General features: G+C 58.1%; 48 protein-coding genes, 3 pseudogenes and 1 riboswitch (2 of these 52 running past the window's edge). Of the genes and pseudogenes, 29 read left to right on the top strand and 22 right to left on the bottom strand.

Annotated elements, in window-relative coordinates:
- The 3 genes in view from bioF to bioD are tightly spaced (each overlapping or abutting the next) and all read left to right on the top strand, a layout consistent with a single transcriptional unit that may run on beyond the window.
- Positions 1-1,021, top strand: partial view of an 8-amino-7-oxononanoate synthase gene (bioF, locus tag C2E16_RS06785; protein WP_038627292.1) — the 3' portion only. 134 nt of this gene lie to the left of the window's left edge; the window shows 1,021 of its 1,155 coding nt (coding positions 135-1,155); its start codon lies off the left edge, out of view; it ends in the stop codon at positions 1,019-1,021.
- On the top strand, positions 1,002-1,760 hold the full coding sequence (gene bioC, locus C2E16_RS06790) for a malonyl-ACP O-methyltransferase BioC (RefSeq protein ID WP_038627291.1): 759 nt from the start codon (positions 1,002-1,004) through the stop codon (positions 1,758-1,760). The genes bioF and bioC overlap by 20 nt, the downstream gene beginning before the upstream one ends.
- On the top strand, positions 1,753-2,439 hold the full coding sequence (gene bioD, locus C2E16_RS06795; protein WP_038627290.1) for a dethiobiotin synthase: 687 nt from the start codon (positions 1,753-1,755) through the stop codon (positions 2,437-2,439). The genes bioC and bioD overlap by 8 nt, the downstream gene beginning before the upstream one ends.
- Here the strand turns inward: bioD and C2E16_RS06800 are convergent.
- A complete protein-coding gene (locus tag C2E16_RS06800; protein ID WP_038627289.1) occupies positions 2,436-3,152 on the bottom strand; it encodes an ABC transporter ATP-binding protein in 717 nt (238 codons plus the stop codon). The genes bioD and C2E16_RS06800 overlap by 4 nt on opposite strands.
- A gap of 903 nt (positions 3,153-4,055) precedes the next feature.
- On the opposite strand from C2E16_RS06800, the gene uvrB reads away from it, so the two are divergent.
- Positions 4,056-6,077 carry an excinuclease ABC subunit UvrB gene (gene uvrB, locus C2E16_RS06805; RefSeq protein WP_038627287.1) on the top strand — a complete coding sequence of 674 codons (2,022 nt, stop codon included), beginning with the start codon at positions 4,056-4,058 and terminating at the stop codon, positions 6,075-6,077.
- A gap of 33 nt (positions 6,078-6,110) precedes the next feature.
- Here uvrB and C2E16_RS06810 read toward each other — a convergent pair whose 3' ends face one another.
- Entirely contained in the window at positions 6,111-7,019 is a 909-nt protein-coding gene (locus tag C2E16_RS06810; protein ID WP_084971253.1) for a gluconeogenesis factor YvcK family protein, read from the bottom strand.
- A gap of 306 nt (positions 7,020-7,325) precedes the next feature.
- A riboswitch (molybdenum cofactor riboswitch) is annotated at positions 7,326-7,458 on the top strand.
- Here C2E16_RS06810 and moaA point away from each other — a divergent pair.
- The 5 genes from moaA (at position 7,445) to moaE (ending at position 10,143) form a co-directional block, all read left to right on the top strand.
- Positions 7,445-8,434, top strand: a complete 990-nt coding sequence (gene moaA / locus C2E16_RS06815; protein ID WP_145055580.1) for a GTP 3',8-cyclase MoaA — start codon at positions 7,445-7,447, stop codon at positions 8,432-8,434. (Overlaps the previous riboswitch by 14 nt.)
- Positions 8,435-8,447: 13 nt before the next feature.
- The gene (gene moaB, locus C2E16_RS06820; RefSeq protein WP_038627280.1) at positions 8,448-8,963 is read left to right on the top strand and encodes a molybdenum cofactor biosynthesis protein B; all 516 of its coding nucleotides are present in this window, start codon (positions 8,448-8,450) and stop codon (positions 8,961-8,963) included.
- Between the two features lie 2 nt (positions 8,964-8,965).
- Positions 8,966-9,451 (top strand): cyclic pyranopterin monophosphate synthase MoaC, encoded by a 486-nt coding sequence (gene moaC / locus C2E16_RS06825; protein ID WP_038627278.1) that lies wholly within the window; start codon positions 8,966-8,968, stop codon positions 9,449-9,451.
- Entirely contained in the window at positions 9,444-9,689 is a 246-nt protein-coding gene (moaD, locus tag C2E16_RS06830) for a molybdopterin synthase sulfur carrier subunit (protein ID WP_038627276.1), read from the top strand. The genes moaC and moaD overlap by 8 nt, the downstream gene beginning before the upstream one ends.
- Before the next feature lies 1 nt (position 9,690).
- Positions 9,691-10,143 (top strand): molybdopterin synthase catalytic subunit MoaE, encoded by a 453-nt coding sequence (gene moaE, locus C2E16_RS06835; protein WP_038627273.1) that lies wholly within the window; start codon positions 9,691-9,693, stop codon positions 10,141-10,143.
- On the opposite strand, the gene C2E16_RS06840 is transcribed toward moaE, so the two are convergent.
- A complete protein-coding gene (locus C2E16_RS06840) occupies positions 10,140-10,934 on the bottom strand; it encodes an OBAP family protein (RefSeq protein ID WP_038627271.1) in 795 nt (264 codons plus the stop codon). The two genes, moaE and C2E16_RS06840, sit on opposite strands and share 4 nt — an antisense overlap.
- A 158-nt stretch (positions 10,935-11,092) precedes the next feature.
- Between C2E16_RS06840 and C2E16_RS06845 the strand changes: the two genes are divergently transcribed.
- On the top strand, positions 11,093-12,181 hold the full coding sequence (locus C2E16_RS06845; protein ID WP_084971256.1) for a DUF1615 domain-containing protein: 1,089 nt from the start codon (positions 11,093-11,095) through the stop codon (positions 12,179-12,181).
- Positions 12,182-12,241: 60 nt separating this feature from the next.
- On the opposite strand, the gene C2E16_RS06850 is transcribed toward C2E16_RS06845, so the two are convergent.
- Positions 12,242-14,188, bottom strand: a complete 1,947-nt coding sequence (locus tag C2E16_RS06850; RefSeq protein WP_084971258.1) for a methyl-accepting chemotaxis protein — start codon at positions 14,186-14,188, stop codon at positions 12,242-12,244.
- Between the two features lie 198 nt (positions 14,189-14,386).
- On the opposite strand from C2E16_RS06850, the gene C2E16_RS06855 reads away from it, so the two are divergent.
- The gene (locus C2E16_RS06855; RefSeq protein ID WP_038627267.1) at positions 14,387-15,097 is read left to right on the top strand and encodes a Bax inhibitor-1/YccA family protein; all 711 of its coding nucleotides are present in this window, start codon (positions 14,387-14,389) and stop codon (positions 15,095-15,097) included.
- 773 nt (positions 15,098-15,870) lie between these two features.
- Here C2E16_RS06855 and C2E16_RS06860 read toward each other — a convergent pair.
- The 3 genes and pseudogenes from C2E16_RS06860 to C2E16_RS06870 form a co-directional block, all read right to left on the bottom strand.
- Positions 15,871-16,830, bottom strand: a pseudogene (locus C2E16_RS06860) (lysylphosphatidylglycerol synthase domain-containing protein); the annotation flags it as partial.
- Positions 16,830-18,074: a cardiolipin synthase ClsB gene (gene clsB / locus C2E16_RS06865; RefSeq protein ID WP_038627266.1), complete on the bottom strand. Its 1,245-nt coding sequence runs from the start codon at positions 18,072-18,074 to the stop codon at positions 16,830-16,832. The pseudogene C2E16_RS06860 and the gene clsB, both read right to left, overlap by 1 nt.
- Complete coding sequence (locus tag C2E16_RS06870; protein ID WP_038627264.1) at positions 18,071-18,832, bottom strand: endonuclease/exonuclease/phosphatase family protein; 762 nt, start codon at positions 18,830-18,832, stop codon at positions 18,071-18,073. Before C2E16_RS06870 ends, clsB begins: the two co-directional genes overlap by 4 nt.
- A 178-nt stretch (positions 18,833-19,010) precedes the next feature.
- Between C2E16_RS06870 and C2E16_RS06875 the strand changes: the two genes are divergently transcribed.
- From C2E16_RS06875 to C2E16_RS06890, 4 genes are all read left to right on the top strand, one after another.
- Positions 19,011-19,403: a YbhQ family protein gene (locus C2E16_RS06875; RefSeq protein ID WP_038627262.1), complete on the top strand. Its 393-nt coding sequence runs from the start codon at positions 19,011-19,013 to the stop codon at positions 19,401-19,403.
- A gap of 236 nt (positions 19,404-19,639) precedes the next feature.
- Positions 19,640-21,136, top strand: coding sequence for an ATP-dependent RNA helicase RhlE (rhlE, locus tag C2E16_RS06880; protein WP_038627260.1), 1,497 nt, complete (start codon positions 19,640-19,642; stop codon positions 21,134-21,136).
- A gap of 144 nt (positions 21,137-21,280) precedes the next feature.
- Complete coding sequence (dusC, locus tag C2E16_RS06885; protein ID WP_038627259.1) at positions 21,281-22,231, top strand: tRNA dihydrouridine(16) synthase DusC; 951 nt, start codon at positions 21,281-21,283, stop codon at positions 22,229-22,231.
- A gap of 90 nt (positions 22,232-22,321) precedes the next feature.
- On the top strand, positions 22,322-23,521 hold the full coding sequence (locus C2E16_RS06890) for an MFS transporter (protein ID WP_081981863.1): 1,200 nt from the start codon (positions 22,322-22,324) through the stop codon (positions 23,519-23,521).
- On the opposite strand, the gene C2E16_RS06895 is transcribed toward C2E16_RS06890, so the two are convergent.
- The 4 genes from C2E16_RS06895 to C2E16_RS06910 form a co-directional block, all read right to left on the bottom strand.
- Entirely contained in the window at positions 23,497-24,417 is a 921-nt protein-coding gene (locus tag C2E16_RS06895; protein WP_257152261.1) for an inorganic phosphate transporter, read from the bottom strand. The genes C2E16_RS06890 and C2E16_RS06895 overlap by 25 nt on opposite strands.
- Positions 24,417-25,100: an inorganic phosphate transporter gene (locus C2E16_RS06900; protein ID WP_104951455.1), complete on the bottom strand. Its 684-nt coding sequence runs from the start codon at positions 25,098-25,100 to the stop codon at positions 24,417-24,419. The genes C2E16_RS06895 and C2E16_RS06900 overlap by 1 nt, the downstream gene beginning before the upstream one ends.
- 889 nt (positions 25,101-25,989) lie before the next feature.
- Positions 25,990-27,069: a L,D-transpeptidase family protein gene (locus C2E16_RS06905; RefSeq protein WP_038627254.1), complete on the bottom strand. Its 1,080-nt coding sequence runs from the start codon at positions 27,067-27,069 to the stop codon at positions 25,990-25,992.
- Positions 27,070-27,261: 192 nt separating this feature from the next.
- Positions 27,262-29,076 (bottom strand): glycoside hydrolase family 15 protein, encoded by a 1,815-nt coding sequence (locus C2E16_RS06910; RefSeq protein ID WP_038627252.1) that lies wholly within the window; start codon positions 29,074-29,076, stop codon positions 27,262-27,264.
- A 124-nt stretch (positions 29,077-29,200) separates the two neighbouring features.
- Here C2E16_RS06910 and C2E16_RS06915 point away from each other — a divergent pair, with 124 nt between their 5' ends.
- From C2E16_RS06915 to fetB, 3 genes are all read left to right on the top strand, one after another.
- Complete coding sequence (locus C2E16_RS06915; RefSeq protein ID WP_038627250.1) at positions 29,201-29,983, top strand: SDR family oxidoreductase; 783 nt, start codon at positions 29,201-29,203, stop codon at positions 29,981-29,983.
- Between the two features lie 163 nt (positions 29,984-30,146).
- Positions 30,147-30,803 carry an iron efflux ABC transporter ATP-binding subunit FetA gene (fetA, locus tag C2E16_RS06920; protein ID WP_038627248.1) on the top strand — a complete coding sequence of 219 codons (657 nt, stop codon included), beginning with the start codon at positions 30,147-30,149 and terminating at the stop codon, positions 30,801-30,803.
- Positions 30,800-31,561, top strand: a complete 762-nt coding sequence (fetB, locus tag C2E16_RS06925; RefSeq protein WP_084970938.1) for an iron efflux ABC transporter permease subunit FetB — start codon at positions 30,800-30,802, stop codon at positions 31,559-31,561. The genes fetA and fetB overlap by 4 nt, the downstream gene beginning before the upstream one ends.
- Here fetB and C2E16_RS06930 read toward each other — a convergent pair.
- The gene (locus C2E16_RS06930) at positions 31,558-32,136 is read right to left on the bottom strand and encodes a DedA family protein (RefSeq protein ID WP_038627244.1); all 579 of its coding nucleotides are present in this window, start codon (positions 32,134-32,136) and stop codon (positions 31,558-31,560) included. The two genes, fetB and C2E16_RS06930, sit on opposite strands and share 4 nt — an antisense overlap.
- 176 nt (positions 32,137-32,312) lie before the next feature.
- Here C2E16_RS06930 and C2E16_RS06935 point away from each other — a divergent pair, with 176 nt between their 5' ends.
- Both C2E16_RS06935 and pbpG read left to right on the top strand, forming a co-directional pair.
- A complete protein-coding gene (locus C2E16_RS06935; RefSeq protein WP_084970936.1) occupies positions 32,313-32,900 on the top strand; it encodes a Yip1 family protein in 588 nt (195 codons plus the stop codon).
- 176 nt (positions 32,901-33,076) lie between these two features.
- A complete protein-coding gene (gene pbpG / locus C2E16_RS06940) occupies positions 33,077-34,027 on the top strand; it encodes a D-alanyl-D-alanine endopeptidase (protein ID WP_038627240.1) in 951 nt (316 codons plus the stop codon).
- A gap of 5 nt (positions 34,028-34,032) precedes the next feature.
- Here the strand turns inward: pbpG and C2E16_RS06945 are convergent, their stop codons facing one another.
- Positions 34,033-34,572 (bottom strand): GNAT family N-acetyltransferase, encoded by a 540-nt coding sequence (locus C2E16_RS06945; RefSeq protein ID WP_038627239.1) that lies wholly within the window; start codon positions 34,570-34,572, stop codon positions 34,033-34,035.
- A gap of 188 nt (positions 34,573-34,760) precedes the next feature.
- On the opposite strand from C2E16_RS06945, the gene C2E16_RS06950 reads away from it, so the two are divergent.
- Positions 34,761-37,205, top strand: coding sequence for a DUF3772 domain-containing protein (locus tag C2E16_RS06950; RefSeq protein WP_038627238.1), 2,445 nt, complete (start codon positions 34,761-34,763; stop codon positions 37,203-37,205).
- A gap of 43 nt (positions 37,206-37,248) precedes the next feature.
- Here C2E16_RS06950 and dld read toward each other — a convergent pair whose 3' ends face one another.
- A complete protein-coding gene (gene dld, locus C2E16_RS06955; protein ID WP_038627237.1) occupies positions 37,249-38,988 on the bottom strand; it encodes a D-lactate dehydrogenase in 1,740 nt (579 codons plus the stop codon).
- Between the two features lie 163 nt (positions 38,989-39,151).
- Here dld and bglX point away from each other — a divergent pair, with 163 nt between their 5' ends.
- The 3 genes from bglX (at position 39,152) to C2E16_RS06975 (ending at position 44,558) form a co-directional block, all read left to right on the top strand.
- Positions 39,152-41,449: a beta-glucosidase BglX gene (gene bglX / locus C2E16_RS06960; protein ID WP_038627235.1), complete on the top strand. Its 2,298-nt coding sequence runs from the start codon at positions 39,152-39,154 to the stop codon at positions 41,447-41,449.
- Between the two features lie 136 nt (positions 41,450-41,585).
- Positions 41,586-42,283, top strand: a protein-coding gene (locus C2E16_RS06970) for an IS1-like element IS1A family transposase (protein WP_233987823.1) whose coding sequence is annotated in 2 segments (ribosomal slippage) — positions 41,586-41,835 and positions 41,835-42,283 — 699 coding nt in all. Because the reading frame shifts where the segments join, the coding sequence is not laid out codon by codon here.
- Between the two features lie 115 nt (positions 42,284-42,398).
- Positions 42,399-44,558, top strand: coding sequence for a putative bifunctional diguanylate cyclase/phosphodiesterase (locus C2E16_RS06975; RefSeq protein WP_244947432.1), 2,160 nt, complete (start codon positions 42,399-42,401; stop codon positions 44,556-44,558).
- 119 nt (positions 44,559-44,677) lie between these two features.
- Here the strand turns inward: C2E16_RS06975 and C2E16_RS06980 are convergent.
- Positions 44,678-45,352, bottom strand: a pseudogene (locus tag C2E16_RS06980) (cytosine permease); the annotation flags it as partial.
- A gap of 106 nt (positions 45,353-45,458) precedes the next feature.
- Between C2E16_RS06980 and C2E16_RS06985 the strand changes: the two are divergent.
- A complete protein-coding gene (locus C2E16_RS06985; protein WP_038627233.1) occupies positions 45,459-46,574 on the top strand; it encodes an L-dopachrome tautomerase-related protein in 1,116 nt (371 codons plus the stop codon).
- A gap of 132 nt (positions 46,575-46,706) precedes the next feature.
- Here C2E16_RS06985 and C2E16_RS06990 read toward each other — a convergent pair whose 3' ends face one another.
- The 3 genes from C2E16_RS06990 to C2E16_RS07000 form a co-directional block, all read right to left on the bottom strand.
- Positions 46,707-48,029, bottom strand: coding sequence for an MFS transporter (locus C2E16_RS06990; RefSeq protein WP_038627231.1), 1,323 nt, complete (start codon positions 48,027-48,029; stop codon positions 46,707-46,709).
- An 88-nt stretch (positions 48,030-48,117) separates the two neighbouring features.
- Positions 48,118-49,065: a 2-hydroxyacid dehydrogenase gene (locus C2E16_RS06995; RefSeq protein ID WP_038627229.1), complete on the bottom strand. Its 948-nt coding sequence runs from the start codon at positions 49,063-49,065 to the stop codon at positions 48,118-48,120.
- A 156-nt stretch (positions 49,066-49,221) separates the two neighbouring features.
- Entirely contained in the window at positions 49,222-50,214 is a 993-nt protein-coding gene (locus C2E16_RS07000; protein ID WP_038627227.1) for a LacI family DNA-binding transcriptional regulator, read from the bottom strand.
- Positions 50,215-50,446: 232 nt separating this feature from the next.
- On the opposite strand from C2E16_RS07000, the gene idnO reads away from it, so the two are divergent.
- Entirely contained in the window at positions 50,447-51,211 is a 765-nt protein-coding gene (gene idnO / locus C2E16_RS07005; protein WP_038627225.1) for a gluconate 5-dehydrogenase, read from the top strand.
- A 16-nt stretch (positions 51,212-51,227) separates the two neighbouring features.
- Positions 51,228-51,764 carry a gluconokinase gene (locus C2E16_RS07010; RefSeq protein WP_038627223.1) on the top strand — a complete coding sequence of 179 codons (537 nt, stop codon included), beginning with the start codon at positions 51,228-51,230 and terminating at the stop codon, positions 51,762-51,764.
- 102 nt (positions 51,765-51,866) lie between these two features.
- On the opposite strand, the gene C2E16_RS07015 is transcribed toward C2E16_RS07010, so the two are convergent.
- Both C2E16_RS07015 and C2E16_RS07020 read right to left on the bottom strand, forming a co-directional pair.
- Positions 51,867-53,279 (bottom strand): cytochrome c, encoded by a 1,413-nt coding sequence (locus C2E16_RS07015; RefSeq protein ID WP_038627221.1) that lies wholly within the window; start codon positions 53,277-53,279, stop codon positions 51,867-51,869.
- A pseudogene (locus tag C2E16_RS07020) lies at positions 53,276-53,977 on the bottom strand (GMC oxidoreductase); the annotation flags it as partial. The gene C2E16_RS07015 and the pseudogene C2E16_RS07020, both read right to left, overlap by 4 nt.
- 56 nt (positions 53,978-54,033) lie before the next feature.
- On the opposite strand from C2E16_RS07020, the gene C2E16_RS07030 reads away from it, so the two are divergent.
- Positions 54,034-54,731 (top strand): IS1-like element IS1A family transposase gene (locus tag C2E16_RS07030; protein ID WP_233987823.1). Its coding sequence is split into 2 segments (ribosomal slippage): positions 54,034-54,283 and positions 54,283-54,731, totalling 699 coding nucleotides; the frame shifts between segments, so codons are not numbered across the junction.
- A 23-nt stretch (positions 54,732-54,754) separates the two neighbouring features.
- Here the strand turns inward: C2E16_RS07030 and C2E16_RS07035 are convergent.
- Both C2E16_RS07035 and C2E16_RS07040 read right to left on the bottom strand, forming a co-directional pair.
- Entirely contained in the window at positions 54,755-55,504 is a 750-nt protein-coding gene (locus C2E16_RS07035) for an SDR family oxidoreductase (RefSeq protein WP_038627218.1), read from the bottom strand.
- 327 nt (positions 55,505-55,831) lie between these two features.
- On the bottom strand, positions 55,832-56,323 hold the full coding sequence (locus C2E16_RS07040) for a YciE/YciF ferroxidase family protein (protein WP_038627216.1): 492 nt from the start codon (positions 56,321-56,323) through the stop codon (positions 55,832-55,834).
- Positions 56,324-56,577: 254 nt separating this feature from the next.
- Between C2E16_RS07040 and C2E16_RS07045 the strand changes: the two genes are divergently transcribed.
- On the top strand, positions 56,578-57,029 hold the 5' portion of the coding sequence (locus C2E16_RS07045; protein WP_038627214.1) for an oxygenase MpaB family protein. Its footprint extends 421 nt past the window's final position; 452 of the gene's 873 nt are visible here — the first part of the coding sequence; its start codon is at positions 56,578-56,580; its stop codon lies off the right edge, out of view.

Below are 57,029 nucleotides of genomic sequence, written 5' to 3' on the forward strand. Positions count from 1 at the left end.
CAGCAACGATTATCTTGGTCTGAGCGACGATGCGCGCATTATCGACGCCTGGCAGCAGGGCGCGGCGCGCTACGGCATCGGCGCCGGGGCGTCCGGGCATGTAACGGGCTATCTTCAGCCCCATGCGGCGCTGGAGGCGGAGCTGGCCGACTGGCTCGGCTATCCGTGCGCGCTGCTGTTCAATTCCGGCTACGCCGCCAACCAGGCGGTGATCGGCGCGCTGGCGGCGCAGGACGACCGCATTCTGGCGGATAAGCTGTCGCACGCGTCGCTGCTGGAGGCCGCGAGCCTTAGTCCGGCCACGCTGCGGCGCTTCGCTCATAATCAGCCGGAGAGCCTGCATCGGCTGCTGGCTTCGCCCGTCGGGGGCGAAACGCTGGTGGTGACCGAAGGCGTGTTCAGCATGGACGGCGACAGCGCGCCGCTGAGCGCGCTGCATCAGCTGACGCGGCAGGCAGGCGGCTGGCTGCTGGTGGACGACGCGCACGGCGTCGGGGTGCAGGGCGAGCAGGGGCGCGGCAGCTGCTGGCAGCAGGATGTCAGGCCGGAGCTGCTAATCGTTACCTTCGGCAAGGCGTTCGGCGTTAGCGGCGCGGCGCTGCTGTGCGATCGGCAGACCGCCGACTATCTGTTGCAGTTCGCTCGTCATCTGATCTACAGCACCGCGATGCCGCCCGCGCAGGCTGAAGCGCTGCGCGCAGCGCTTCAGGCAGTGCAGCAGGGCGACGATCTGCGCGCGCGGCTGGCGGAGAATATCGCTCGCTTCCGCCACGGCGCGCGGCAGCTTGGCCTGGCCCTGACGCCGTCAAACACTGCGATTCAACCGCTGATCGTCGGCGAGGAGGCGCGGGCGCTCGCTTTCGCCAGCCGTCTGCGGGAGCGCGGCTGCTGGGTGACGGCGATCCGTCCGCCGACGGTGCCGCCCGGCACGGCGCGGCTGCGCATCACCCTGACGGCGCGCCATACGGCGGACGATATTGACAGGCTGCTGGAGGCGCTGCATGACGCACAGAGTGAATAAGCAGGCCGTCGCGCAGGCGTTCGGTCGGGCGGCGGACGGTTACGAACGTTACGCCGATTTCCAGCGCTACAGCGGCGAACGTCTTATGGCGCTGCTGCCGCCGTCAGAGGTCGGCTCGGTGCTGGACGCGGGCTGCGGCACCGGCTGGTTCAGCCGCCGCTGGCGGGAGAAAGGGCATCAGGTGATCGCGCTGGATCTCTCGCCGGGCATGCTGGCGCAGGCGCGCCGCGACGCTTCGGCGCAGCACTACCTGCTGGGCGATATCGAGGCGCTGCCGCTGCAACGTCACAGCGTCGATATCAGCTGGAGCAACCTTGCGGTGCAGTGGTGCGACAGTCTGGCGCAGGGCATCCGCGAACTGCATCGGGTGACACGTCCCGGCGGCAGCGTGCTCTTTTCCACGCTCGCCGACGCCTCGCTGCATGAGATGCGCAGCGCCTGGCAAGCGCTGGACAACTATCAGCACGTCAACACCTTTTTACCCGAGACGGCGATTCGCGAGGCATGCGACGGACTGGCGCTGCGGCTGGAAAGCGAAACGGTGACGCAGCACTTTCCCGATGTGCTGAGCGCCTTACAGTCGCTGAAAGGCATCGGCGCTACCCATATACATCAGGGCCGCGCCAGCGGCCTGCTGACGCGTCAACGGCTGATGCAGTTGCAGCAGCACTGGCCGCAGGACGCGCAGGGCTATCGCCTCTCTTACCAACTCATTACCGGAGTGATTGATTGTGAGTAACTGCTGGTTTCTGACCGGAACCGATACGGAAGTGGGCAAAACCGTGGTCAGCAGCGCGCTGCTGCAGGCGGCGACGCGCGCGGGCTTTACCACGGCGGGCTATAAGCCGGTGGCGTCGGGCAGCGAAATGACGTCGGAAGGCATCCGCAACGGCGATGCGCTGGCGTTGCAGCGTAACAGCAGCCTGTCGCTGCGCTACGAAGAGGTGAATCCGCTGGTTTTTCTGGAGCCGACCTCGCCGCATATCGTCAGCGCCGATACCGGCCAGCCGATCGCTTTTGCACAGCTTTCCGCCGGGCTGGCGGCGCTGCGAGCGAAAGCGGAGTGGGTGTTGGTGGAAGGCGCGGGCGGCTGGTATACGCCGCTGTCAGAGCAGCATACCTTTGCCGACTGGGTAAAACAGGAACGGCTGCCGGTGATTTTGGTGGTGGGCATCAAGCTGGGCTGCATCAACCACGCTCTGCTGACGGCGGAGGCGGTGCTGAACGCAGGCCTGCCATTGGCGGGGTGGATCGCCAACGATATCCAGCCGCCGGGCAGACGGCATCAGGAGTATCTGGCGACGCTGCGCCAGCGCCTGCCCGCGCCGTTTCTCGGCGAGATCCCCTGGCTGGAGGAAGTTGAAAACGACCGGCTGGGCGACTGGCTGCGCTTGCCTGAAGTCGATCCGCACCGCTAGCTGACCGCCAGCCACTTATCCACGACCGATTCATCCAGCTCCGCAACGTGGCCCTGCGCCACGTTGCGTCCATGATGCAGCAGCAAAAAGTAATCCGCCACGCGACGAATAAACGAGACGCGCTGTTCCAGCAGCAGGATCGTCAGGCCGAACTCATGGTTAAGGCGATGCAGCAGATTGCCGGTCTCCTCCTCCAGCCACGGCGACATTCCTTCTGTCGGTTCATCCAGAATCAGCAGACGCGGCTGGAGCGTCAGCGCTCTCGCCAGCGCCAGATGCTGCTGCAATTCCAGCGGCAGTTCGCCGCTGCGCTGGTGGCGACGCTGCCACAGCGCCGGAAACAGGTCGTAAACCAGCGGCGGAATGGCGCAGTGACGATCGTCCTGACCGGCCAGCAACGCAATCAGTAAATTCTCCTCCACGCTGAGCTGCGAGAATATCTGCCGTCCCTGCGGCACATAGCCGATGCCGAGCCGGGCGCGCTTGTCCGCCGGCTGCGCCAGCAAATCTTCCGGCGGCGATCCATCCTGCTGCCACATCATGCTGCCGCTGTTGATCGGCAGATGGCCCATGATGCAGTTCACCAGCGTGGTTTTTCCCATTCCCGGCTGGCCGATAATGCCGGTGCAGGTGCCGGGCGGCAGATCGAGATCGACATCCCACAGAATATGGTTCTGACCGTAAAACTGATTAACCGAACGTAAACTCAGCATCTGATATTCCCCTTCCGTACAGTTCACATCATTCTGTCGGCCCGCTTTGCAGCCGGGCCGGAAACAGGCGTCGGCGAGTCATATCACCGTTCCTTTCCGCGATGAGCATGTTCACAGAAGGACCCGTCTTTCTTGCAATCCGCAGGCCAACAGCGGGCAAAGAGAGGAAAATGCGTGCGACGGCGGGAAGGCGTTAGCGAGAAATGGTCAATGTTGCTTAACAATTTATGCAGGGAACCGATCCTCTGCACTTTCGTAGTGCCCGTTACGCCGCGCTTATGGTGCAGGCGGCCCAGCATAAGGCAGAAAAATTTATTAATAACGGATTGACGCGGACAGCGTAAAAGTTTTGCTGATGCCGGATAGCAGGGGTTAAGGCCTAAAAATCAGGGGCAGGAAAGCGACGAAAAGGCGAAAAAAAAATATTTCATTCGCGTTACGTCGCCGGTGGGAATTTTATCCATCCCCGATGTTGCGGGGCCTGTAAACAGTTATCCACTATTCCTGTGGATAACCATGTGCATTACCGAGTGAAAACAACGTGCAGACCAGAGCGGGCGCGGCTTTTTCCTGAACTGGCGTTAAACTGGACTTTATTTATATTTTATTTATTTTCAGTAAGTTAATTAAAATCAAGCCTGCCGCCGCGCGCGCTTTTTTCCATGGCCGCTTTTGCGCTGCGCCTATTGACAAATGTTAAAGGATCACATCGGTTGGGGATAACATTGCACCTCTTAATATTATCGCTGTGTAATGATAAGCCTTAAAATCTCCGCTTTGCCTTTTTTGTGCGGATCGGGCAAAATAACTGATTATTTATCCAGTGTCCCGCGCTGGAAAAATCATCGAAGCGGAGTAAAATTACCATCCTGTCCGTGCAATCCTTCAGCAGAGACCTTCATAATGAGTAAAGCTTTTAAACTTAACTCCGCCTTTCAGCCCTCCGGCGACCAGCCTGAGGCGATCCGCCGTCTGAAAGAGGGGCTGGAGGACGGTCTGGCGCACCAGACGCTGCTGGGGGTGACCGGCTCCGGGAAAACATTCACCGTCGCCAACGTTATCGCCGATCTGAACCGGCCGACGATGGTGCTGGCGCCGAACAAGACGCTGGCCGCGCAGCTCTATGGCGAGATGAAAGAGTTTTTCCCAGATAACGCCGTTGAGTATTTCGTTTCTTACTACGACTATTATCAGCCTGAGGCTTACGTTCCCAGCTCTGATACCTTTATCGAAAAAGACGCCGCGGTGAACGAACATATCGAGCAGATGCGTCTTTCCGCCACCAAAGCGCTGCTGGAGCGGCGCGATGTGATCGTGGTGGCGTCGGTGTCCGCTATTTATGGTCTGGGCGATCCCGATCTCTATCTGAAAATGATGCTGCATCTGTCGCGCGGCATGATTATCGATCAGCGCAGCATTTTGCGTCGTCTGGCCGAGCTGCAATACAGCCGTAACGATCAGGCTTTCCAGCGCGGCACCTTCCGCGTACGCGGCGAAGTGATCGATATTTTCCCGGCGGAATCGGACGATATCGCGCTGCGCGTAGAGCTGTTCGACGAAGAGGTCGAGCGGCTCTCCTTGTTCGATCCCCTGACCGGTCAGGTGGAATCGGTGGTGCCGCGCTTCACCATCTATCCGAAAACCCACTACGTGACCCCGCGCGAGCGCATCGTGCAGGCGATGGAAGAGATCAAGCTGGAGCTGGCCGATCGCCGCAAGACCCTGCTGGCTAACAACAAGCTGCTGGAAGAACAGCGCATTACGCAGCGCACCCAGTTCGATCTGGAGATGATGAACGAGCTGGGCTACTGTTCCGGCATTGAAAACTATTCGCGCTACCTTTCCGGGCGCGGACCGGGCCAGCCGCCGCCGACCCTGTTTGACTACCTGCCGGCGGATGGCCTGCTGGTGGTGGATGAATCGCACGTCACCATTCCGCAAATCGGCGGCATGTATCGCGGCGACCGCGCGCGCAAAGAGACGCTGGTGGAGTACGGTTTCCGTCTGCCGTCCGCGCTGGATAACCGTCCGCTGAAATTTGAGGAGTTCGAGGCGCTGGCGCCGCAGACCATCTACGTATCCGCGACGCCGGGCAACTACGAGCTGGAAAAATCGGGCGGCGAAGTGATCGATCAGGTCGTGCGTCCGACCGGCCTGCTGGACCCGATTATCGAGGTGCGTCCGGTCGCCACGCAGGTGGACGACTTGCTTTCCGAAATCCGCAAGCGCGTAGCGGTGAATGAGCGCGTGCTGGTGACGACGCTGACCAAGCGCATGGCGGAGGATCTGACCGAGTATCTGGTCGAGCACGGCGAGCGTGTGCGCTACCTGCACTCCGATATCGACACCGTGGAGCGTATGGAGATTATCCGCGACCTGCGTCTGGGCGAGTTTAACGTGCTGGTGGGCATCAACCTGCTGCGTGAGGGGCTGGATATGCCGGAAGTGTCGCTGGTGGCGATCCTCGACGCCGACAAAGAGGGCTTCCTGCGCTCCGAGCGTTCGCTGATTCAGACCATCGGCCGTGCGGCGCGTAACGTCAACGGCAAGGCGATCCTTTACGGCGACAAGATCACGCCGTCAATGGCGCGCGCCATCAGCGAAACAGAACGCCGCCGCGAGAAGCAGATTGAGTACAACGCCGAACACGGCATCGTGCCGCAGGGCCTCAACAAGAAAATCACCGATATTCTTGAGCTGGGCCAGAGCGCGACCAAAGGAAAAACGCGCGGCAAACCGGCCAGCCGCAGCGTAGCGGAAGCGGAGGCGAGCTATATGGCGCTGACGCCGCAGGCGCTGCAAAAGAAAATTCATCAGCTGGAAGGGCAGATGCAGCAGCATGCGCAGAATCTGGAGTTCGAAGAGGCGGCGCGCGTGCGCGATCAGCTGCATGAGCTGCGTGAACTCTTTATCGCCGCGTCGTAAGGCGAGCGCTTCGCTAACGGCAGGCGTCCGGCATCAGCCGAGCGCCTGCAATGCTTTTTCCAGCGCCAGGCGCAGCAGCTGGCGGTCGTGACGGTAGGGAATATCCGCCGCTTCCAGCGGCTGCTGCACAATCAGACGATCCTGCACCCCCTGAGTATCGACGCGCGGGCCAACCACAACCGCGTCGATCACCTTCTTGCCAATCGCGTTTTCCATTATCGCCAGCTTATCTTCCAGCCGCAGCGCGGCGGCGGCCGGGCTGAGCTCGCGCCCCAGGTTGCCGATAAAAATCAGCGGAGCGTGAGTACGGCGCAGCGCCTGCGCCATCTCCGCCATGAGCAGCACCGGCATCAGACTGGTGAAAAAGCTGCCGGGGCCAATCAGAATCAGGTCCGCCTCGGCGACCGCCTCAATCGCCTCGCGCGTCGGCGCCACGTTGGGATGCAGCATCAGTTCCTGCGGCGCCTGTTTCAGCGTATCAATTTCCGTTTCGCCATAAACCATATTGCCTTCGCTGTCGGTCGCTACCAGGTCGACCGGCTGTTCCGACATTGGAATCAAAAAGGCATCCACCTTCAGCATATTGCGAATCAGGTTAATCGCTTCCAGCGGGCGCACGCTGAGGTGATCCAGCGCCTTCAGCATCAGGTTGCCGAGGTTGTGTCCCGCCAGCTCGCCGTTGCCGGTAAAGCGATACTCGAACATCAATGACGCGACGCCCGGCTCGGTAATGAGCTGATTCAGGCAGTTGCGCATATCGCCCCAGGCGATGCCGCCTTCCGAACGCCGAATACGTCCGGTTGAGCCGCCGTTGTCGGTGGTGGTGACGATGCCGGTCAGCCGCGAACCGAGGGGGGCGAGGGCAGACATGACGCGTCCCAGACCGTGGCCGCCGCCCAGGGCGACCACCCGATCCAGATCCGCAAGAGTACGATTACGCATAACGCTCCTGACAGTGAATAACGCCCATATCCGGCGTCAGCTGCGCACAGAATAATAGTTTCTCGCCCGGTTTAATACTCTCTGCGGCCACGTTACCCCTGCGCAATCCCGCAAACAGCGGCCACAGATGACTTATTGCAATCATTGTTCACGCCTCGTTTGTCGCCTGAGTCAGACAAGATGCAGGAATTTGACGCCATCATGCAGAAAATGGCAGAGAAATTACGCTATGTAACCGTTTATATAGCGAAATTGACCGTGGCATGCCCTGTCAAATAGCGCTACTATTTGTCGGTTCCTGTTTAACAGGCAAAACCACACTCAAGCCTTTGCGCCTACGTCATCTGATAGGGGGCACTGGCCGCAGCCGCGCGCTGCCAGGGTGCAGAAAGAAATGACTGCATCTCCCATTTTGGAAAGGTGTTCTGGTGAACCAATTTACTGATTCCTATGCACGCAAGTTCTATTACTTGCGTTTGTCGATCACGGACGTGTGCAATTTTCGTTGCACCTACTGTCTGCCTGACGGCTATAAGCCGCAGGGCGCGACCAATAAAAGCTTCCTCTCCCTCGACGAGATCCGCCGCGTCACGCGCGCCTTCGCCAGCGCCGGCACGGAAAAAGTGCGTCTTACCGGCGGCGAGCCGAGCCTGCGCCGCGATTTCGTCGATATCATCGCCGCCGTGCGCGAAAACCCCGGCATCCGCCAGCTGGCGGTGACCACCAATGGCTACCGCATGGCGCGCGACGTGGCGCGCTGGCGCGAAGCGGGCCTGACCTCAATCAACGTCAGCGTCGACAGTCTTGACGCCCGTCAATTCCACGCCATCACCGGCCAGGATAAATTTCATCAGGTGATGCGCGGCATCGACGCCGCCTTCGAGGCAGGCTTCAGCAAGGTCAAGGTTAACAGCGTGCTGATGCGCGACGTTAACGATCGCAGCCTGCAAACCTTCCTCGACTGGATTCGTCATCGTCCCATTCAGCTGCGCTTTATCGAACTGATGGAGACCGGCGACGGCGGCGATCTGTTTCAGCGCCATCATATTTCCGGCGAGGTTATCCGCGATCGGTTAATCATGCAGGGCTGGCAACGCCAGCTGCGCGACCGCAGCGATGGCCCGGCGCAGGTGTTCCGCCATCCTGACTATCAGGGCGAAATCGGCCTGATCATGCCCTACGAGAAGGATTTCTGCGCCAGCTGCAACCGTCTGCGCGTCTCCGCCATCGGCAATCTGCATCTCTGCCTGTTCGGCGACGGCGGCGTGCCGCTGCGCGATCTGCTGGCGTCCGACGCGCAGCAGGAGGAGTTGCAGGCGCGCATCGCCGCCAGCCTTGGCCGTAAAAAGCAGACGCACTTCCTGCATCAGGGCAATACCGGCATCACGCAGAATCTCTCATTTATCGGCGGCTAACCTGGAGGAAAGCATGGGCAAAGCCACTCAGGAATTTCAGGCGACGCGGATCGCGGTACTGACCGTTTCCGACCGTCGCGAAGCGCACGACGACACCTCAGGCGACTATCTGCGCGAAGCGGCGACCGGGGCGGGCCATCAGGTGCTCGACCACGCGATTGTCGCCGACAACCTTTACCGTATTCGCGCGGTGGTCTCCAGCTGGATCGCCAGCGACGATATTCAGGTGATTTTGATTAACGGCGGCACCGGCTTCAACAGCAAAAACAGCACGCCGGAAGCGCTGCTGCCGCTGTTCGACCGCGAAATCGAAGGTTTCGGCGAAGTGTTTCGCATGCTCTCCTGGGAAGAAATCGGCTCCGCGACGCTGCAATCGCGCGCTGTCGCCGGGATGGCCAACCAGACGCTGATCTTCGCGATGCCGGGCTCCACCTCCGCCTGCCGCACCGCCTGGGAGCGCATTATCTGTGAGCAGCTGGATGCCCGTACGCGTCCCTGCCAGTTCGTATCACATCTGAAAAAAGCGTAACTATGTCGCAATTAACCCACATCAACGCCGCCGGCGAAGCGCATATGGTCGACGTTTCGGCCAAGGCGGAAACGCTGCGCGAAGCGCGCGCGGAAGCGTGCGTCGTGATGGCCCCCGCCACGCTGCAAATGATTATCGAAGGACGTCACCACAAAGGGGACGTGTTCGCCACTGCCCGCATCGCTGGCATTCAGGCGGCGAAGCGCACCTGGGATCTCATCCCGCTCTGCCATCCGCTGATGCTGAGCAAGGTAGAAGTCGAGCTGACCGCCGAGCCGGAGAAAAATCGCGTGCGCATCGAATCGGTTTGCCGTCTTACCGGCAAAACCGGCGTCGAGATGGAGGCGCTGACCGCTGCCTCGGTGGCCGCGCTGACGATCTACGATATGTGCAAAGCGGTGCAGAAAGATATGGTGATTGAATCGGTGCGTCTGCTGCAAAAAAGCGGCGGCAAGTCGGGCGATTTTCAGGCGGTGGAACATGATTAAGGTACTGTTTTTCGCACAGGTGCGCGAGCTGGTGGAGACCGCCGCGCTGTCGCTGACGGCGGAGTACGCCACGGTAGAAGATCTGCGGGCGGCGCTGGCCGCGCGCGGCGACCGCTGGGATCTGGCGCTCAGCCCCGGCAAACTGCTCGCCTCGGTGAATCAGACGCTGGTGTCGCTACAGCACCCGATTCAGGACGGCGACGAGGTCGCGTTCTTCCCGCCGGTGACCGGAGGCTGATATGACCACCCGCATTCGCGTCGGCCAGCCGCCGTTCAGCGTGGCCGAAGAGTACCAGTGGCTCTCCGCCAGTAACGATGACGGCGCGGTTGTCACCTTTACCGGCAAAGTGCGCAACCATAATCTGGGCGATAACGTCTCTGCGCTGACGCTGGAGCATTATCCCGGCATGACGGAAAAGGCGTTGGCGGAGATTGTCGAGGAGGCGCGCGCGCGCTGGCCGCTGCATCTGGTCAGCGTTATTCATCGCGTCGGCGAGCTTTTCCCCGGCGACGAGATTGTGTTTGTCGGCGTGAGCGCCGCGCATCGCGGCGCGGCTTTTGAAGCGGCCGGGTTTATTATGGACTACCTGAAAACCCGCGCGCCGTTCTGGAAACGGGAAGCGACGCCGCAGGGCGACCGCTGGGTTGAAGCGCGCGACAGCGACAGGCAGGCCGCCGGCCGCTGGGATTAAGGGGTTTTGTGGCGCTTCGTCTGTTCTGAAGTGCCAAATTCGGTATCGCCATGCGCATGCTCGCCGCCGCCCTTAACGCGCTGTAGCTGAATGGTATCGCCATCCTGCCAGGCGTTGGCGCCTTTGACGATCGGGTTGGCGACGATATCGGCGCGCTGCTGGCGCATTTTGCGGCTGTCGATGCCGAAGCGTTCATCGCGATCTTTCAGCAGGCGCTGATCGAGCTGCCCGTCGGCGGTAAAGCCCATCATCAGCGCCGGAATGCCGAACGGCAGGGTTTTATCGCGGTCGGTGTGCCAGGTGTGCCAGGTTTTGCCATAGGTGTTCACCAGTTTAGTCATTAGCGCCTTATCCGCCGCGTCCGGCAGTCCCGGCGCCACCAGCGTGCCTGATTTCACCTCGTAGCTGTGGCTGTGCCACAGTTTCTTCTCTTCCGGCGGCAGCGTTTTAAACAGCCGCTCGCTGATAATATATTCCACGCCCATCAGACGCGCGTCACGCGTATTGCCGTCATAAATCAGCGCCTGCATCACATCGTCGTTCAGGATGGTGACGTAGTGGTGCGCTTCCATCTGGCCGTTTTTATCGCCGCTGTAAAAGTGGAAGCCGTCGAGATAGGCGTTAATGGCGTCGATCGGCGGACGCGACTGCATCGCGGCGGCGCCGGTATCAAGAAGCTTCATTTTTGTTGATGTCGGCGCGCCGGGCGTCTGCACCTGCGCTGGGGTATTATTTGCGCCGCAACCGGCAAGCATCAATGCTGAAAGCACCGGCAACCATAGCTTTTTCATTCTTTACTCCGGAAATAACAATTAACAATTCTTAACGTTAGCGTAAATTCGCCAAAGTGAAAGGCGCGAAGGGAAGGTAACGGGAGGCGGGTCAAAACTGGCAATTTTGCGCGCCAGTGGGTAAGGTGCGCTTATTCTCACCAGAGGCAGGGACAGGTATGTCATTTCAGCGTTTCCGCACACTCCCGCTCGCCGCGCTGCTGGCGCTGGCGGGCTGTACCAGCAAACAGCCGCAGACGCCGCAGCAAACGCCGCAGCAGGTGCAGGCGCGCGTCGTGAAGCTGATGCCTTCCGACGTGCGGCAAAAGGCGGACTGGGCCAGCGATATCGCTACCGCCTTCCGTACCCAGAAGATCGATGCCAGCGACAGCCATATCTGCGCGGTGATTGCCGTTGCCGATCAGGAAACCAATTTCAACGCCGATTCGCCGGTGCCCGGCCTGCCGAAAATCGCCTGGGGCGAGATCGATAAACGTGCGGCGCGGCTGCATATTCCGGCGTTTCTGGTGCGCACCGCGCTGCTGATTAAATCCCCTAACGGCCGCAGCTACGCCGACCGGCTCGACAGCGTGCGCACGGAGAAAGAGCTGAGCGCTATCTTCGATGATTTCATCAATATGGTGCCGATGGGCCAGACGCTGTTCGGCAACCTGAACCCGATCCACACCGGCGGCCCAATGCAGGTCAGCATCGCCTTTGCCGAGGCGAATGCGCAAGGCTACCCATGGCCGGTTAAAAACAGTATCCGCCAGGAGGTCTTTACCCGACACGGCGGCATCTGGTTTGGCGTGAAGCATCTGCTTGGCTACCCGGTAAACTATAGCGAGCCGCTCTATCGCTTCGCCGATTTCAACGCCGGCTGGTACGCCAGCCGCAACGCGGCGTTTCAGGCGGCGGTGGCGCGCGTCACCGGCATGAAGCTGGCATTGGACGGCGATCTGATTCTTTACGGCTCCGACAAGGCGGGCGCCACCGAGCTGGCGGTGCGTACGGTCGGCGCGCAGCTGGATATGAGCGATCGGGCGATCCGCCGCGATCTGGAGAAGGGCGATAAGCCCGATTTTGAAGAGAGCGAACTCTGGAAACAGCTGTTTGCGCTGGCGGATAAACAGGCCGGACGACGACTGCCGCGCGAGATGCTGCCCGGCATTGCGCTGGAAAGCCCGAAAATCACCCGCAAGCTGACCACCGCCTGGTTCGCCCAGCGCGTCAACAGCCGCTACCAGCAGTGCATGGCGCGCCGGTAAATCAGCGCGTCAGCCACCGCCGATAAAACAGCCCCTGACCTTCGCGTCGGGGCATTCTTTTTAAGCGAGCCGTTCCAGCTGAAAGGTGGAAACGGTTTCCGCCAGCTGGTGCGCCTGCTGCTCCAGCGAGGCGGCGGCGGCGGACATCTCCTGCACCAGCGCGGCGTTCTGCTGCGTAACGCCGTCCATCTCGTTGACCGCCACGCTTACCTGGCTGATCCCCAGCGACTGTTCGTCGGAAGCGTTGACGATCTCATCAATGATCGCCTGCACCGCTGAAACCGATTCGGTCATCGCCTGCATGGTTTCGCCGGTTTCGTTGACCAGCGAAACGCCTGCGCTGACGCGCGACGCCGACTCTTCAATCAGCGCGGAGATCTCCTTCACCGCGTTGGCGGAGCGCTGCGCCAGATTGCGCACTTCAGACGCCACAACCGCGAAGCCGCGCCCCTGTTCCCCGGCGCGCGCCGCCTCTACCGCCGCGTTCAGCGCAAGGATATTGGTCTGAAAGGCGATACTGTTAATCATGCTGGTGATATCGCCGATCTTGCGCGAGCTGTCGTCGATCTGTCCCATAATTTCCACCACCTGACGCACCAGCGTCTCGCCGCGCTGCGCCACCGCCGTCGCGTTGCCGGTCAGGGTGGTTGCGTGGTGGGCGTTATCGGCGTTGAGCTTCACCGTCGCCGTCAGCTGTTCCATGCTGGCCGCGGTCTCCTGTAGCGCGGAAGCCTGCTCCTCGGTACGAGAGGAGAGATTCAGGTTGCCGCTGGCGATTTCGCTGGCGCCGCTACGCACAGACGCGCTGGCGGTCATGATCTCGCCCACCATGGTGCGCAACTGCTGCTGCATGGTTTGCATGGCGTAAAAAATGCTCTGGCGATCGTTGGCCTGCACGCTGATCGGTTGGCTCAGGTCGCCCTGCGCCACGGCCAGCGCCAGGCTGGCGGCGTCTCCCGGCTCGCCGCCAATAGGACGTGCGATTTTACGGGTGAAAATCAGCCCCAGCACGCCGCACACCACCACGATGCTTACCAGCATTAGCACCAGCGCATAGACCAGTTGCCGGTTCGCTGCCGCCATCACGTCGCTTACCGGCGCGACAATCGCCAGTCGCCAGGGCGTGCCGCTGTTGCCGACGTTAATTGGCTGCCAACTGATAAACGCCGCCTCTTTCAGCCAGGCATCCTCAGACATCTGTACGCCCGTCGCGCTGTGTTGTTCCCCTTGCCAGGTTTTACCCGTCTGCGAGGCATCGGGACTGGCGATAATTTTGCCTTCGTTCGACAGCAGCAACGCATAGCCTTTACCCTGCCAGGGCTTAATGGCGCTAATCGCTTTTTGCAGCGTCGCCAGTGAAAAATCGGTGGTTACCGAGCCTTTAAACTGGCCGCCCACCACAATTGGCGCGGCAATGGAGGTCAGCATCACCTCGACGCCGTTGTAAGGGTAAAGGTAAGGCTCCAGAATCACCTCTTTCATCCGTTGACGCGGCAGCAGGTAATAGTCGCCGCTGCCCGGTTTTTCATAGTCGGTCAGATTGTGTAGCGCCGGATTGTTACCGCCGTCGCGGGCGACGTAGCGCACGTAGCGTCCGGTTGGCTCCTGATCCGGCTGTCCGGCAAAAGCGGCGTCTTTACCGTCAAAGGCGTTCGGTTCGAAAGCCAGCGACATGGAAAGAAAATCATTGTGGGCGCTCAGGGTGTCGAGCAGCAGCTGGTCCAGCGCGCGACGTTCCGTCAGGCCCGCCTGATGCAGGCTCCATGCGCTGGTGGCAAGCGCGCGCGCCGCATGCAGCGCGCCGTCGAAACGGTTTTGCACCTGTTGGGCGTTGGCTTTGGCGATCTGTTGCAGGTAATCCTGCGCCAGCTGCCGCTGCTGTTGACGCGACTGGCTGCTCAGCAGGCCGATGGTCAGGATAAAACCGAGAGAAATCGTAAGCATGCCGGTGATCAGCATCAGCGTGCGGGTGCGCATTTTGCGCTTTGTGGTAAGTGAACGAGACATGACATTCCCCGGCAAGGTCAAAAAAATGAAAAGACCTCCTGTCAGCGAATCTCCTTCTGCTCAGATTATCGGCAGCGCGGCGTCTGAACTTTATACTGAACGGCAGCGGGGAAGGTGGACAGCAACAGAGAAATAGCCCAACCAGCCAGATCTATGCCACACTTGTAAAACAGTTTTTTCACACAATCAGGGGGATATATGGATCGATTTCCACACTCTCAGGACACAATCGTGCAGCGCGCCGGCACCGGGCTGCAAACTTACATGGCGCAGGTTTATGGCTGGATGACCTGCGGTCTGCTGCTGACCGCGTTTATTTCCTGGTACGCCGCCAATACGCCAGCGGTCATGGAGCTGGTATTCGCTAACCGCGTCACCTTCATCGGACTGATCATTGCCCAGCTGGCGGTGGTGTTTGTCCTCTCCGGGCTAGTGCATAAGCTGAGCGGAGCGGTGGCGACGGGGCTGTTTATGCTCTATTCGGCGCTGACCGGCCTGACGCTGGCCAGTATTTTTCTGGCGTATACGTATGCTTCCATCGCCAGCACTTTCTTCATCACCGCCGGCATGTTCGGCGTCATGAGCTTCTGGGGCTACACCACCAAACGCGACCTGAGCAAAATGGGCAGCATTCTGTTTATGGCGCTGATTGGCCTGCTGCTCGCTTCTCTGGTCAACTTCTGGCTGAAAAGCCCGGCGTTGATGTGGGCGATTACCTATATCGGCGTGCTGGTATTTGTCGGCCTGACCGCCTGGGACACGCAGAAGCTGAAGGCTATCGGCGAGCAGATTGACGTGCGCGATAAGGAAAACCTGCGTCGCTACTCCATCATGGGCGCGCTGACGCTCTACCTCGACTTTATCAACCTGTTCCTGATGCTGCTGCGCATTTTCGGCAACCGCCGTTAATCCTCCAGCCGCAGCAAAAAGGCCGCACTTATGAGCGGCCTTTTTTATGGACGTAAAGCGAAACGTAAAATCCAGGACAGAAGCACTGCACTCGCTTAAAAGAGCGAACAACCGATCGTTGAAGTCGCATAAAACCTGCCGCGAACGGGCACGGAACATAAGGCATACCGGGCAGGAAGGAAAACAGCGCACGCTTAAAGAGTAAATCAACAACCACCGAAGCTTTATAAAACCTGCTGCAAACGGGCACGGAACATAAGCCATACCGGGCAGGAAGAAAAAACGGCGCACGCTTAAAGAGTAAATCAACAACCACCGAAGCTTCATAAAACCTGCTGCAAACGGGCACGGAACATAAGCCATACCGGGCAGGAAGAAAAAACGGCGCACGCTTAAAGAGTAAATCAACAACCACCGAAGCTTCATAAAACCTGCCGCAAACGGGCACGAAACATAAGGCGTCGGGGGTTCAGGCCGGGGAGTAAAGCGTCCCGCGCCAGGGATGGCGCGGGCCGAGCATGTCATGGATGACGGATTTTGCGTCTTTACGATCGGCCTGAACCCCGGCGCGAGCGCCGAACTCAGCTTCATGCCAGTCTTCAGCGCTTCAGATCCATCTTCAACGCTTCAGGCCAACCTCACCGCTAAACCCCTTTGCCCTGCGGTTCAGGCAGTCGCTCCGCCTCCGCACGATCGTCAGGCAACGTACGCCGGTCCGCCTCGGCCAGCTGTCGCGTATCCTGCTGCTCATTCTGCTGATGCTTATCATCCTGCTGCTGCATCTTGCGCTCATTCTTCTGACGCAGATGCTTAGCGCGGCTCTCCAGCCAGAGATAAAGCACCAGCGCCAACAGCAGCGGCAGAATAAAATAGAGCACGCGATAGGCGAGCAGGGCGGCGATAATTTCGCCGTGCGTCGCGTGTTCGCCGCGCAGCAACGCCAGGAACACCGCCTCCAGCACGCCGATGCCCGCCGGAATATGAATGATCACCCCGGCGATGCTGCTGATCAACAGCACGCCCAACACCACTGGATAGTCCACTTTCTGCCCCAGCAGCAGCCAGATAATCATCCCCATCACCATCCAGTTGGCGCAGGAAATCGCAAACTGAAACAGCGCCATACGCAACGAAGGCAGCGCCAGCTTCTGTCCGCGAATCGTCCAGCGCCGCCGTTTGGAAAAGGCGCAGGCCGCCAGATAAATCACCACCAGCAACGCCAGCAGGCCGCCAATCAGCCGCAGCGTCCCTTCGCCGATAAACCAGCCGGGCGGAATCGGCACCATGCCCGCGGTAAACAATACTCCCGCCAGCAGAATATAGCCGAGCCAGTTAGTGGCGATGCTGAGCGAAAAAATGCGCGTAATGGTACTGCCGCTTAAACCGAGCCGTGAGTAGAGCCGATAGCGCATCGCGACGCCGCCGACCCAGGTACTGAGCGTCAGGTTAAAGGCGTAGCAGATAAACGACACCAGCATGACCTGGCGCTTCGCCAGCTTATGCCCGCAGTAAGCGCGGCCAATCAGATCGTATCCGCCGTAAGCGAGATAGCTGATAATCACCAGACCCACCGCGCTGAGGATTGCGACGCGGTTATAGTTGACGATAACCTTCCAGACATCTTCCCAGTTCACTTTGCGGGCGTAGACCACCAGCAGCACGACCACGGCGATAAAAAACAGCCAGGTGAGGATCTTCTTGGCCATTTTCCATTTTGAATGAGCTTTTGCCATCAGGATTCGACTCCCTGTTTATCGGTATCGACGCGGTCCTGCGTTTCCAGTTCCGGCTGCACCGGCGGTGGCACCTGCTTTACTTTTGGCGTATGGGCAGGCAGCCAGCCGGCGATGGCGGGAAAATGACGCAGAAAATGGAAAACAATAATGCTCTTGCTCAGTTGCAGCCAGGTACGCTTCGGCAGCTTATCCTCCTGCACGCGTACGCAATCTTCCTGTAACAGGCGCTCCAGGTTATCGCGCAGCGTCTGATTAAACTGCCTGTCGTGAATAATCAGGTTGGCCTCCAGATTCAGCGACAGGCTCAGCGGGTCCAGGTTGCTGGAGCCGACCGTCGCCCACTGTCTGTCAGCCACCGCCACCTTGCCGTGCAGCGGACGACGAATATATTCGTAAACCTCGACGCCGCCCTCCACCAGATAGTTATAGAGCAGCTCGGCGCCCACCTTCACAATCGGCATATCCGGTTCGCCCTGCACAATCAGACGCACCCGCACGCCGCGCTGGGCGGCGTTTTTCATTTCGCGTAGCAGCCGATAGCCGGGGAAGAAATAGGCATTGGCGATAATCACATCCTCTTTGGCGTTGCCCAGCATCTCCAGATAGTGTTGTTCGATATCGTCACGATGCTCATCGTTATCGCGGTAAACGAACAGCGCCTGCGCGTCGCCCGGCTGCTGATTCACCGCCGGACGATGCGAACGGTGGCCCCACCAGCGATGGGTATTCGCTTCGCTGCCGATCGCCTCCTGCACAAAGCGGCCGATATCGTCGACAATCGGCCCCTTCACCTCAATGGCATAGTCCTGCTTGGCTTCCGGGCCGAAATCGGTGTTGTGCTCGGCGGAAAAGTTGATGCCGCCGACAAAAGCGATCGCGCCGTCCACCACCACGATCTTGCGGTGCAGGCGACGAAACACGTTGGTGCGCATGCCCATCACCAGCGGACGCGGATCGTAATAAAGAAAGCGCACCCCCGCCGAGGTCAGGCTGGAGACAAACTCATCCGACAGATCGGGCGAGCCGTAGCCGTCCACCATCATCTCGATTTTCACGCCGCGCTGCGCCGCCGCCAGCAGCTCGCGGTGCAGCGCGTTGCCGACATCGTCCTCAAACAGAATAAAGGTTTCCAGCAACACGCTGTGCTGCGCCCGCCGAATCGCGCCGAATACGCGCGGGAAAAATTGTTCACCGTTCTCCAGCAGTTGAATACGGTTACCGTCGCGCCAGCTCATTGTCATAAATGGATCTCCACGGCCAGCGGCGCATGATCGGAAAGGTGTGACCATGGCCGCACAGGTAACGCCCAGGGCTGACTGACTTCCGCGTTGCGTACATAAATACGATCGAGACGCAGCACGGGAAAACGCGCCGGAAAGGTACGCGCAGGGCGGCCATTTTTAACGCTGAAGACCTCATCCAGATTGGCGCAGCGCTTCAGCATCTTATTGGCGCGCGTTTGCCAGTCGTTAAAATCGCCCGCCACCACCAGCGGCGCGTCGGCGGGGATATTGGCGATCATTTCGCACATCATTTTCATCTGCGCATGGCGGTGCGCGTCGCGCAGGCCAAGATGCACGCACATCACATGCAGCTCCCGATCGTTATCCGGGAGCTGCAGGCGGCAGTGCAGCACGCCGCGCTTTTCCGTCCCCGCGACGGAAATATCGCGGTTTTCATAGTCGATGATGGGAAAGCGCGACAGTACAGCGTTGCCGTGATGGCCTTCAGGATAGACCGCATTGCGTCCATAAGCGTAATCGTTCCACATGGTGTCAGCCAGGAACTCGTAGTGGGGCGTGTCCGGCCAGTTTTCCACCTGCATCGGATGGACGGCGTGCGTGCCCATCACCTCCTGTAGAAAAACGATATCGGCGGAGGTCGCGCGTACTGCTTCGCGCAGCTCCGGTAAAATAAAGCGCCGGTTGAAACTGGTAAAACCCTTATGTGTATTAATTGTCAGGACTTTAAAGGAAAATCCTTGCGCTTTTTGTGACATACTGGGGGCGCTCTCCTTTTTGTTTTGATTTCCGATAAAGTGTAGTCTTTGTCACAAAAGGGTGCTGACTTCCGCTGTGATTTGCGGCATTGTCTGAAATTTGCGTTACATTGAGGGGATTCGTCACCGGCTCTGCCGGCAACTTGGGCAGCGTTTCGGACGCTGCCGGGAGAAGAGGATGAAATGGTTTAATCGTATACAGATTGCGACCGGCCAACCCTGCCTGCATATCTCTTTGCATCTGATGATGTTTGTCGCCCTGTTTTGGGGCTGGCGGGAGAGGGCGTTGGTGGAAGTAAGTAGCGTACTGGTGGCCGCTTACGCCGCAGTATTTATCGCGATGCTGCTGACGCAGCGAATTGCTCGGCTGCGTCGGGTTGGTGACTTTTTAGAAGAGATCACCACAACCTACTACTTCGGCGCCGCGATGCTGGTGCTGTTTTTGGTGTCCCGCCTGCTGCATAACAACCTGCTGCTGGCCTGTCTCGGCCTGGTGATGCTGGTGGGCCCGGCGCTGGTGTCGCTGCTGGTCAAAGAGCAGACGCCGCGCGTGGAAAAGAAACGCAGTTAAGCAAGGCTTGCTGCAAAACGTCGGGGCCGCATCGCGCGGCCCCGTTTTTATTGCACCGCGCGCTTTTTCATTCTGTCGCCGCGCGCCGCTATCCCCCCGACGCGTAAACTGTTACACTGATCTCATTACGCACCGTAGTTTGTGCCCTTTCAACCGCTTGCTCAACAAGCGTCATGATCTCCCCCTGGAAACTGCACCGTTAACGACGGTCAGGGCGGAACCGGAGTTGAACCCCTATGTCTTTTGATTCTCTCGGCCTTAACGCCGATATTTTGCGTGCCGTTGCCGAGCAAGGCTATCGTGATCCCACCCCCGTACAGCGTCAGGCGATCCCTGTGGTATTGGAAGGGCGCGATCTGATGGCCAGCGCCCAAACCGGCACCGGTAAAACCGCCGGTTTTACCCTGCCGATCCTGCAGCTGCTGAGCGCCAAAGCGCAGCCGGCGAAAGGCCGTCGCCCGGTGCGCGCGCTGATCTTAACCCCGACGCGTGAACTGGCGGCGCAGATCGGCGAAAACGTCAGCGACTACAGTAAATACCTGAACCTGCGTTCGCTGGTGGTATTCGGCGGCGTCAGCATCAATCCGCAGATGATGAAGCTGCGCGGCGGCGTCGATCTGCTGGTGGCGACGCCGGGCCGTCTGCTCGACCTGGCGCAGCAAAACGCGGTCGATCTCTCCCATGTGGAAATGCTGGTGCTGGATGAAGCGGACCGCATGCTCGATATGGGCTTTATCCACGATATCCGCCGCGTGCTGGCGCGCCTGCCGGCGAAACGCCAGAACCTGCTGTTTTCCGCCACCTTCTCCGATGAGATCAAAACTCTTGCCGAGAAGCTGCTGGATAACCCAAGCCAGGTGGAAGTCGCGCGCCGCAACACCGCCTCTGAGCAGGTGACGCAGCACGTTCACTTTGTAGATAAAAAGCGTAAGCGGGAACTGTTGTCGCTGATGATCGGTCAGGGCAACTGGCAGCAGGTGCTGGTTTTCACCCGCACCAAACACGGCGCCAACCACCTTGCTGAACAGCTCAATAAAGACGGTATCACCGCTGCTGCGATTCACGGCAACAAAAGCCAGGGCGCGCGCACCCGTGCGCTGAGCGACTTCAAAAGCGGTCATATTCGCGTGCTGGTGGCGACCGACATCGCCGCGCGCGGCCTGGATATCGAAGAACTGCCGCACGTGGTGAACTACGAGCTGCCCAACGTGCCGGAAGATTATGTACACCGTATCGGTCGTACCGGCCGCGCGGCGGCAACCGGCGAGGCGCTCTCGCTGGTTTGCGTGGACGAACATAAACTGTTGCGCGATATCGAACGTTTGCTGAAGCGTGAAATTCCGCGCATGGCGCTGCCGGGCTTTGAGCCGGACCCGAACATCAAAGCAGAGCCGATCGTTAACGGTCGTCAACAGCGCGGCGGCAACGGCGGCGGCGGTCGCAGCCAGGGCGGACGCGGTCAGTCCGCGCGCGGCGGGCAGGGCGGCGATCGTCCGGCAGGCCAGCGTCAGAGCGCGTCCGGCGAACGTCAGCCGCGCCGCACCTCAGGCGAAGGCAACGCGCCGCGCCGCAGCGGTGAAGGCAACGCACCGCGCCGTCCTTCCGGCGAAGGCGCGCCGTCGCGTCGTCTCTCCGGCGATCGTGACGGCAGCCAGCCGCGTCGTCCTTCCGGCGAGCGCAGCGGCCAGCGTTCAGCGCGTCCGCGCAGCGATAAGCCTGCCGGCAATCGTTAATCGCGTCTCGCGACGGCAACAGACGGCCACCCTTGCGGTGGCCGTTTTTTTTGTCTCGCCGTCGCCACAAAGCGCGCGCCGACGATGTTCAGCGCGGCGCAAAAGGCGTAAACTTGCGCGTCAAATTTTTCAAAGGGTGTTCTCATGCGGGTGTTACTGGCGCCGATGGAGGGGGTTCTCGATTCGCTGGTGCGCGAATTGCTGACCTCGGTAAACGATTACGATCTCTGCATCACCGAATTTTTGCGCGTGGTGGATCAGCTGCTGCCGGTAAAATCGTTTCTGCGCCTCTGCCCGGAGCTGCGGCAGCAGAGCCGCACCTCTTCCGGCACGCTGGTGCGGGTGCAGCTGCTGGGCCAGCACCCGCAGTGGCTGGCGGAAAACGCCGCCCGCGCGGCGGAACTGGGCTCCTGGGGCGTCGATCTGAACTGCGGCTGCCCCTCGAAGCTGGTCAACGGCAGCGGCGGCGGCGCCACGCTGTTAAAAGACCCGGAACTGATCTATCGCGGCGCGAAGGCGATGCGCGAGGCGGTGCCCGATCATCTGCCGGTGACGGTAAAAGTGCGGCTGGGTTGGGATTCCGGCGATAAGCGCTTTGAGATCGCTGATGCGGTGCAGCAGGCGGGCGCCAGCGAGCTGGTGGTGCATGGTCGCACCAAAGAGGAAGGCTACCGCGCCGAATGCATCAACTGGCAGGCGATCGGTGAAATTCGTCAGCGTCTGCGTATCCCGGTGATCGCCAACGGCGAAATCTGGGACTGGGAGAGCGCGCAGCAGTGCATGGCGCAAACCGGCTGCGATGCGGTGATGATCGGACGCGGCGCGTTGAACGTGCCTAACCTCAGCCGGGTGGTGAAATATAACGAACCGCCGATGCCCTGGCCGCAGGTGATGGCGCTGCTGCATCGTTACACCCGGCTGGAAAAGCAGGGCGACACCGGCATGTATCACGTGGCGCGCATCAAACAGTGGCTCGGTTATCTGCGCAAGGCCTACCCAGAGGCGGACGGACTGTTCACCACCGTGCGCACGCTGAAAACCTCGCCGGAAATTGCGGCGGCGATCGATCGTCACTGCGAGCAGGCAATGGTGTAACTGTTTTGTAACATAATGCTAAAAAGGACGCGTCGCAGGCGGGCCTGTCGTATGATGGGTTCGCATGGACCCCTTGTTTTTTCAGCGATGATGACCCCGATACCCGCACTAACCAACGCGCAACTTAACCGACGCATTCTCTCCGTTATCGTCTTTACCTTTTTCTGTTATCTCTCGGTCGGCCTGCCGCTGGCGGTGCTGCCTGGCTTTGTGCATAACCAGCTTGGCTACAGCTCCTTTATGGCGGGGCTGATTATCAGCGTACAATATTTCGCCACGCTGGTAAGCCGCCCGCAGTCGGGCAGGCTGGCGGATTCGTTTGGACCGAAAAAAGTGGTGATGCTCGGTATGAGCTGCTGCGGCTTAAGCGGCGTGCTGACGGTGCTGGCGGGGCTGGCGGCGTCAGTTCCCTGGCTGAGCCTGAGCCTGCTGGCGGTCGGCCGCGTCTTTTTGGGCGTTGGCGAGAGCTTCAGCAGCACCGGCGCCACGCTCTGGGGCATGAATATCGTCGGCCCCACACAGACGGCGCGCGTTATCTCCTGGAACGGCGTAGCGACTTACCTTGCGATGGCGCTGGGCGCGCCGCTCGGTGTAGCGCTGAATGCGTTGATGGGCGTGCATGGCTTTGCCGTGCTGGTCGCTCTGATGGGCGTCGTCGGCTTCGCGCTGGCCAGCGGCAAGCCATCGGTCAGCGTCGCGGTTGGGGTGCGCATTCCGTTTCATCGCGTGGCGTCGAAAGTATGGGCCTACGGACTGGGGCTGGGACTGGGCACCATCGGCTTCGGCATGATCGCCACCTTTATCACCCTCTATTTCGCCAGCCGGGAATGGCAGGGCGCGGCCTTTGCGCTCAGCCTGTTCAGCATCGGCTTTGTGCTGATGCGCCTGATCTTCAGCCGCACCATTACCCGTTTTGGCGGGTTGCCGGTGTCGGTCTGTTCTTTTGCGCTGGAGTGTCTGGGGTTGCTGCTGATCTGGCAGGCCGATACGCCGTGGCTGGTGGATGCGGGGGCGTTTTTAACCGGCGCGGGCTTCTCGCTGGTCTTCCCGGCGCTGGGCGTTGAGGCGGTGAAGCAGGTGGAAGTACAAAATCAGGGCGCCGCGCTTGGCATCTATTCAGCGTTTCTCGATCTGGCGCTGGGGCTGACCGGCCCGCTGGCGGGCCTGTTGATTAGCCGCGCGGGGATGAGCGCCATCTGGCCCGCCGCCGCGCTGGTGGTGCTGATGGCGCTGTTGCTGACGCTGCGACTCTGGCGGCAGACGCGCTACAGAGAGATAAACAGCGTATAAAGCAGGGCGGAGAGCAACGCGCAGACCGGCAAGGTCAGCAGCCACACCAGCCCCATGCGCTTCAGGGTGCGCCATTGTAAAGCGCTGCGGCTTGCCACCATGCTGCCCGCCACGCCGCAGGTCAGCACCTGGGTGGTAGAGATCGGCAGACCAAACTGTTCCGCCACGCCCAGCGTGGTCATAGTCACCAGTTCGCTGCTGGCGCCCTGCATCGGCGTCAGCGGTGCTTTGCCGGTGCGTTCGCCAATGGTAATGGCGATGCGCTGCCAGCCCGTCAGCGTGCCAAGTCCCAGCGCCAGCGCCACCACGATTTTCACCCACCAGGGAATAAGGCTGCTGGCGTGGTTCAACTGCGCGGCCAGGCTGCTTAGCAGCGCACGCTGACTGGCGGACAGCGGATTTTCATCCTCCAGCAACCGCTGTAGCGCGTCGGCGGTCAGCGTCATACGCAGGCGCAGCGTTGTGGTTTCCGTCGGCGGCAGGTCGCTGAGGTTTTTTATCCCGTCCAGCTGCTGATGCAGGCTGGCGGTCATCGTTCCCAGCGCCGGCAGTACGCCGTCGCGCGCGCCTTCCCGTTGCCGGTAGTTATCGAGTATCGCCTGCGCCGCTGTCAGCGACAGACCGGCGCGCTGGGGCAGCTGCGCCTGCGCCTGGGCAGTCAACAGGGTCAGGCTGGCGAGTTCGCGCTCCGGCAGGGTGCGGTTAAGGGCGAACGCGCCGGGCAGGGCGACCAGCAGGATTACCATCATCAGACCCATTCCTTTCTGACCATCATTAGCGCCGTGGGCAAACGAGACGCCGCTGCTGGTCAGGATCAGCATGCCGCGCAGCCAGAGTGGAGGACGCCGCTCCGACGCGACGGAAACGGCGAGAGAATGGGGCAGCAGCGCCTTCATCAGCCGCAGTAGCAGGCTAGCGGCGAGAAAGCCCAGCAGCGGAGAGAGCAGCAGCGCCCACCCGCCCAGCTTGCCTGCCGCCAGTCAATGCCGGTCAGCGCGCCCTGATTGTTCAGCAGGCTGCTGGCGGCGCCCACGCCGAGCATAGCGCCCAGCAGCGCATGGGAAGAGGAGGAGGGGATAGCGACATACCAGCTGGCGAAATTCCAGACGATGGCCGCCAGCAGCAACGCGTAAATCAACGCATATCCGTGACGGGCGTCCAGCGCGATCAACCCTTCCGGCGGCAGCAGAGACATAACGCCCCACGCGACTACGCCGCTGGCGAGCAGCACGCCGAGCATATTCGCGACGGCGGAAATCAGTACCGCGCGGGCGGGCGAAAGCGTGCCGGTATAGATCACCGTCGTCACGGCGTTAGCGGTGTCGTGCATCCCGTTAATAAAGATAAACCCCAGCGCCAGCAGCAGCGCGCTGCATAACAGTAGCGCGGTTAAAAACGATGGCGCGCCGCCGGTGGCATAGTCAATATCCGCAGCCAGCTGCGTCATCATCCAGCTGATGCCGACAATCGATAGCAGCCCGAGCAGCAGCAGGGAGAGGCGCTGCCGTCTGCCGGAAGGCGTCGGATACAGCGTGGGAAAACGGGTTGTATAGCGGGCAGAAGCGCCATGGTCACTCATATCGCACCGTAAAATCGTGAAACGCTGTAGCCGTAATACGCGTTTTATATGACAGAAGAATGACGAACGCCGCGCGGATAATCATTTCCCGATCGCCGTTGCGTTAATAACGTGTCGTGGTGAAGCGGCTTTTTTATTAAGGTAAAGAACGGGGTAATTAAAAGACGTGCAAATAAGTAACGGTTGAAATAAGCTGTTTTAGTAACGGGAAAAATTAACTGTTTTATGCCGGGCGCGCTTAAGCCGCTTTAATTAGATGGGTTATTAACTTAAACCTGTTACAGGATAAAAGGCGGCGTGGTTAATATAAAAATAAGGGAAGGATGACGGATAAAGAGTGCCGCCAGCGCAGGCGCTGACGGCACTGGAACGAATAACCGAGATAAATTTCCCTGGTGCAGGAAAAGGTTAAACATTATTTTTATTCTACAGCTAAGTTGGCTTAGCGATTATTATTAAAAGCGGCCGCGGCGTCAATCTATTTTTTTAAATTACTTTCGGGTTTTTATCTTTATCGGCAACTAAAAGATAGCTTGTTAATTATTTTAATTTTATTATTTTTAAGATTAAAACGTGCAGGTGAAAAGATAAGGTTCTGGCCCGCAGTATGGAAATGACGTGCAGGGATCTTTTCTCTGATGATACGGCTGCGGCAACAGGATGCGCGGGGGAGATTCGGAATTATTTTCTCTTTCCTGCTGCCGTTTCGCTGCCGGGTTTACTGCTTCGTCGATCGGGAACATCAGTCTTTCGCTAATGTTCATTCATTTATCGCCAGGCTTAGCCGCTGCGCCGTCTGGCTGACCGCGCTTTACTACCGGGCTGGGGAGAGGGCAGGATAAAAGAAAAGGGCGATGCTGTGCATCGCCCTTCGTTAACACGCGTTCGATCAGGAGCCGCTGTTGCCGTTAACCGACGGCGCGACAACGTCAGCAGGCTGCTGCGTCTGGTCCGGCGCAACGTTGCCGGCGCTTTGCGGCGCCACTGGCTGTACCGGCTGCGGCTGAACGATTTCCGGCTGGGCCGGTACCGGCGCGGCTTCAGCGACGCCGTTAATTTTCACCGGCATGCCTGAGCGCGCTTTCAGCGCCTGATCCACGACCGTCTGGTTTACGCTGGCGTCGGTCATCACTTTGCTGACCGCCGGCGTCAGCGTAATCGGCACTGGCGCGCGCGATTTAAACTGTTCTTCGGTAGTGGAGAGCGGGTTGTGGATCTCAACATAGCGCGAACCGTCCGGCTCGACCGAGGCTTTCACCGGCTGGTCGATAAACTGCACGCGGGTGCCGACCGGCACATTCTCATACAGCCATTTGATATCGTCCGCGCGCAGGCGTACACAGCCGTGGCTCACGCGCAGGCCTATGCCGAAGTTGGCGTTGGTGCCGTGAATAGCGTACAGGCGACCAATATAGAGCGCATAGAGACCCATCGGGTTATCCGGGCCCGCAGGGAAGACTTCCGGCAGCGTTTCACCGCGCGCGGCATACTCTTCATGCATCTTTTTGGTCGGCGTCCAGGTCGGGCCCGCTTTCTTACGCTGAACGGTGGTTGTCCAGTTAATCGGCGTATCTTTACCCAACTCACCAATACCGATAGGCAGAACCACAACGGTTTTGGTGCCTTTCGGGTAGTAGTACAGACGCATCTCCGCGCTGTTAATCACAATACCTTCACGCGGCGCGTCAGGCAGGATGAGCTGCTGAGGAATAATCAGCTTGGAACCCGGCTGCGGCAGATAAACATCAACGCCGGGGTTGGCTTCAAGCATATTGCTGAGGCCAATTTGATACTGGGCAGCAAAGGCTTCCAGCGGAAGTTTACTGTCCTGCGGGATGGTGATTTCCAGGTTTTCTCCGGTCAGACGGCTGTTGGCCGGCGGCAAAGGATAAACCACAGCAAGCACCTGCTGGCTGAATGCCACCAGTGCCACTGCCAGTGAAGCGATCGCGAAAAGGCTCTTTTTCATCTTATTTCAATAGTTTAATGCCATTGTATGGCTTGTTAGAGAGTCAACCCAGGTGCGGCCAGTGTGACCGGCTGCACATTATATGTGCATAAGCGCTGATTGTGGAACCAGGATTTTTCCTTACGGCAACATATTTACTTAACTCTATGTCATCTATACCTGTTTTGCCTCTCTCTGAGGCATTTTTTTGCCTCACGGCTGCCACTGCGGATCGTCGCCGTCCAGCTTGCGATTCAGGAAAAAAGCGGCGCTGATTAACGCCAGATGGCTAAGCGCCTGGGGGAAATTACCCAGCGCGAAGCCGTGAAAATCGAACTCCTCGGCGTAGAGGCCCAGCGGATTGGCGTAGCTCAGCAGCTTTTCAAATTCAAAATGCGCCTCTTCCACCCGTCCGGCGCGCGCCAGACACTCTACATACCAGAACGAGCAGGCGACAAAAGAACCTTCGCGGCCGTCGAGCGCGTCAGCGGGCGTCTCTTCGCGATCGTAGCGCCAGACCATGCCGTCGCGCACCAGCTTCGCCTTGATGGCGTCCAGCGTCGCCAGCCAGTCGGGATCGGTGGCGCCGACAAAGCGTACCAGCGGCATCAGCAGCATCGAGGCGTCGAGCGATTTACCGTGGCGCGTCGAAGTAAAGTGGCCCAGCTCCGCGCTCCAGAAGTTTTGCCAGATATCTTCACGGATGGCGCTGCGCGTTTTATCCCACTGTTCATAGGGCATCGGCAGCGAGCGTTTGATGCCCAGGCGCAGCGCGCGATCGAGCGCCACCCAGCACATCAGACGCGAGTGGAGAAAATGCTGCGGCTCGCCGCGCATCTCCCATATCCCGGCGTCCGGCTCCTGCCAGTGTTCGTACAGATAGTTGATGGTGCTGCAAACGTTGCGCCAGCCGCGTTCCGAGATCGCTTCGCCATATTTGTTGGAGAGATAAACCGCATCCATCAGTTCGCCATAAATATCCAGCTGCGTCTGCCGCCAGGCGTCGTTGCCGATGCGTACCGGACGCGAATCGCCGTAGCCGGCAAGGTGCGGCAGCGCGCTTTCATGCAGCTCGACGCCGCTGTCGAGGCGGTACATTACCTGCAGGCGGTGGCGCTCGTGATGGCTGTTCTCCACGCAGTGGGCTACCCAGTGGGTAAAGCGTTTGGCTTCGTCGACATAGCCGAGGCGCATCAGCGCATAGACGCTGAACGAGGCGTCGCGGATCCAGGAGGCGCGGTAGTCCCAGTTGCGCTCGCCGCCCAACTCCTCCGGCAGGCCGAAAGTCGCGGCGGCGGCGATGGAGCCGTGTTGCCATGAAGTGAGCAGCTTCAGCGCCAGCGAGGAGCGTTTCACCATCTCCTGCCAGCGTCCGCGCCAGTTGCTCTGGCGACACCAGTTGCGCCAGTAGCGCAGCGTTTCCTGAAAGCAGATGTCGGTATGCAGGTTGTCCAGCTTGTCATCCTGCGCGCAGCCGAAAATAAATTCGACATGTTCGCCGGTTTGCAGCGTGAAGCTGGCCACCGCCGCGTGACGATCGATCTGTAGCGGCACGGTGGCGGTCAGGCGCAGCGTCGGCTGGCCGTCAGCGCTGAACAGCGCCGCCTCATCCTGCAGGCGCGCTTTGGTGGTTGCGCGCGCATAGTCGTGCACCGGCGCGCAGCGCATCGTGAAGCGTCCCTCGCCGCGCACCATCTTTAGCCGCCGGATAATGCGCGGTTTGGTGTCGTCACGCTCGCAGATCGGCATGTAGTCGGTGATCTCCGCCACGCCGTCGGCAGAGAGCCAGCGCGTCTGCAAAATATTGGTGTCGGGCAGATAGAGCTGCTGACGTCGGCACGCTTTCCAGTCCGGCGTCAGGCTGAATACGCCCGCTTCGTCGCTGTCCAGCAGAGCGGTGAACACCGACGGGCTGTCGAGGTTAGGCCAGCAGAAATAGTCGATAGCGCCGTCGTCCGCCACCAGCGCGCAGGTGCGCAGATCGCCAATAACGCCGTGATTATGGATAGGTCGTTTTACCTGGGCCATGCCGTTCCCCGATTGCGTTGCCTGAGCCTTTACTATAGACAAGCCCGGGTCAACACGGCGGCGCGGGTGAATGCAGCGTCTATACTTGCTGTTTATTTCATCAGCGCAACAGAGGAGTAACGCTATGCCGACAACCAAAGTCGCCGTGGTGACCGCATCAGATTCAGGCATTGGCAAAGCGAGCGCCATCATGCTGGCGGAGCAGGGTTATGATATTGGCATCACCTGGCGTTCCGACGAGAGCGGCGCGCAGGAGACGGCAGATGAGGTGCGCAAGCTGGGACGCCGCGCCGAGATGGTACAGCTGGAGCTTTCCGATCCGCAGCAGGGCGGCAAGTCGCTGGAAACGCTGATTGAGAAGCTGGGGCGCATCGATGCGCTGGTGAATAATGCCGGTACTAACGTTAAGGCCGACTTTCTCGATATCAAATTTGAAGACTGGCGCCAGGTCTTTACCGTTGACGTCGACGGCGCGCTGATTTGCAGCCAGATCGCCGCGCGACAGATGGTGAAGCAGGGCGAGGGCGGACGCATCATCAATATCACCTCGGTGCATGAGCATACGCCGCTGCCTGGATCGGTCGCCTATACCGCTGCCAAACATGCGCTGGGCGGCCTGACCAAAGCGATGGCGCTCAGCCTGCTGCCGCACAATATTCTGGTCAACGCGGTCGCGCCCGGCGCCATCGCCACGCCGATGAATAATATGGAGAATGCCGACGCTCACCGCATTCCGCTGCCGCACGTTCCCGCCGGACGGCCCGGCGATACGCGCGAAATCGCCAGCATGGTCGCCTGGCTCTGCTCGGAATGGTCCAGCTATACCACCGGCCAGTCCTTTATCATCGATGGCGGCTTTATGCTCGCCAATCCACAGTTCGCGGCGGCGCAGGCCTCGGAAACGTAACTCTCCGACGCGCGTGTTTCAGGCGTCAGGCGCATGTCGCCTGACGCTTGCTCCGCGTCTCGCCTGCACACAGGGAATCGCGTTCCCCTGATCTCCCGTTTTGCTTTTCCGTTCCGCTTTCTTCCGCGCTATCATGCGCGGCAAAACAGAGAAGGAAGCGTTTATGTCCACGGAAACTCCACTGCTGGCGGTAAAGGACGTCAGCTATCGGCTGGCGGAGAAAAGCCTGCTGGCCCCCATTTCGTTTACGCTGCACCGGCAAGAGTTCGCCTGGCTGACCGGTCCTTCCGGCAGCGGTAAAACCACCTTATTGAAAATCATCGCCTCGCTGCTGACGCCCACCGGCGGCAGCGTTACGCTGAACGGCAAAAGCAGCGACGATCTGGGGCCGGAGGCCTGGCGTCGGCAGGTCTCCTACTGCTTTCAGACGCCGCAGCTGTTTGGCGATACCGTCTACGACAACCTGGCGTTTCCCTGGCAGATCCGTCAGCGGCAGCCGGAAAAGCAGGCGCTGTGCGACCAGCTGGCGCAGCTGAATCTGGCGCCCGATCTGCTGGATAAACCGATCGACGCGCTTTCCGGCGGCGAGCGTCAGCGGGTGGCGCTGCTGCGCAATCTCCAGTTTCCGCCTGCGCTGCTGCTGCTGGATGAAGTCACCAGCGCGCTCGACGCGGAGAACAAAGCGCAGGTCAAAACGCTGATTCAGCAGATGGCGCGGCAGCATGGCATGAGCGTGCTCTGGATCAGTCACGACGCGCAGGAGACCGCTGACGGCGCGCGCGTTATCTCCCTGGGATTAAATACGGAGGCGGCGCAATGAACCATCCCGCGATCGATAATACCTCGCTGGCGCTCGCCTGCCTGCTGGTGCTGGTGGCGCTGTTCGTCAGCCAGAAAGAGAAGCTGGGGCTGCACAAGGATATTTTGTGGAGCGTCACCCGCGCGGTGGTGCAGCTCACCCTCGTCGGTTACGTACTGCACTACCTGTTTGATTTTAATAACCGCTGGCTGACGCTGCTGATGGTGCTGTTTATCTGCGTCAACGCGGCGCTGAACGCGCGTAAGCGCAGCAAACGAATCGGCAACGCCTTCTGGATTTCGCTGGCGGCGATCGGCGTCGGCACTGGCCTGACGCTGACTATTCTGGTGCTGAGCGGCGCCATCGCCTTTGTACCGATGCAGGTGATCCCGATTTCCGGCATGATCGCCGGCAACGCGATGGTGGCGGTAGGGCTCTGCTTTACCCAGCTGAACCAGCGTTTCGCCGATAACCGGCAAAAAGTAGAGGAGATGCTCAGCCTCGGCGCGTCGGTGAAGCGCGCCTCGGCGACGCTGGTGCGCGACAGCATTCGCGCCGCGATGATCCCGACGGTCGACGCGGCGAAAACCGTCGGGCTGGTCAGCCTGCCGGGAATGATGTCGGGGCTGATTTTCGCCGGTATCGATCCGATGCAGGCGATTAAGTTTCAGATTATGGTGACCTTTATGCTGCTCGGCACCGCAGCGATCTCCACCATTATCGCCGCCTGGCTCGGTTACCGCCGCTTCTTTAACGCGCGCGCCCAGCTGCGTTTTTAGTCATTATGGCGTCGGCTCGACCAGTGGCGGAACGCCATGCGCAGCAGCAGGACAAGCAGCGCCGCGCCCACCAGCCACAGCAGGTGCTTGAGGTGATGATCGAGCCGGTGCAGCCAGGGCGCGATCATCTCGCCGGCGAAATAGCCGAGCGTAACGAAGATGACCGCCCAGAGAAACGCACCGATGGCGTTGAAAATCAGAAATTTCATCGGACGCAGGCGGCTGGCGCCGATGATAATCGGGCCGATGGTGCGAAAGCCGTACATAAAGCGCACCCCGATAATAAACAGTACCGGATGACGGCGGATCATGCTGTTGGCGCGCTTCAGCTTGCCCTGATGCTTCTTGAAGCGACGCAGAATACGGGTGCCGAAGCGTCGTCCGATCCAGAACAGCAGCTGATCGCCTAAAAAGCCGCCGAGCGCCACCGCCAGCACCACGCCGCTGTAGCGCAGCAGCTTCTCATGGGCGATCACGCCGCCCAGCAACGCGAAAGTCTCTCCTTCGGCAATACAGCCAATCACCACCGCCAGATAGCCATACTGTTCGATTAATTGGTTGATATCAAAATGCAAAATTCACCATCCCTTTTCTTTTAGCGTCTGGGTAAGTGTATACGTCGTTAACACCTTCATCACAAAAAAGCGCGGCGCATTGAAAAGGCATTGAGCTGTTGGTGAAAAAATAAGCAGGCGAATTATACTTGAGGAAAAGCCGCCGCGGGCGGCCAGAGGAAGTGGAGGGGCAAGCGATGAACCATGTCTGGGGTCTGCTGGCGCATCCCGATCGGGAAATGCGCGATATCAAACGGGAAAACGAAACGGTTTCCCATCATTACACGCACCATGTGCTGCTGATGGCGGCGATTCCGGTAATCTGCGCGCTGATCGGCACCACGCAGCTGGGGTGGCGGCTGGGCGCCGGGCGCACCGTGCCGCTGGATCTCTCCACCGGACTGATGCTGGCGGTGCTGTTCTATCTGGTGATTTTAGGCGGCGTGGCGGTGATGGGGCGAGTGATTCACTGGATGGCGCGCGACTATCCGCAGCGACCCAGCATCCAGCGCTGTACGGTGTTCGCCGGTTATGTCGCCACGCCGCTGTTCCTGAGCGGGATCGTCGCGCTCTATCCGCTGGTCTGGCTTTGCGTGCTGGTCGGCGCGCTGGCGCTGGCCTACACCGGCTACCTGCTCTATGTCGGCATTCCTGAGCTGCTGAACATCGACCGCGACGAGAGTCTGCGCTTCTCCGGCTCGACGCTGGCGATCGGCATTTTGCTGTTTGAGGTGCTGCTGGCGCTGACGGTGCTGCTGTGGGGTTATGGCTACCGACTGGGCTGAATCATCGCCGCCGTTGCCTGCGACGGCGGCTGTTTACGCCCGGAAACGAATCTTCGATAGGAATTTACTGAGTCGCCAGCGTATTATGCTGCCTGCCAGCCGCCGCACATGCCTGTTTCCGCGACGGCAGCCTGTGTTGCACACAGCGCGCAATCCTATTGGTAAGTTGTTAAACGATGCCCGCAAAATTTCGTTATTCGTTGTTGAGCCTGGCTTTTCTTTTTTCCGCGCAGGGTTTGACCGGCCAGGCGCTGGCCGCGTCGCCGTTAAATACGCCTGCGCCGCTCTCCCAGCCGCAAATCGCCTCCGGCAGCGCGATGATCGTCGATCTGAACACCAATAAAGTGCTGTACGCCAGCCATCCCGACCGGGTCAGGCCGATCGCCTCCATCACCAAGCTGATGACGGCGATGGTGGTGCTTGATGCGCACCTGCCGATGGATGAGATGCTGAAAGTCGATATCAGCCATACGGCGGAAATGCGCGGCGTCTTCTCTCGCGTACGCCTGAACAGCGAAATCAGCCGTAAAAATATGCTGCTGCTGGCGCTGATGTCCTCTGAAAACCGCGCCGCCGCCAGCCTGGCGCATCACTATCCGGGCGGCTACGACGCCTTTATCCGCGCGATGAACGCCAAAGCGCGCGCGCTGGGCATGACCAACACCCACTACGTTGAGCCGACCGGTCTGTCGATCCATAACGTATCGACCGCCCGCGATCTGACGAAGCTGTTGATCGCCACCAAACGCTATCCGCTGCTGGGGCAGCTCAGCACCACGCATGAGGATATGGCGCGCTTTAGCAACCCTGACTACGTCCTGCCTTTCCGCAACACCAACCATCTGGTCTATAAGCCGGACTGGCAGATCCAGCTGACTAAAACGGGCTTCACCAATCAGGCGGGACATTGCCTGGTGATGCGCACGGTGATCAAGCAGCGTCCGGTGGCGCTGGTGGTGCTGGACGCCTTCGGCAAATATACCCACTTCGCCGACGCCAAACGCCTGCGCGACTGGCTGGAAACCGGCAAGTCCGCGCCGGTGCCGGCGGCGGCGCTGGCCTACCGAAAACAGAAATCATCGCAGACCGCCAGCAACCAAAGCGCGGACGACAGCGCGGTGGAATAAGCCTGTTACTCCTCCGCCCGCGTGGCGGAGGAGAGCGCGCGCTGCATAATCAGCGTGTCGCGCCACTCTCCGCATTTAAATCCCACTTCGCGCAGCACGCCAACCTCACGAAATCCCAGCTTCAGATGCAGCTTCAGCGATCCGCCGTTTTGCCTGCCGTTGCCGACGACCGCCAGCATTTGCCGCCACGGTCCCTGTTCGCAGCGGGCGATCAGCGCCGCAAGCAGGGCGCTGCCGATGCCGCGTCCGCCGAGTTCGTGCCGCAGATAGATCGACTCCTCGATGGTAAAGCGATAAGCGGGGCGCGGCCGATACGGGGCGGCGTAACAGTAGCCGATGACGCGGCCCGCCTGTTCCGCCACCAGCCAGGGCATTTCCAGCGACTGTGTTTTTAACAGACGCGCCCGCATCTCCGCTTCATCGGGCGGCGTCTCCTCAAAAGAGGCGCAGCCGTACAGCACATGCCAGGCGTAAATTTCATGCATAGCGGCGACATCGGCGGTGCAGGCATCGCGGATCAGCAGCGGTTCGGCGGGGAGAGACATAGCACCTCATTTGGCGAGAGAAAAACCTTACTCTGACACAGCGGCGCGGCGCTGAGTCATAACAAATTCTTATTGTTAGAGGAGGAATTTTCTTACCGCTTTCCTATAGTGAAGCGTTGGGCAAAAGCATACACTGGCGCGCGATTGCGGCGAGGCCGCAGAACTAAAACAGAGTGGAACGACGTTCGATGTCAAAGTGGTTACGATTTATGCGGGCGAGCCTGCTGGCGCTGTTGACGCTGGCGCCGCTTTACCTTTATGCGGCGGACGGCGGCGATGACCAGCCGATCGCAACGGAAGAAGAAGCCCCGATCAAGGTTAATGCAGCGGTCGAGCTGCCGAAGATGCAGAAGATCCTCGACAAAATCAAAGGCCAGGTCTCCGGCGAAACCAATGACGCGCAGCTGTCGCAGCTGAACGACATGGCGCTGGAGCTGTCGGGCAACGCCGATACGCTGGGACAGGCGCTGATTCCACAGCGTCAGCAGCTGCTGGCGCAGCTGGCAGTGCTGGGACCGGCGCCGAAAGCGGACAGCGGCGTGAAAGAGACGCCGGAGGTGACGCGCAAGCGCAACACGCTGGAAAATCAAAAAGCGAAGCTGGACGAACAGATTAAACAGGCGGAGGCGATCAAAGGCGGGGCGCTCAACCTCAGCGCGCAGATTGTCAACCTGCGGCGCGACAACCTGAAAACCCAGCTGGCGCTTAACTCCGGCAGTATTTTCGGGCCGCGCTTCTGGGCGCCGCTGTTCGGCGCGCAGCAGATGGACGGCGATAAGCTGGCTAACTTCCGCGACGAGCTGGTGGATACCGCCGCGCTCGCCTGGGAACCGGGCTGGCGTCTCGGCACGCTGCTCTGGCTGGCGGCGGCTGTGGCTATCGCCACGCTGGGACGGCGCTACGGCGAAGAGTTTCTCGCCTGGATCAGCATTCACCAGCTGCCGGAAGGGCGGCTGCGCCGCAGCTTCCTCGCCGCGGCGATCGCGCTGACCACGCTGGCGGCGGTGGTGCTGGCATTTAACTTTATCGACCAGGCGTTCACCCGCCGCGCCGAGGTCTCTGACGACGTGCAGGATTTTGTCGATCGGCTGGTGCAGCTCAGCGTGTTCTGCGGTCTGATCGCCGGGCTGGGGCGCGCGTTTCTCTCCACGCGTCGCCCGTCCTGGCGATTGCCGGCGATCTCTAACGAAGTGGCGCAGGCGCTGAAGCCATTCCCGCCGCTGACCGCTACGCTGGTGTTTATCTTCCAGACGGTTGAGGCGCTGAACAGCAGCGTCGGCACCAGCGTCGGCACCACCATTCTGGCGAACGGCATGACCGCGCTGCTGGTGGGCGCCACTGCGCTCTCCATCAGCTTCCGCTCCAGCCGCGTGCGCCGTCGTATGGTGCAGGAAGGGCAGGCGCCGGAGGCGAAATCGACGCTGGTCGGCCTGATCCAGATGGCGATCACCCTGGTCGGTCTGGGAATTTTACTGTCGCTGATTATCGGTTACGTCACGCTGGCGCGCTTCCTTAGCTATGAACTGGTCTGGATCGGCATCGTCTGCGGCGCTTTCTACTTCCTCAGCCATCTGGTGGTCGACGGCTGCGAAACGCTGCTGTCGGTCAGCAACCCGACCGGCAAGCGCATCCAGTCCTCGCTGAATATCGACGAACGTCATCTGTCGCAGGCGGCGGCGCTGCTGTCGGCATTGGGCAAAACCATTCTGCTGCTGTTCGCGGCGGTGGCGGTGCTGAACGGCACCTTCGGCACCTCGACGCCGATTGAACTGCTGCAAAAAGCGGTAGAGTTCTGGGGCGGCAAGGGACTGGAATCGCTCAATATCGTGCCTGCTCATCTGGTGAACGCGCTGCTCTGCATGGCGATCGGCATTTACGTGCTGCGTTCGGTGCGCCGCTGGCTGGATAACGATTTCCTGCCGAAAACCACCATGGATACCGGCATGCGCGTCTCGCTGGTGACGCTGTTCAGCAATATCGGCTATGTGCTGGTGATCCTGCTGACGCTCTCCACCATGGGGGTGCAGTGGAACAAGCTGGCGTGGATCGTCAGCGCGCTGTCGGTCGGTATCGGTTTCGGCTTACAGGAGATTGTGAAGAACTTTATCTCCGGCCTGATTCTGCTGACCGAGCGTCCGGTGAAGGTGGGCGACCTGGTGAGTATCAGCGGCATCGAAGGGGATATCCGCCGCATCAACGTGCGCGCCACCGAGATCCAGCTCGGCGATAAATCCACGGTGATCGTGCCGAACTCGCAGCTGATTTCGCAGAACGTGCGTAACGCTACTATGGGCAACGCGCAGGGCGTGGTGACCATTACGCTGACCTTCCCGCTGGATATCGATCCGGTGCAGGTGCGTGAAATTCTGCTGGGGGTTTACCGTGAAAATGAGCGCATTCTCGACACGCCGGAACCGTCGGTGAGCTTTAAGGATCTGACGCCGCAGGGCATCGTACTGAGCGTCACCGGCAACGTGGCGACCCAGCGCCAGATCGCCGGCGCGAAAAGCGATCTGCTGTTCGATATTCTGACGCGCCTGCGTAAAGAGGGCATCGTGCTGTCGCGTCCGCAGACGATGATTATCGAGCAGAAGAATGGCGAAATGGTGGTGAAAGCGCCGCCGCAGCCGTAAACGCACAGGCCGCCTTTTGCGGTAAAAAGGCGGCCTGAACAACTCAGCCCGCGTGACGATCCTGCCCGCAGCCGCAGTCGGCCCAGTGCTTGCGCTTGCTGGTTTTGCCGATGCCGGGGTTAAAGCTGTTAGTCGGATCGAGCTGCTGATAAAACGCCTTCATCTGCGGCTTCGCCTGGTAAAGATGGCCGACGTTATGCTCCGCCGGATACTCCGCGCCGCGCTGGTTAAGGATCTCCAGCATTCTCTCTTTCAGCGCATGCGCGTCCACGCCTTTCTTCACGATGTAATCCTGATGGAACACGTGGCACATAAAGTGACCGTAATAGAGGCGGTGCACCAGCTTATCGTCAAACTCCGGCGGCAGCTTTTCAAACCAGTCGCGGTCGTTGCGCCGCAGCGCGATATCCAGCGCCAGAATATCCTCTACCTCATCGTGATGCGCCGCATGGTATCGCACCGCGGCGCCCGCGGCGGCGAAGCGATGCAGAAAGGCTTTCGAGCCTTCTTCGTCGGTGCACTCGAAGTAGTCGCCGCCGCCTTCGCGGAAAAAATCCTTCAGGAACTGACGCGCCTCTTCCACGCCGTCGCCGGACATTTTCAGCATCAGGTGATGCTCGTAGCGATCGCGCCAAGTTTTCATCTTTTTCGGCAGATGGGTCGGGAAAACCGCGCTCAGCTTTTGCAGCATCCTATCGGTAAAGTGCGGGCGGAACAGCGGAATATGGCTCAGCATCGCGTCGATGCGCCCCTTTAGGGTGAAGAAGCGCGGCATTTTATCGGTGCCGAGCTTATCGATCATAATAAAGGTGTCTTTGCCGTACTTCTCCGCGATGTCATACATATCGCGGTGCATATATTCGCCCGCCACCGGCAGGTTATGGAAATGGGCGAGGATATGACGGCGGATATCCTCCAGCGCCGAGGTATCGTTGGTGCCGATATAGAACACCTGCTGTTTCTTTTCCGCCTCGAAGGTATCCAGGCGCACGGCGAACACCGCCAGCTTGCCGGCGCAGCCGGAAGCTTCATACAGACGGCTGGCGTCGGCGTTAAAGCGCGACGGCGTGTCCGCTTCCACATCGCGCACGCGCTCGACGTAGTTATGATCGGACGCCTGGCGCGCGTCGTGGCGCACGTCGCTCTCGCGCCAGGTTTCATCATCCAGTCGGCCAAGGATCTGCTCCGGCGTGCTGCCCAGCTCAATGCCGAGATGGTTCACCAGCTTCAACTGCCCCTGTGCATCCAGCTGGGCGTAAAGCGCCATTTCGGTGTAGGCGGGGCCGCGCTTCACCAGCGCGCCGCCGGAGTTATTGCAGACGCCGCCGAGAATCGAGGCGCCGATGCAGGAGGAGCCGATCACCGAATGCGGCTCGCGGCCCAGCGGCTTGAGCATTTTTTCCAGCTGAAACAGCGTGCTGCCCGGCAGCGCCAGCACCTGCTTGCCCTTATCGAGCAGATAAATACGGTCCATTCGCAGGGTGCTGATAATAATAATGTCGCGATCGTAATCGTTGCCGTTAGGCGTCGATCCTTCGGTCAGGCCGGTATTGGCCGCCTGCATCAGAATGATTTTATCCGCGGCCACCGCCGCTTTCAGCACGCGCCACAGCTCCAGCAGCGTGCCGGGGAACACCACCGCCAGGGCGTCGCCCTGGCCGGAGCGGAAGCCTTTGCGATAGCGTTCGGTTTTACGGGGATCGGTCAGTAGATGGCTGCCGCCGACGATGCGACGCAGTTCATTAATCAGGGTTTGACTGGCGGGGTTAGGGTTAGGGTGCATGTCCATTGTCCTGTTATGTGTGACGATTTTACTGTAGCAGCTCAGGCGGAAAAGCGTCCGCCTGGAAAACTACCTGCTATTCTCATCCTGTGGCACACTGTGGCTATCTTATTGCTATAGCACCATAAAACCTGTCCTGCGTTTTTGTTGAGAGCCCAATCTGATGAAATGGATTTACTCCCTGAGCCTTGCTGTTTCCCTGGCGGTGCAGCCCGCCTTTGCTGACGATATGTTTGGCCCGCATCGCCTGACGCCTGAGGCGCGCGACGCCTTCGTTACCGATCTGCTGGCGAAAATGACGCTTGATGAAAAAATCGGTCAGCTGCGGCTGATCAGCGTCGGGCCGGATAACCCGAAAGACGCGATTCGCGAGATGATCAAAAACGGCCAGGTCGGTGCGATTTTCAACACCGTCACGCGTCCCGATATCCGCGCGATGCAGGATCAGGTGATGCAGCTCAGCCGCCTGAAAATTCCGCTGTTCTTCGCCTATGATGTGGTGCACGGACAGCGCACGATTTTCCCGATCCCGTTAGGGCTGGCCTCCAGCTGGGATACCGAGGCGGTGGCGCGCGTAGGGCGCGTCTCGGCGTATGAAGCGGCGGACGACGGCCTGAATATGACCTGGGCGCCGATGGTGGACGTGACGCGCGAACCGCGCTGGGGCCGTGGTTCGGAAGGCTTCGGCGAAGACACTTACCTGACGGCGACGATGGGCAGCGCCATGGTGAAGGCGATGCAGGGCAAAAGCCCGGCCGACCGCTATGCGCTGATGACCAGCGTCAAGCACTTCGCGCTCTACGGCGCCATCGAAGGCGGACGCGACTACAACACTGTCGACATGAGTCCGCAGCGCATGTTTCAGGACTATATGCCGCCGTACAAAGCGTCGCTGGATGCGGGCAGCGGCGGGGTGATGGTCTCTCTGAACGCCATTAACGGCGTGCCGGCCACCGCCAACAGCTGGCTGCTGAAGGATCTGCTGCGCGATGAGTGGAAATTCAAAGGCATCACCATCAGCGATCACGGCGCGATTAAAGAGCTGATTAAGCACGGCGTCGCCAGCGATCCGCAGGATGCGGTGCGCTTGGCGCTGAAGTCCGGCATCGATATGAGCATGGGCGACGAATACTACAGCAAATATCTGCCGGGGCTGGTGAAGCGCGGCGTGGTGAGCGAGGCGGAGATTGACGACGCGGCGCGTCACGTGCTGAACGTGAAGTACGATATGGGGCTGTTTAACGATCCTTACAGCCATCTGGGGCCGAAGGAGAGCGATCCGGCGGACACCAATGCGGAAAGCCGCCTGCACCGTGAAGACGCGCGCGACGTGGCGCGTAAAAGTATGGTGCTGCTGAAAAACCGTCTGGAGACGCTGCCGCTGAAGAAAGCAGGCACCATTGCGCTGATCGGCCCGCTGGCGGACAGCCAGCGCGATATCATGGGCAGCTGGTCGGCGGCGGGCGTGGCGAAGCAGTCGGTCACGCTGTTGCAGGGCATGAAAAACGCCACCGAGGGCAAGGCGACGCTGCTGTACGCCAAAGGCGCGAACATCACCGATCATAAAGGGATTCAGGCTTTCCTTAATCTCTATGAGCAGGCGGTAAGCGTCGACAGCCGCACGCCGCAGCAGATGATCGATGAAGCGGTCGCCACGGCGCAGAAGGCGGATGTGATCGTCGCGGCGGTGGGCGAGGCGCAGGGCATGGCGCATGAGGCCTCCAGCCGCACCGATCTGACCCTGCCGGAGAGCCAGCAGAAGCTGCTGGCGGCGCTGAAAGCTACCGGTAAACCGCTGGTGCTGGTGTTGATGAACGGTCGCCCGCTGGCGCTGACGCATGAGTATCAGCAGGCGGACGCGATGCTGGAGACCTGGTTCAGCGGCACAGAAGGGGGCAACGCCATCGCCGACGTGCTGTTCGGCGACTATAACCCTTCCGGCAAGCTGCCGATCTCCTTCCCGCGTTCGGTAGGACAGATCCCCATCTATTACAACCATCTGCCGACCGGCCGTCCCTATAACTCAGCCAAACCGAACAAGTACACGTCGCATTACTATGACGCCGTCAACGGGCCGCTGTTCCCCTTCGGCTACGGCCTGAGCTACACCACCTTCAGCGTGTCGCCGGTGAAAATGTCCTCAGCGACGATGCCGCGCAACGGCAAAATAGAGGCGAGCGTGACGGTGACGAACACCGGCAAACGCGACGGCGCGACGGTGGTGCAGCTTTATCTTAACGATGAGGTCGCCAGCGTCAGTCGTCCGGTGAAAGAGCTGAAAGGCTTCCAGCGCATTATGCTGAAGGCGGGCGAATCGCAAACCGTGCGTTTCCCGATTGATGTCGACGCGCTGAAGTTCTGGAATCAGAAGATGCAGCAGGTGGCGGAACCGGGCAAATTCAAGGTGATGATCGGCCTGGATTCGGCCAGAACGCAGGACGCGGAATTTACCTACCTGTAAGCGGGTAACATAAGCAACCGACCGGCGCCGAGCCGGTCGTTTTTTTATATCAATCGTTCCGCAACGCTGATATTGAACTGCGGTGATGCTGCCAACTTACTGATTTAGTGTATGATGGTGTTTTTGAGGTGCTCCAGTGGCTTCTGTTTCTATCACCTGTCCCTCCTGTTCAGCTACTGACGGGGTGGTGCGTAACGGCAAAAGCACTGCCGGACATCAGCGCTATCTCTGCTCTCACTGCCGTAAAACATGGCAGTTACAGTTCACATACACAGCCTCTCAACCCGGTACGCACCAGAAAATCATTGATATGGCCATGAATGGCGTTGGATGCCGGGCAACCGCCCGCATTATGGGCGTTGGCCTCAACACGATTTTACGTCACTTAAAAAACTCAGGCCGCAGTCGGTAACCTCGCGCATACAGCCGGGCAGTGACGTCATCGTCTGCGCGGAAATGGACGAACAGTGGGGCTATGTCGGGGCTAAATCGCGCCAGCGCTGGCTGTTTTACGCGTATGACAGGCTCCGGAAGACGGTTGTTGCGCACGTATTCGGTGAACGCACTATGGCGACGCTGGGTCGTCTTATGAGCCTGCTGTCACCCTTTGACGTGGTGATATGGATGACGGATGGCTGGCCGCTGTATGAATCCCGCCTGAAGGGAAAGCTGCACGTAATCAGCAAGCGATATACGCAGCGAATTGAGCGGCATAACCTGAATCTGAGGCAGCACCTGGCACGGCTGGGACGGAAGTCGCTGTCGTTCTCAAAATCGGTGGAGCTGCATGATAAAGTCATCGGGCATTATCTGAACATAAAACACTATCAATAAGTTGGGACCATTACCTGCGCCGAACGGAGAGACGCGATACAGCGTTCTGAATGGAAATAAACGTCTCGAACCTTTTGAGCAGTGGGCAGGCAAAAAAATCCTGAAAAGTTTGGCCATGCAGCTTGAACAGACAGGCGGCAAGGCTGTTAGCCGACTGATCAGCGCAAATGGAGAGGCTATGCTGATCAGTGCAGCCTGGATCTCTACGGGGGGAGACCTCAGCGTAAAACCCATGGCAGGCCCGCCTTCCATGATGATTTTCGCGGATAAACTGACGGATAAAAAACTCACTGAGGCCGGACTGGAATATGGCATCGAAAACGTTCATGTCAGCAAGACGCCCTTCAAAGCCTTTCCCGAAAATAGTCTGACGTTGCCCGCAACCGGGGGAAGCGTCACTTTTGTCTGGCGCAGTGCGGAACCCGGCGCAGCGCTTTTGTCCACTCTGCTACCCCTGATTGTTTTACTGATGCTGGGTACATTTTTCACCGCCTTTTTACTGATGCGAAATGCGTTTCGTAAGGCCCGCATTAGTGATGAAAACGCTTTCCTGCTTGAGCAGAGTCGGCTGGCGCTATCTGCCAGCGAGATCCGATTCAGGGATATGGCTGAAACGACCACGGACTGGCTCTGGGAAGCGGATGAACATCAAAGATTGATTTGGATTTCCGATCGCTTTCCTGCGCTTACTGGCTATCAGATAACAGACTGGACGGGAAAACGCGTCAGCGATTTTTTACTGAAGGATGAAAAGGTGTCCTTACAGCTGGCTGAGCTGCTCATGACGGGAGGCAACCTCCGGTTACGTGAATGCCGTTACCTGTCCGCGCAGCAGCGTACCCGCTACTGCAACCTGACCGTCAGGCGCGTTACCTTTTCCGGAGGAAAACTCGGGTACCGCGGTACAGCGACGGATGTGACGCTGGAGGTTGAAGCGAATGCACGCGTCCATTATCTGTCGCATTATGATGAACTTACCGGCTTACCTAACCGGGTACAAATGAAAGAGTTTCTTAACGGTAAGCTGGATGCGTTGCCCGATCCTGAATGTGCGCTGACAATGATTATGCTCGATTTGGATAAATTCAAACCGGTCAACGATCTGTATGGTCATGCGACCGGAGATAAAGTGCTGCATGAAGTCTCCGGTCGCCTGCGCCATTGTATCGATGAGATGGGTCTCGTGGCCCGTCTGGGAGGAGATGAGTTCACTATCCTGTTGCCGGATATCCAAAACAGAAAGAGTGTGGAGGATCTGTGCAGGCGTATCGTCAATGAAATTAGCCGTCCCTTCCTTGTGAATGGAACTGAAATTTTTATCGGGGCGAGCCTTGGAATTGCTTTTGCGCCACATGACACCAGCAATGCCAGTGACCTGCTTCGCTTTGCTGACATTGCGCTTTATAGTGCAAAGAGTGCTGGACGTAACAACTGGGTCTTTTACCAAAGGGATATGGGCGAAAAAATCGTGCAGCGCCGCGAAATGGAACACGAATTACGTGAGGCTATTCAGAACGATCAGCTGTGTCTTGTTTATCAACCCCGTTATGACGTGAAACTGGCTCGGGTAAGTGCAGTAGAAGCGTTGGTAAGATGGCGGCATCCCCGCCACGGCACATTGATGCCAAATCAATTTATCCCCATGGCTGAAGAGACCGGGCTGATTTATGCGCTCAGTGACTGGGTTCTGCTCAAGGCCTGCAGGGATACGCTCCGCTGTCTGCCGCATATGTCTGTCTCCGTAAACATATCCGCTTCCGAGCTCCAGGATAAAGGCTTCTTTAAGCGCATTCTTTCCGTACTGGAACAAACCGGGCTGGAAGGTCATCGGCTTGAAATCGAGGTGACGGAAAATGCAGCGCTTCATAATCCCGAACAGACGCAGCAGGTCATGCAGCAGATTAAAGCGCTCGGCGTGAGAATACTGATTGATGATTTTGGAACCGGATACGCTTCCCTGAGCTACCTAAGGTCATTTCCTTTTGACGGTATTAAGCTGGATAAATCCTTTATCTTTCCCATGACGGACTCTTCCCAGGCCCGTCTGATTGTCGAAAATATGATAGGACTGGGAAAAGCGTATGCGCTTAACGTTACCGCAGAAGGAGTAGAAACGCCGCTCCAGCTTGAGCAACTCACTTATCTGAAGTGCGACAATTTACAGGGTTATTATATTGGCAGGCCGATGAGTATCAGCCAGGTCAGTGAGCAATTTATCAAGCGTGCAGATGTTATGCTGGCGGCAGGAAGCCTGCCGGAACGTCCAGGCTTATAAGCAGCGCGCCGTCGCCAGTATGCCGCAGTGCGGCATACTGGCGACGGCTGATGCCGATATCACTCCGCAGCGAAACGGCGCTGCCGCTTCCGGATAGTGGCCATGGCGATGGAACCAGTAATCAGCAAGCACCCTGCCTCGGCAACGCTCATCAGGTCATTGCCCAACAGGAAGCTAATCATGCTTGAAACAATCGCCGTGCTGCTGGAGTTGGCCAGCCGGGTCCAGTGAGTCACCTGGGTCGCCCCACTGGCGAAGGTGCCAAAAACCATTGTGATGGCTGCGGACCAACCCATGGTTCCTGTTGGTTCGATTTTCGTCATGGCCCGCCAGCCGCCAGCACGATCAGTTGCAATAAACATCGCCACTATCAGCAAAGCAAACATCAGCGGGACTGGAATACGGGAAAGAACATCCAGGCCTTTATAGCCAACCAGAGCGGTAATACAAAAAAGAATGCCCAACAACACCATCAAGGGGATGATTAGGGTGGACGGTAAATCCAGAATTTTCACTAAAGAGAGACCGTTGCCGTACCCCATGCATACCATCCCGGTTCGGCGAAACCGAGTATAAAATCAGCCAGTTTGCTGCCGACCTCCCAAAGCAGAAACGTCCCATCAGAACGGTATTAAGCCCGCTACGCGCTGCTATCCAGCCCAGCGACGCCGCATACAGAGCCAACAGAAAATTACCTGCCACAGCAATCCACAACAGATTGTGGATAGAGAAAGAGACGCCTGATTTGCCGCCTGCGAACATCGTGCCGGTAAAAACGTAAAACTAAATAACACCCTGAAATCTGATCGGAATTATTCCCTGACGAGAAGCCCTGCGCGCAAATTTATTTTTTCAAACTAGACTTTTAATAAAATCATTTACAACACAGGAATCAGTCTGATGAGGAAAAAATTATTTTTTTGTGCGGTATCTGCTTCCCTGTTTTTAATACAGCCAGCAACGGCTAATACCAAACCAGAAGTTGTCGCCAGTATTAACCCTCCCTATCCGGATCCATCCGGCATTGCGGTTAGCTCCAGTAATCGAGTGTTTTTAGGTTTTCCCCGACATGCGGATAACCATAACTGGTATTCATTGGCAGAAGTCAAAGGCAATAAGCTGGTGCCTTATCCTGATAATACGTTAGGTCTGAAAAATAAACAGGATTATGACCACTGGCTTGTTTCACCTCATGGCATGTATATGGATAAAAATGACGTGCTCTGGGTGCTTGATGACGGCAAGATTGCCGGAAATAAAGAGATACCTGAGGGAGCGGCTAAAGTTGTCGCTATCGACACAAAAAGCAATAAGGTTATTCATAATATTGTCATTCATAAGCCGGTCCTGAATTCAGGTTCTCATTATAATGATTTGCGTGTGGATTTAACACATGGCGATCAGGGGGAAATCTATATTGCAAATTCAGGGTTTGAACAACATTATTCACTGGTGATTATTGATATCGCTTCAGGAAAGCAGAGGGAAGTCCTGACAAACCACTATTCGACCTCTCCTGAGCCGGGATATATCGCTTTTCTTGAAGGTCAGCCCCACCAATATGATTTTAACCACCAAAGCTTTCCTTTGGGAGGCGCAGATGGCGTAAGTTTGAGTCCTGACAGTAAAAAACTGTACTGGACAGTATTAAACGGGCGCAACCTTTACAGTATTGATACCGCGGTGTTGAGTGATTTTTCTAAAAATGAAAAGGCTATTGAGGCTGCTGTTCATTTCGAAGGCCAGCATCCTGCTAATGATGGATTGGCGGAAGATTCCGCCGGTAATCTTTACTTTGGCGCTTATGAACAGCAGTCCCTGATTAAAAGAGATGCAAAGGGAAACTATAGTTTGCTTTCTCATGATGAAAAAAACTATGTATGGCCTGACGGGCTGGCTTACAAAAACGGTTTTCTTTATGCGACCTTAGGGCAATGGAATCGACTGGCAGAGCTTAATGATGGCAAGGATCTGAGACGTCCCCCTTATTTGGTTGTTAAAGTGAAAGTCCAATAAAAACTCAGGCTTCATGAAAAAATGAGGCCTGGGTAATGACTTTGATCATGTTATAAAATTATGCGTCGGGACATTGCCGAATCAGCGTGCGGGATGGCCAGCTGCGTTCGCTTGATAAGCGAGACCTCAAGGTCATCCGCTATGGCGTGTCTGCTGTCGCATCCCTGATTGCTGAAGGCGTTCGCGTCGCTGCGTTTCTGTCAGGTCACATGCTTTCGGCAGAGAAATGGCGAGTATCCCGGCAATGATCAGCGAAGCGGCAAGCGCGCAGATTGCCACATTTTGACCATAGAGATAGAGCATTATGCCCACCAGATAAGGGCCGCAGAATCCGCCGAGGTTGCCGAGACCGTTGATTACGCCGCGTGCGCTACCAGCCACTTCGGGAGTCGCAATCCTTCCCGGAATGGACCAGAACGGACTGGTTGCCGCCTTGAGGAAAAAGCCGCAAATCACCAGAGCAATATAAGCTGCGATAATATGGTTGCGCAGTATAACGGAGGCCAGCAAGGCTGCGGCGAAGCAGAATAACGACGCCATTATCCATACACGCCGCTTCCCGCTACGATCGCTGAACAAGGAAATCAGCCAGATACCGGCAATCGTCGCCACGAAAGGCAGCACAGCCAGCACACCGACCCCCGCCATATTGGCGCCAGTCAGATTTTTTAAGATACTCGGGAGCCACAGGGTGTAGCCATAATCGCCCGTCTGGTAAAAAAAGTTTAGCGCTACCAGCTTCATCAGGCCTTTGTTACGGAATACATCTTTCAGCGGCGCACGGCTTACCGGTTGCTGATCGCGCCGCGCTTCGCGCTCGCGTTGCAGTTCGCGAATCAGGTATTCGCGCTCGCGCTCCGGGAGCCAGCGTGCCTCTTCAGGCCGATCGCTGATGACCAGCCACCACACCAGCAGCACCGCGGCAGAAAGCAATCCCTCGATAATAAATAGCCAGCGCCAGTCGAAGGCGTTGATAATCCAGCCGGATATCGGCGCAGTAAACATGCCACCCAGCGGCGCAAACATCATGACAAACGCGTTGGCACGGCCCAGCTCTTTTTCCGGAAACCAGTTGCTGACCATGGTCAGCACCACGGGCAGCATGCCGCCTTCAGACACGCCAAGAATAAAGCGCAGCGCCAGCAGTTGATAATGATTAGTGACGAAGCCGGTCGCAATCGAGACCGCCATCCAGGCGGCAAGCGACCAGGCGATAAAACGTTTACCACTGCCGTTTACCGCAATCCGGCCGCCGGGCACCTGCAAAAACAGATAACCGATAAAGAAGATGCCGCTGGCGATACCCGCCATCTGGCTGCTTATCGCCAAATCCTGTTCCATTCCTCCGGGCAAAGCGAAACTGATATTTACCCGATCCATAAAAGAAACAATACAGGTAATCAGAATGGGGGCAATGACACGTAACCACCGAGTCCCCGGTATTTTATTATCCATACAGCGCCCTCTGTGAATTTACGGAACGTACGGCGCTAACGATGTTGGTAACAACATCGTGAGTGCCTGAATAAAAATGAATGCGGGATTAAACAGCGTTGGGTAAGGGGCGCCCTTTAAAAAACGCGTCGACATTAGCAAAAACGACATCGCTCATTTTTTGACGTGTTTCCGCTGTCGCGCTGCCGACGTGTGGTTGCAATATCACATTATCCAGCGCGATAAGCGCTTCAGGGACATGAGGTTCTTCTTCGAAGACGTCTAACGCGGCGCCAGCAATGGCTTTACGCTGCAACGCCTGAATCAGGGCGTTTTCATCTACCAGCGTTCCGCGAGCGATATTGACCAACCAGGCGTGCGCCGGCATCGCCTCAAGAACCGAGGCATCGATCAGTCCACGGTTTGCCGCGCCGCCGGAGGCGGCGACGATCAGGAAATCATTTTCCCGCGCCAGGGTGTAAATGTCCCCGCACCGGGTATAGGGAAGCTCCGGTTTCGGCGTACAACTGATATAGGATACCGACATATCAAACGCCGTCGCGCGTTGAGCGATCGCGCGGCCGATATTGCCCATGCCCACGATGCCGACTCGCTTGCCGCTGACCTGGGTGCCGAGCGCGGGAGCTTGCCTGAGCCACTGGCCTTCACGTACGAAGCGATCGCCGAGACACAGGCGCCGTGCGCCGCTCAGCAGCAGTCCCATCGCCATGTCAGCAACATCGTTAGTCAGCACGCCGGAAGTGATGGTGACGGCAATATTCGCTTTGCGAGCATAATCAAGGTCAACGGCGTCAGTACCTACGCCGAAGATCGCAATCAGCCCGATCTGCGGTAATTGTTCCAGTACGGCATTGCTGATACCGACATCGCCACGCGTGACAACGGCCTGAACGCGCGTCCCCTCGGCGGCAAGCCAGGCCAGCGGTTCATCCTGTTCATACAGACGATGCACCTCAAAGGCGGAGCTGAGACGGTCAAGCAGAGAATCGAGCACCGGGGCAATCAGTAAAATATTCGGGCGGGCTTGTTGCGTCATGAGCGTTCCTTTAATCATTCCGTTACCTGAGATGGATACTATTAAAGGCGTTCTGACGTATTTTTTTGTGATAAATATCACATGAAAAAGTGTTAAGAAACTCTGTTACTGATGGCGTGATCGTGACGGCGATTCGGCTATATCGGGTGACACATTTCAGATGGTAGCGCCCATCGACAGACGATAATGCAAATCGACCTGCTCGATGGTGGGTTGTTGATGGATCTTTTTAATGAGAATTTCTGTGGCGACCTTGCCCATTTCGAAGCGCGGCGTGACCACGCTGGCCAATTGCGGCGTTGTTACCTGCCCGATTTCCAGCCCGTGAAAACCTGCGATCGCCATTTGATCGGGGACAAGAATGCCTGCGGCGCGACACTCCTGCAATACGCCAACGGCCAGATCATCATTGGTACAGAGAATGCCATCCATATTGGGATAGATCTGCCGCGCCAGAGTCATCATGCCTGTACCGATGGAAACCGAAGAAATTTTATTCGGCGCTATGCGCCCCGCTGGGAGTCCGGCCGCCGTCATGGCTTCGCAATAGCCTGCATAGCGTTGTTCATCACGCGTATCGGACATCGAACCAAAATAGATAATGTGTTTTTTACCGCTGGCCAGCAGCATATTCGTCATATCCAGACCGGCGCGGTGATTATTGAAGCCTACGCTGATGCGTCCGGGCGTCTGAGTCAGGCCCATCACTTCCGCAATCGGGATGCCTGCAGCTTTCAGATATTTTTCTGCGCGCACCGTATGCACGGATTCAGTCAGAAGCAATGCCTTAATATTAAAAGCCAATACCGTAGCGATCTTTTCTTCTTCGCGCTGGCGATCGTAATCGTAATTTACCACCAGCGTCTGATAACCCTGTACGCGGGTAACGGATTCCACACCTGCCAGCAAATCGGCAAAAATCTGATTATGAAAGGAAGGAATAAGCACGCCGATGCGGGGCAGGGTATTGCCGATCATGGCGGAATTATCGGCGTCAGGCTGGTAGCCAACCTCCGCAATCACTTTCGCGATATGTTCCGCCGTTTCCGCCTTTACTTTTTCCGGCGTGCGTAAATAGCGACTAACCGTCATTTTTGTTACGCCCGCCAGCGTAGCGATATCATGTAACGTTATGCGTTGCATTTTCATTATTCATGTCCGTCAGACGGCGATTCCATCACATTATTATGCCTGCCGGCAGAGGGAAAAGGAATTATTCGCCGATACCGGATCCGCCCATTTCGGCTGCCTGACCTGCCACAGTTCACAACAAAGGTAACCGGGTTTTGTAACACGGATTAGAGTGACGTCCGTCACAGTTTTATACGCCATAAAACCGTGATATAGGCGTTATGAATGGCAAAACAAGGCAGGTTTGTTGATGAACGATCTTTTCAGCTTAAACAACAAACGGATATTGATAACCGGCGCCGCCCAGGGCATTGGTTTCATTATGGCCCGTGGTCTGGCGCAACAGGGGGCAGAAATCATCATCAACGGCACGCATGCAGAGCGGGCAGAAAAGGCTGCCATGCGATTACGCGATGAAGGTTTCAAAGCCCATACTTCTCTGTTTGACGTTGCCGATGCCCGTGCGGTGGAACAGGCGGTTGCGGATATTGAAAATAACATAGGCCCGATTGATGTGTTATTTAACAATGCCGGCATTCAACGCCGCCATCCTTTTACCGAATTTCCGCTTGATGAGTGGAACGATATTATTGCAACCAACCAGACCGGCGTATTCATCGTCTCGCAATGCGTGGCAAAAAAAATGGTTGCGCGCAAAAAGGGCAAAATTGTCAATATCTGTTCAATGCAAAGCGAACTGGGTCGGGATACCATTACGCCTTACGCGGCGGCAAAAGGTGCGGTAAAAATGCTGACGCGCGGCATGTGCGTGGAGCTGGCGCGTCATAATATCCAGGTTAACGGTATCGCCCCGGGCTATTTCCGCACGCCGATGACCCAGGCGTTAGCAGACAATAAAGAATTCACCGACTGGTTATGCAAGCGTACCCCTGCCGCGCGTTGGGGCAATCCTGAAGAACTGGTGGGTGCGGCGGTGTTTCTTTCGTCAAAAGCGTCCGATTTCGTTAACGGGCATCTGTTGTTCGTCGATGGCGGCATGCTGGCGGCGGTATAACAGGGAGGATCTGGCTATGGCAGTACCATGTATCATTTTAATGGGCGTATCCGGCACCGGAAAAACCTCCGTAGGCATGGCGCTCGCCAGGGCGCTGAATGCGAAATTCCTTGACGGCGACGACCTTCATCCGCGTGAAAATATCCTGAAAATGGCTGCCGGACAGGCGCTGAACGATGAGGATCGTCTGCCCTGGCTCACGCGTATTTCCGACGTGATTTTTAGCCTGGGCCAGAAAAACGAAGCGGGTGTTCTGGTCTGTTCCGCACTGAAGAAACGCTATCGCGATACGCTGCGCGCGGGCAATGCGCATGTGCGTTTTATCTGGTTGCAGGGTGATTATCAGTTTGTATTGAACCGCATGCGGCAACGACAGGGCCATTTTATGCCGGAGGCGCTTCTGCAAAGCCAGTTTGCTACGCTGGAAGTCCCTGGCGAAGAGGAAGGCGATGTTATCCCGGTCGATATTTCACCTGCTCTTTCCCATATCGTTTCACACTGCATCAGCCTGGTCAGCGCCGCGCCAGCGCAGATGACAAAAGTCGCGTCCTGATTGCCTGTTTTTATACGGGCGCATCGCATCCGCGTTCCGCCCGCTTCCCGCAATGCCATCATCCGCTCTGTGCCGATGCACAGAGCGGATTGACGCCTGCAATCATCCATTGTCTCGGGCTATCCGACGTCGGCGCCGCCAGGTTAATCCTGCGCATACCGCAAGCAGAATGACGATCAACGCCACTATGCCCGGCATAATCCACGGTTGCGCCCTGGCCAGCAGCGGCGGGTGGCCGCCCTGACGCACCCAGGCAACGTCACCTGCACTCACGGTGACCTCTGGATTACCGTAATGCGCCAGCACGAAATTACTGATATCAGCGACCTGCGCATCGCTCAGCTTGTCAACATAAGAGGGTGAGCTGAAGCCCGGCATCAGTACCTGACCCGCGGCGGTGTTGCGCTGCACGCCAAACAGAATAGCGGCAATCAGATTGGCTGGGTTATGCATGCCCGTCGCGGTATTGTGGAACAGCGAAGGGTAAGCCTGATTAGCGCTGCCGGCTCCGTCTGGCTGATGACAGCTGGCGCAGTTGCCGCTGAACAGTGCCGCGCCATTCGTCAGTGAGTGATTGGCGTTATTGGCGTTACGTCCGCGTATGCTGTTCTCCACATCCGCTGGTTTGCCAAAGCTGTAGGCGGGTTGCGTGTCGCCTTCGTCACGGATTGGCGTCGTGCTTTTAAGATAAACCGCTATCGCTTTCAAATCGCTGTCGGACAGATACTGCAGGCTATGCTCCACCGCTTCGGCCATGCCGCCCGCCGCCTGGTTTTTGCCCTCAGCCCGGCCGGTCTTAAGGTATTGAACCAGCTCATCGTTACGCCAGCCACCGATTCCGCTTATCGCATCGGATGTGATGTTAGGCGCGTACCAGCTGCCGATCGGCGCACCAGCCAGCGGCCGGTTGCCTGCCTCCTGCATCAATACTCCGCGCGGCGTATGACAGGTGTTACAGTGCGCAAGGCCGTTAACCAGATAGTTACCCCGATTCCACTCAGCACTCTGGCTGTCATCGCTCAGGTAAGGCTTATCGTCCGCAAACATCAGGTTCCAGAAGAACATGCTGAAGCGCAGGTTAAAGGGGAAAGGCAGGCTGGTTTGTCGGTTTTTCTGCTCAACCGGCTTCACGCCATGCATAAAGTAGTAATAGAGCGCATGCAAATCTTCATCCGTGATCTTGCTGTAAGAGGTGTAAGGCATCGCGGGATAGAGCTGCGCGCCGTCAGCGCGTACGCCATGGCGTACCGCCTGCGAAAATTCAGCTTCGCTGTAAGGCCCGATGCCGTCGGCAGAAGGGGTGATATTGGTGGAATAGATCACACCCATCGGCGAGGCGATCGCATAACCGCCGCTGAAGGCGGTTGCACTGCCCGGAGCGGTGTGGCATGCCTGACAATCCGAAGCAATGGCGACCTGTTCCCCCTGGCGCAACAATGTCAGATCGGTCTGCTCTGCCGGAGCGCTTAACGTCAACGCTGCCATGAGTGACGTTGCCATCAACAGCTGTTTCATGCGTCCCCCTTCATGCGCAGGCTGATGTCATGAGCGGCCTTCAGCCCCAGCGCCGCCATGGTCAGCGTACTGTTCACCACGCTGGCGGAGGGGATGGCGCCTCCCCCGGGCAGCCAGAGATTTTCATGGTCAAATGCCCGACAATTGCCGTCCACAACCGCCTCTTTTGCATTTTCCCCCATGATAACCCCACACATAATGTGGTTATTGGCATTCAGGCCTTGACTGATAGTGAATTCTTTGGCGTCAAACAGCTGCCCGATATGCTCCAGCTGCGCGTGAGAAGCTTCCGCGCCCTTACGGACATAATCACCCACGTCGTAATAAATATCGGGGCAGGGCAAGCCATGCGGATCTTTACGGGTTTTGCTCAGCGTCAGACGGTTTTCCGGATCGGGCAGCGGTTCCAGACTGATGGAGAGATCCACGCTATGGACTGCGCGGTAGCGAATCTCCTCATCCAGTGCTTTGCCGACCAGGCCTTTTTTCATCGCCTGTTGCGTTGCGGTGACCACACGGGAAATATTGTTGAGGATCACTTTGTTCGCGGAGTAGTCGCGTCGGAAGTCGCCGTCACGGTAGCCGACCATACAGCTGCTCTGCGCCGGACCTCTGCCCAGCCAGACCGGTTCTTTCGTCAGAAACGAACAGTGGAAGCCGGAGTGGTCCATCATGTTACGGCCAACCATATCGGAAGCGGGTGATGCTGCCAACTTACTGATTTAGTGTATGATGGTGTTTTTGAGGTGCTCCAGTGGCTTCTGTTTCTATCACCTGTCCCTCCTGTTCAGCTACTGACGGGGTGGTGCGTAACGGCAAAAGCACTGCCGGACATCAGCGCTATCTCTGCTCTCACTGCCGTAAAACATGGCAACTGCAGTTCACTTACACCGCTTCTCAACCCGGTACGCACCAGAAAATCATTGATATGGCCATGAATGGCGTTGGATGCCGGGCAACCGCCCGCATTATGGGCGTTGGCCTCAACACGATTTTACGTCACTTAAAAAACTCAGGCCGCAGTCGGTAACCTCGCGCATACAGCCGGGCAGTGACGTCATCGTCTGCGCGGAAATGGACGAACAGTGGGGCTACGTCGGGGCTAAATCGCGCCAGCGCTGGCTGTTTTACGCGTATGACAGGCTCCGGAAGACGGTTGTTGCGCACGTATTCGGTGAACGCACTATGGCGACGCTGGGTCGTCTTATGAGCCTGCTGTCACCCTTTGACGTGGTGATATGGATGACGGATGGCTGGCCGCTGTATGAATCCCGCCTGAAGGGAAAGCTGCACGTAATCAGCAAGCGATATACGCAGCGAATTGAGCGGCATAACCTGAATCTGAGGCAGCACCTGGCACGGCTGGGACGGAAGTCGCTGTCGTTCTCAAAATCGGTGGAGCTGCATGACAAAGTCATCGGGCATTATCTGAACATAAAACACTATCAATAAGTTGGAGTCATTACCCAGGTAATCTACTTACCGCCCGCCAGATCGATAAAGTTGCCGGTGACATAGGAGGCTTCCTCCGACAGCAGCCAGGCGATCGCCTCGGCGACTTCTTCAGGCTGACCGCCGCGCTTCATCGGCAGATTCTCTTTCACCCGATCCACCCGTCCCGGTTCGCCGCCGTCGGCGTGCATGTCGGTATAAATCAGTCCGGGCCTGACGGCGTTAACGCGAATGCCCTGCGCCGCCACCTCCAGCGCCAGCCCGATAGTCAGCGTATCCACCGCGCCTTTAGAGGCCGCATAGTCAATATATTCATGGGGCGCGCCGAGCCGCGAGGCGGCGGAGGAGACGTTGACGATAGCGCCGCCCTGACCGCCATGCCGCAGCGCCATGCGCTTGACCGCCTCGCGCGCGCAGATAAAGCTGCCGCCGACGTTGGTGGCGAAAATCGCGGCGATGCGCCGCGCATCCAGCTGCTCGATGCTCGCCTGCTGCTTAAGAATGCCGGCGTTATTCACCAGCCCGGTCAGCGTGCCGAGATCGCGATCGATCTGCCGGAACAGCGCCACGACCTGCTCCTCATTGGCGATATCCGCCTGCACCGCGATCGCCTTGCCGCCGCCGCGTCGAATCATATCGACCACTTCTTCGGCGCGCGCCTGCTGCGAACGATAATTGATGCACAATGCATGGCCTTTCGCCGCCAGCGTCAACGCGGTCGCCCGCCCAATGCCGCGGCTGCCGCCGGTGATTAAGGTAATATTATTTTTCATCCGTTCTGTCCGCCTGAGGCTGTATATAAAAATGAGGGGTAGGAAGAGATTAAAATAAATTTTAATAATTAAAAAACAATCCCATAACCAAGCTTGTGTGAATAGAATCACAAAATAGTTGGCGCACGCATTAATGAATCTTATTGATTGTTAAGGCGGGGGGGGGGACAGGCGATTGCCGAAAAGAGAAGCCAGCGCTGCGCGTTAGCATGGGTAGGCGCAACAGTGGAAGCTGAAAGACGCCCATAAAAAAACCGACCGGCAGCCAACCGATCGGTTTGTTTATGCTCTGTAAAAAGGAACGTCGCGTCCCGTCAGCGACACCGACTAGGCAGCGTGCTGATTAACCTGCTGCTCGGCCAGCATGGTGAGTTTTTCATCGGTGGCCTTCTCTTCATCCAGGGTATTCTTCAGGATAGAGACGACGTTGTCATAGCCCAGATTTTTCGCCAGCGCCATCAGCGAACCGTAGCTGGAAATCTCATAATGCTCGACTTTCTGAGCGGCAACAATCAGACCCGCATCGCGTACCGGCCCTTCCTCTACTTCCTGAATAATCTCCTCGCCCTCTTTGATCAACCCTTCCATCGCTACGCAGGTAACATTTTCCATTTCCACATCGTCGAGCGCCTGGATAACCTGATCGAGACGTTCGATATGGCCTTTGGTCTCTTCCAGATGTTGCCTGAAGCCTTCGGCAAGTTTTGTTTCAGTGGCGGCTTCCGCCATTTTCGGCAGCGCCTTGGTTAGCTGTACTTCAGCACTGTAAACATCGCTCAAGGTATGAACAAACAGATCGTTTAGCGATTGCATAGTCATAATGCTTGTCTCCCTATGATTGTGTATCGGTGTGCTGCACTTGCTATGAAAGCCTGGTAGATGCGTTGCAGACAGGCAAATATGCTGCGTTTCGCTTTCAACGCGATGAAAGATAAGCGTTTATCGCGGTTTTGAGCGGATGATGAAAATAAAATCTTCATTTATCAGTCATTTATCTTCAAGGTAATTCCTGGTAAAAGAGTGTGTAATCTTGTTGCTGAACGCAGCGGCAGGCAGATAAAAGTGGATGTTCAATGGAATTTTTACGTAAACGCATCGAAAAGCAGGTTTTTCGGCTTAACGGGCTTTCGCTGAATGAGTTCGATATTTCGCAACCGGCGGGCGATCCGGGCCTGTTCGGGCCGGACAGCGTGGTCTGGCCGGTACATGGCGACTTCACCTCGATGCTCTGCGGCGGCGTCAGCGCCCTGATGCTGCAAATGCTGCATCCGGCGGCGCTGGCGGGCGTCTGGGATTACTCCTCCTTTCGTGAGGATATGCTGGGACGACTGCGGCGCACCAGCCAGTTCGTCGCGGTAACCACCTTCGGCAACCGCGCCGATGCGCTGACGCTCATTGAACGCGTAAAGCGAATTCATCTGCGGGTCAATGGCATCGACGCTTACGGTCGCCCCTATGCCGCCAGCGATCCGACGCTGCTGACCTGGGTGCATGTCGCCGAAGCGAGCCGCTTCCTTGCCGCGCA

Origin of the sequence: Mixta calida (genome assembly GCF_002953215.1) — a bacterium.
GTDB lineage: Bacteria > Pseudomonadota > Gammaproteobacteria > Enterobacterales > Enterobacteriaceae > Mixta > Mixta calida.

Excerpts from the sequence above, each read along its gene's own strand:
- bioC (WP_038627291.1), top strand. The coding sequence starts at position 1,002 with ATGACGCACAGAGTGAATAAGCAGGCCGTCGCGCAGGCGTTCGGTCGG.
- C2E16_RS06800 (WP_038627289.1), bottom strand. The coding sequence starts at position 3,152 with ATGCTGAGTTTACGTTCGGTTAATCAGTTTTACGGTCAGAACCATATT.
- uvrB (WP_038627287.1), top strand. The coding sequence starts at position 4,056 with ATGAGTAAAGCTTTTAAACTTAACTCCGCCTTTCAGCCCTCCGGCGAC.
- C2E16_RS06810 (WP_084971253.1), bottom strand. The coding sequence starts at position 7,019 with ATGCGTAATCGTACTCTTGCGGATCTGGATCGGGTGGTCGCCCTGGGC.
- moaB (WP_038627280.1), top strand. The coding sequence starts at position 8,448 with ATGGGCAAAGCCACTCAGGAATTTCAGGCGACGCGGATCGCGGTACTG.
- moaC (WP_038627278.1), top strand. The coding sequence starts at position 8,966 with ATGTCGCAATTAACCCACATCAACGCCGCCGGCGAAGCGCATATGGTC.
- moaD (WP_038627276.1), top strand. The coding sequence starts at position 9,444 with ATGATTAAGGTACTGTTTTTCGCACAGGTGCGCGAGCTGGTGGAGACC.
- moaE (WP_038627273.1), top strand. The coding sequence starts at position 9,691 with ATGACCACCCGCATTCGCGTCGGCCAGCCGCCGTTCAGCGTGGCCGAA.
- C2E16_RS06840 (WP_038627271.1), bottom strand. The coding sequence starts at position 10,934 with ATGAAAAAGCTATGGTTGCCGGTGCTTTCAGCATTGATGCTTGCCGGT.
- C2E16_RS06845 (WP_084971256.1), top strand. The coding sequence starts at position 11,093 with ATGTCATTTCAGCGTTTCCGCACACTCCCGCTCGCCGCGCTGCTGGCG.
- C2E16_RS06850 (WP_084971258.1), bottom strand. The coding sequence starts at position 14,188 with ATGTCTCGTTCACTTACCACAAAGCGCAAAATGCGCACCCGCACGCTG.
- C2E16_RS06855 (WP_038627267.1), top strand. The coding sequence starts at position 14,387 with ATGGATCGATTTCCACACTCTCAGGACACAATCGTGCAGCGCGCCGGC.
- clsB (WP_038627266.1), bottom strand. The coding sequence starts at position 18,074 with ATGACAATGAGCTGGCGCGACGGTAACCGTATTCAACTGCTGGAGAAC.
- C2E16_RS06870 (WP_038627264.1), bottom strand. The coding sequence starts at position 18,832 with ATGTCACAAAAAGCGCAAGGATTTTCCTTTAAAGTCCTGACAATTAAT.
- C2E16_RS06875 (WP_038627262.1), top strand. The coding sequence starts at position 19,011 with ATGAAATGGTTTAATCGTATACAGATTGCGACCGGCCAACCCTGCCTG.
- rhlE (WP_038627260.1), top strand. The coding sequence starts at position 19,640 with ATGTCTTTTGATTCTCTCGGCCTTAACGCCGATATTTTGCGTGCCGTT.
- dusC (WP_038627259.1), top strand. The coding sequence starts at position 21,281 with ATGCGGGTGTTACTGGCGCCGATGGAGGGGGTTCTCGATTCGCTGGTG.
- C2E16_RS06890 (WP_081981863.1), top strand. The coding sequence starts at position 22,322 with ATGACCCCGATACCCGCACTAACCAACGCGCAACTTAACCGACGCATT.
- C2E16_RS06895 (WP_257152261.1), bottom strand. The coding sequence starts at position 24,417 with ATGAAGGCGCTGCTGCCCCATTCTCTCGCCGTTTCCGTCGCGTCGGAG.
- C2E16_RS06900 (WP_104951455.1), bottom strand. The coding sequence starts at position 25,100 with ATGAGTGACCATGGCGCTTCTGCCCGCTATACAACCCGTTTTCCCACG.
- C2E16_RS06905 (WP_038627254.1), bottom strand. The coding sequence starts at position 27,069 with ATGAAAAAGAGCCTTTTCGCGATCGCTTCACTGGCAGTGGCACTGGTG.
- C2E16_RS06910 (WP_038627252.1), bottom strand. The coding sequence starts at position 29,076 with ATGGCCCAGGTAAAACGACCTATCCATAATCACGGCGTTATTGGCGAT.
- C2E16_RS06915 (WP_038627250.1), top strand. The coding sequence starts at position 29,201 with ATGCCGACAACCAAAGTCGCCGTGGTGACCGCATCAGATTCAGGCATT.
- fetA (WP_038627248.1), top strand. The coding sequence starts at position 30,147 with ATGTCCACGGAAACTCCACTGCTGGCGGTAAAGGACGTCAGCTATCGG.
- fetB (WP_084970938.1), top strand. The coding sequence starts at position 30,800 with ATGAACCATCCCGCGATCGATAATACCTCGCTGGCGCTCGCCTGCCTG.
- C2E16_RS06935 (WP_084970936.1), top strand. The coding sequence starts at position 32,313 with ATGAACCATGTCTGGGGTCTGCTGGCGCATCCCGATCGGGAAATGCGC.
- pbpG (WP_038627240.1), top strand. The coding sequence starts at position 33,077 with ATGCCCGCAAAATTTCGTTATTCGTTGTTGAGCCTGGCTTTTCTTTTT.
- C2E16_RS06945 (WP_038627239.1), bottom strand. The coding sequence starts at position 34,572 with ATGTCTCTCCCCGCCGAACCGCTGCTGATCCGCGATGCCTGCACCGCC.
- C2E16_RS06950 (WP_038627238.1), top strand. The coding sequence starts at position 34,761 with ATGTCAAAGTGGTTACGATTTATGCGGGCGAGCCTGCTGGCGCTGTTG.
- dld (WP_038627237.1), bottom strand. The coding sequence starts at position 38,988 with ATGCACCCTAACCCTAACCCCGCCAGTCAAACCCTGATTAATGAACTG.
- bglX (WP_038627235.1), top strand. The coding sequence starts at position 39,152 with ATGAAATGGATTTACTCCCTGAGCCTTGCTGTTTCCCTGGCGGTGCAG.
- C2E16_RS06975 (WP_244947432.1), top strand. The coding sequence starts at position 42,399 with ATGCAGCTTGAACAGACAGGCGGCAAGGCTGTTAGCCGACTGATCAGC.
- C2E16_RS06985 (WP_038627233.1), top strand. The coding sequence starts at position 45,459 with ATGAGGAAAAAATTATTTTTTTGTGCGGTATCTGCTTCCCTGTTTTTA.
- C2E16_RS06990 (WP_038627231.1), bottom strand. The coding sequence starts at position 48,029 with ATGGATAATAAAATACCGGGGACTCGGTGGTTACGTGTCATTGCCCCC.
- C2E16_RS06995 (WP_038627229.1), bottom strand. The coding sequence starts at position 49,065 with ATGACGCAACAAGCCCGCCCGAATATTTTACTGATTGCCCCGGTGCTC.
- C2E16_RS07000 (WP_038627227.1), bottom strand. The coding sequence starts at position 50,214 with ATGAAAATGCAACGCATAACGTTACATGATATCGCTACGCTGGCGGGC.
- idnO (WP_038627225.1), top strand. The coding sequence starts at position 50,447 with ATGAACGATCTTTTCAGCTTAAACAACAAACGGATATTGATAACCGGC.
- C2E16_RS07010 (WP_038627223.1), top strand. The coding sequence starts at position 51,228 with ATGGCAGTACCATGTATCATTTTAATGGGCGTATCCGGCACCGGAAAA.
- C2E16_RS07015 (WP_038627221.1), bottom strand. The coding sequence starts at position 53,279 with ATGAAACAGCTGTTGATGGCAACGTCACTCATGGCAGCGTTGACGTTA.
- C2E16_RS07035 (WP_038627218.1), bottom strand. The coding sequence starts at position 55,504 with ATGAAAAATAATATTACCTTAATCACCGGCGGCAGCCGCGGCATTGGG.
- C2E16_RS07040 (WP_038627216.1), bottom strand. The coding sequence starts at position 56,323 with ATGACTATGCAATCGCTAAACGATCTGTTTGTTCATACCTTGAGCGAT.